Below are 56703 nucleotides of genomic sequence, written 5' to 3'. Positions count from 1 at the left end.
ATCGGCAGCAACGCCACCGGCGCGATTCACCTCGCCGAGGATCTCCTCGCACATCTCCCGCGCCATGGCGTGGGTTCGCGGATTCGCCAGCGCCCGTGGGCCGTCATTGCGTATGTATTCGTATCCACAATGATGCTGATTGAACAAAACCGGGCACCCGAAGAGATCACGATACGCCGCGGCGGACGGCGGCGGCGTATAGTCGAGCAGCACGCGCGAGAAGCCGAAGCCCTGGCCCGAGCGGTCGCGAATCGTCGTCAGATGCGCGGCCAGTGCGAACTCGACCGCGAAGCGATGCACACTCTCGGTCGGATTCGGCCAGTGCATGGGCTGGAACGTCGCCACCACCGTCTCTCGATCGTATGAGAGGTCGAAATCGCAGAACGGCCCCACCACACGGATGTATCGCGCAGCGAAGTCGCGCGCCTCCGCGTGCGTTGCACTGCTCAGCAGCGCGTACCCGTACATGCCATAGGCGGTGACATGCATTCGCGCTCCCGAGCGCAGCGCGATAGCCGGGTCGCCTGCCAGCCGCAGCGCGTTGCGGATCACCGTGTCGAGCTGCCGATACGATATGCGCGTCGTATGGGATTCGAGCTGGCCGATCGCGAGCCCGGTGCCCTCCAGAACCTCAGATGGATCAATGCCCTGCTCACGAAGCTCGGCCGCGATGGCTGCGATCGAATGCGGCGGGAATATTCGCTGCGCGAAGCCGGGGAGCATTCGACCCGGCGATTGGCGTAGGTGCGACTCTTGCCTAGTCATTGCAACCGCATGTCCCTGGCATTCCGCGCATTCCTGCTCCACGATTGACGATCGGTCGAACGTAAGCCCGATCCCGTACGCGACGCAATAATCGCGTATCCACGCGCGCGCGCCGCAACCCGCGTCCGGAAGTCACCCGGTCGGCGGTCCAATCGCACCTTTCTCCGTTTGCCGAGATCGCTAGGCTCGCGACGCCTTGCTCGACAACCGGCACGCACCCGGAGGCGGTACGGACCACGGCAAGCGCCAACAAGGGAGGAGCGGATGCGACGGGAAGACGTTCTCAAGCAGCTGACGACACCGATCGGTGCCCCGGCATTTCCCCGCGGACCGTTCCGCTTCAACAACCGCGAATACCTCAACATCCTGTATCGCACCGACATCGAGGCGTTGCGCGCAGTCGTTCCCGAGCCGCTGGAGATTGACGATCCACTGGTTCGCTGGGAGATCATGCGGATGCCCGACACCTCCGGTCTCGGCGACTACACCGAATGCGGCCAGGCCGTCCAGGTGCGCTATGGCGACGAGAAGGGCGAGTACCTTCACGCGATGTACCTCGACAACCTGCCGGCGCTGGCATCGGGGCGCGAGATCAGCGGTTATCCCAAGGTGATCGGCAAGCCGAAGCTCTATGTCGATTCCGACACCCTGGTCGGCACCATGGACTACGGCAGCTTGCGCGTGGCCACCGCGACGATGGGTTACAAGCACCGCGCGCTGGACCTCGAAAAGGCAAAGGCCGAGATCTGCGTACCGACCTTCATGCTGAAGATCCTGTGGACCTATGACAGTCCGAAGCCGGCGGGCGAGCCGCGCATCTGCGAACTGCTGCGCTCCGAGATCACCGACATCACCGTCAAGGGCGCCTGGACCGGCCCGGCCCGGCTGGAGCTGTTCGCCCACGCATTGGCCCCGATGGCCGATTTTCCGGTGCGCGAGATCGTCGCGTGTAGCCACATCATGACCGACTTGACGCTGTCCCGCGCCAAGCGCTGCCACAACTATCTCGATCAGCCGCGATAAGCGGGCACGTCGGAGGAAGCCATGCCATCATCCGCAGATCGCGCCGCGGCGCTCAACCGCTATCGCAATGTGTGCGTCATCGGGGCCGGTGTCATCGGCTCCTCCTGGGCGGCGCTGTTTCTCGCACACGGGCTCAATGTCGTGATCAACGATCCGCAGCCCGGCATCGAGGCCACGGTCAAGGACGCCCTGATCAAGATCGGGCCGACATTGCTGAAGCTCGGCCTGCCGCATGAGGGATTGGAGCGCAACCTGCGCTTCGAGCCGGACCTCGCGCGCGCCGTCGCCGGCGCCGACCTGGTGCAGGAGAACGGGCCGGAGAAGCCCGAGTGGAAGCAGCAGCTCTGGGCACGAATCGAGGCAACGGTGCCGAAACATGCATTGCTGCTGTCGTCGAGCTCGGCGCGGCCAGCCACCGAACAGGCGAAAGAGATGAAGGATGCAAGCCGGCTGCTGGTCGGCCATCCTTTCAACCCGCCGCATCTGATCCCGCTCGTCGAAATCGTTCCCGGCGAGCGCACCGATCCAGAGGCCACCGCCGACGCCGTGGCGTTCTACGAGGCGCTCGGCAAGGTGCCGCGCGTGCTCAAGAAGGAAATCCAGGGCTTCGTCGCCAACCGGCTGCAGCGCGCGATCATGCGCGAGGCCTGCTATCTCGTGCAGGAAGGCGTCGTCACGGTCGACGAGCTGGACGACGTCGTCACCAGCTCGATCGGGTTGCGCTGGGCGGTGAACGGGCCGTTCAGCTCGTTCCACATGGGTGGTGGACCGAACGGGCTGGAATCGTTCTTCCAGCACCTCGGCAAGAACATGGCCGCGTCGTTCAAGGTGATTCTGCAGGTCGATCTCGACGAGGCGCTGCAGCGCAAGATCATCGACCAGGCCGCGGCATCTTTCGGCAAGACGCCGATCCCGCGGATGGAGCGCGAACGCGACGACACGCAGGTGGCGCTGCTGCACGTGCTGGCGGCACGCAACGGCAGGAACGGGACATGACCGGCTCACCCGCAGGCCTGCGCGCATTCGCAGACAGAGGCGGCCGCCACGTTTCGGAATAGGCCAACCTGGCCGACGGACAACAGCTGATCCCGGGCATCAAGCGGAGACGAACTCACATGAGCATCTTCGAAGGTTTGAAGGTCATCGACTGCGGCAGCTTCATCGCCGCGCCAACCGCCGCGACGCTGCTCGGCGACTTCGGCGCCGACGTGATCAAGATCGAACCGCCCGGTGCAGGCGACGCGTTCCGTCAGGTGCCGAAGCTGCCGGGCATGCCGAGATCCGACCAGCCCTATGGCTGGCTGCTCGACAATCGCAACAAGCGCGGCCTTGCGCTCGACCTGTCGAAGCCCGAGGGCCAGGCGGTGCTGCATCGCCTCGCCTCCACCGCCGACGCCTTCATCACCAACTATCCGCTCGCGGTCCGCAGGAAGCTCGCGATCAGCTACGAGCGGCTTGCCGCGGCGAACGACCGGCTGATCTACGCCTCCTTCACCGGCTATGGCGAGACCGGCGACGAGGCGGGCAAGCCCGGCTTCGATGTCACGGCCTACTGGGCGCGCTCAGGCCTGATGGACATGGTGCGGAGCGACGCCAGCACGCCGCCGGCGCGGGCGCTGGCCGGCATGGGCGATCACCCGTCGGGCGTTTCGCTGTTCGCGGCCGTCGCGGTGGCGCTGTATCAGCGCGAGCGCACGGGACGCGGCACCCAGGTCGGCTCCTCGCTGCTCGCCAACGGCGTCTGGTCGAACGGCATCATGGCGCAGGCGGCGTTGTGCGGGGCGACGTTCACGAGCCGCGGCCGCCGCGCGAGAATCTGTTCAATGCGCTCGGCTGCTACTACCGCTGCCGCGACGGCCGCTGGCTGCTGCTCGCGATCGTCAACGAGCAGCGCGACTTTCCGACCGTGGCGAAATGCCTCGGCCTCAACGACCTGCTCACTGATCCGCGCTTTGCCAAGCAGGCCGATCGCTTCGCCCGTTCCTCCGAATTGATCGCCCTGTTCGACGCGGCATTCGCGACGCGTGACCGGGACGAATGGCGAGCCCGCCTCGATGAAGCAGGCATCGTCTTCGAATGCGTTGCCGAGATGGGCGACCTGTCCGCCGACCGGCAAATGCTGTCGGCCGGCGTGCTGGTGCCGTTCGAGAACGACGAGATGCTGACCATCGACAGCCCGTTCTTTGTCGACGGTGCAACCAAGGTGAAGCCGCGCAAGGCGCCCGCGGTCGGTGAGCACAGCACGCAGATCCTGCGCGAGGCCGGCTACGATGACGCGGCCATCGCCGGGATGCGCGAAAGCAAGGTCCTGGCGTGATGCGCTGACCGCAAGGCGGCGCCTGCCGCCCTCACCGCACGCACGAGAAAAGGCCGCGCCCTCGAATGAGAGGCGCGGCCAGTCTCGAGGCGCCCGAACCGGGGGGCACCACAGCGGCGGTGTGGCGCAGCTGAGGTTCGGAGGACGCCCCCGAGCAGAAGCGATCAGCGCCCGACACGCTTCCAACTCCCTGACGAGCCATCGCATTTGCCGTCGATGGCCAATCTATGCATCGAGTTCGACCACGAGGAGGTTCGACGAGGCCGGTTCGGAGGTGACTTATGGACAGCGTGGAGTAACGAGCGGTCACATACAGCGCTGCGCCGCCCGCACGGCCTTCACACCGGCGAAGAGACCCGGAAATCGGACGGGCTCTTGCCGGTCCAGCGGATGAAGGCATGCCGGAAGTTGGCGGCGTCGCTATAGCCCAGCCGGCTCGCGATCTCCTCGTTGGTCATCGCGGTCTTGCGCAGATATTCCATCGCTAGCCGCGTCCGCACCTCGGCGAGCAGCTCACGATACGATGTATCTTCCGCTTCGAGCCTCCGCCGCAGGGCACGCGGATGCATCGACAGCCGCTCGGCGATCGCTTCGATGTTCGGATACCTGCCGGGCTGCTCGATCAGGACCCGCCGGACATCGGCGGCGATGCCGCCTGCATGATTGACCTCGGACAGCACCTGCTCGCACATCTCGCGCGCCATTCCGTGGGTGCGGGAATCCGCCAGCGCCACCGGACCGTCGGCCTGAGACAGCTGATATCTGTACTCGTTGCCGCGCTGGCGAAACTGGACCGGGCAGTCGAAGAACATCTGGTAGGCGTCGGCATGCGCCGGTTCACCATAGGCAAGGGAAATCCGCGAGAAGCAGAACGACTCGCCCGCCAGGTCCTTCATCGTCGTCAAATGCGACGACAGGGCGAACTCGGCCGCGAAGCGATGCACGTCTTGCGTCGGATTCGGCCAATGCAACGGCTCGAACGCACAGACGACCGCCGCGCCGTCATACGAGTATTTCGCATCGCACAGCGGGCCGACGACCCGAAGGTATCGATTGGCGAAGGCGCGCGCATCGTCATAGGTCGCGCTGCTCAGCAAAGCATATCCGTACATTCCGTGCGCGGTCACGCGCATGCGCTGTCCGGCGCGGAGCGCAACCGTCGGTTCGTTCGACAGCCGCAGTGCATTGCGAATCACGATGTCGATCTGCCGGTACGAGATACGCGTCGTATGAGCTTCGAGCTGATCCTCGGTCAAGCCGGTGCCCGCCAGCGCCACGGACGATCGAACCTGTTGCCTGCCGAGCTCGGCGATGATGGCAGCAATCAACTGCGCCGAATATACATGCTGGTCGAAATCCGGCGGCAATTGGCATTCCGGCACAGCGTCTCGCAGGCGCCTTCCAGCGCTCATGGTCGTCTACCTCCTTGGACCTAAAGTCTTGCTCAAATCGAAATCATTCGCAATGCCGGCAGCAACTGGCCGGCTTCCCCTATCCCCAACCTTGGGACAGCGCGCGGATCGTATCCAATCATGCCGAGTTCGCTATCGAGGTAATTCGCCGGCACCGCCGTGCTTCAGCATTCCACGACGTTCACCGCGAGCCCGCCCAGCGATGTCTCCTTGTATTTGGACTTCATATCCTCGCCGGTCTGCAGCATCGTCTTGATGACGGCATCAAGCGATACATAGTGCTTGCCGTCACCACGCAGCGCCATTCGGGCGGCGTTGATGGCCTTGACGGCGCCCATCGCGTTGCGCTCGATGCAAGGGATCTGCACCAGGCCCCCGACGGGATCGCAAGTGAGTCCGAGATTGTGCTCCATCCCGATCTCGGCGGCGTTCTCGACCTGGGCCGGCGCACCGCCGAGCACGGCCGTCAGGCCGCCTGCGGCCATCGAACAGGCGACGCCGACCTCGCCCTGACAGCCAACTTCCGCGCCGGAAATCGAGGCATTCGCCTTGTACAGCATGCCGATCGCGGCCGCGGTGAGCAGGAACGTCACGACGCCGTCGTCGGTCGCGCCCGGACAGAACTTGACGTAGTAGTGCAGCACGGCCGGGATCACGCCGGCGGCGCCGTTGGTCGGCGCAGTCACGATCCGTCCGCGTGCTGCATTCTCCTCATTCACCGCCATCGCGAAGGCGTTGACCCAGTCCATCGCCGCCAGCGGATCGACGCTCTCGGTGTCGCTATTGCGGGCCGACAGTTCGCGGTAGAGCGCCGGTGCGCGACGGCGAATGCCGAGCGGCCCGGGCAACGGTTCGGCCGCGCCGGCATTGTCGATTCCGAAGCCGCGGTCGACGCATTGCTTCATCGTCTCCCAGATCTTCAGGAGGCCGGCGCGGACGTCCGCGTCGGTGCGATGTACGCACTCGTTGGCGAGCACCATGTCGGCGATCGAGCGACCACTCGACTGCGCACGTGCAACCAGCTCGGCGCCAGTGCCGAACGGATACGGCCAGACCGGGAGCTCGGCGCCTGCGCCGCCAGCCGCGTCGCCAAGGCCACGCTCGATCACGAATCCGCCGCCGATCGAGAAGTAGTGGCGTTCCGCCAGCAGACTGCCGTCGGCCGCGAACGCCACGAGGCGGATTCCATTGGGATGTTCCGGGAGTGCGCTGTCGGGCTTGAACACGATATCGTGCCCGCGCCGAAACGGGACCGGATGAACGTTGAGCAGCCGCAGCTCGCCGGAGCGCCGAATGTCCGCAAGCTGCGGAGCCACCTCGGCCGGATCAACCGTATCGGGCTTTTCGCCGAGCAGGCCGAGGATCACGCCGAGATCGGTCGCATGCCCTCGCCCGGTCGCGCCCAGCGAGCCATAGAAATCGGCGCGGACCCGTACCGTTCTGGAAAGCAGGCCATCGCGCTCGAGCGCGCGGACGAATTGGCCGGCCGCGCGCATCGGCCCCACCGTGTGCGAACTTGAGGGGCCGATGCCGATCTTGAATATGTCGAAGACCGAAAGCATCAGGCAGCAGGCAGTTGTTGCTTGACGAGCTCGACCCAATACGCGGCGCCCATCGGCAGGATGGCGTCATTGAAATCATAGTACGGGTTGTGCAACGGCGGATCATTGGCGGTCTCGCCCGCGCCGATACAGATGTAAGCGCCTGGGCACTCCTGCAGCATGAACGCAAAGTCCTCCGATCCCATCGCCGGCTTGATGTCGGTTTGCACCTGTTCGACGCCGACGAGGTTTGCGGCGGCCGACGCCGCGGCATTCGCTTCGGCGGGCGTGTTGATCACTCCCGGATAACCTCGCATGTAGCTCAGATCGATCTTTCCGCCATGGGTTTGCGCCACGCCGGCGCAGACCTGCTTCATGGCAGCCTCGACCTGATCCTGTATCTCGGCGTCCAGCGTTCTGACCGTACCGCGCAATGTGACGGTTTCGGGCACCACGTTCCAGGTGTCGCCGCCATGGATCTGTGTGACGCTCACGACGGCGGCGTCCATGGCACCGATGCGGCGGCTCACGATGCCTTGTAGCGCGGAGACGAGATCGGCCGACACCAGGATCGGGTCGATGCCCTTCTCCGGCGTCGCGGCATGACAACCGCTCCCGGTCACGACGATCTCGAACGTATCGAGGAAGGCTGTCGCAATGCCGGTCCGGATCGCGAATTTTCCTCGCGGGATATTCGGAATGTTGTGCATCCCGTAGACCGCGTCGGCGGGAAACATCTTGAACAACCCCTCCTCAACCATCCTCTTGCCGCCGCCTTCATTCTCCTCGGCGGGCTGGAACACGAAGTGAACAGTGCCGCGGAACGGCCGGCGGCGGGCGAGCTGTACGGCGGCGCCAAGCAGCATTGTGGTGTGGCCGTCGTGGCCACAGCCGTGCATTTTGCCGGCCCGGGTTGATTTGTGGGCGCGGTCCCCCAGTTCCTGTAGATCAAGCGCGTCCATGTCGGCGCGCAGCGCGATCGTCGGGCCTTCGCCATTCTTCAGCGTTCCGACCACGCCGGTGCCGCCGAGGCCGCGATGGACCGGAATCTGCATCTCCATCAGCGCATCGGCCACGAGCTGGGCGGTGCGGTGCTCTTGGAACGCGGTTTCCGGGTTGGCATGGATGTCATGGCGCCAATCCAGCATGCGGGCACAGACATCGTCGGCGATTCCAAACTTCTCTGACATGCGTTGGTCCATCTGTTCGCGGGTTAGCGATGGAAGAATTCGGCGATCAATGTCGCACCGAAAAACGTGCCCGCCGCAGCCGTCAGCGAGACCACCACGATACGCCAGCTCAGCTTCCTGAAGATCGGAAGATCCTTAGCGACCGAGAAGCCGGCGAGCGTCAGCACAGGGGTCGTGAAAGCCAGGAAGTTCAGCTTGTCGACCGAGCCGATCATCGCGTTGGAAAACGGCAGCAGGCCGGGAATGCCGAGCACAGTCGTGACCACGACCAGGACAAGGATGTGCGGCACTTTCGGCAACAGACGGGCAACGACGTCGACCAGCAGGACGACCGCGAGCACCACCAGGAGACCTGCGCACGATTCCAGCAGGGGAACCTTGTAGGTGAGCGAGTTGCCGATCAGGACGCCGCCCGCAACAGTAATCCACGCGAGCAGCGAGTCGGAGAAGCCGAACGTGCCGTGCTTTGTCTCGCTGGCGCTGGCGATCGAGGGCCCGAGATCTCCCGACGTGAAGTTCGAGAACCGGCCGAGCACTGGTTCCAGCCTGTCATACAGCCACGAGCAAACCGGCAGCGAGAAGAACAGGGCGAAATAGAAGCCGAGGACGGCGGTCATCAGGTTCGCCGCCGAGGCGATCGCGATCAGTTCTTTCGCTATCTCGGGAGGATTGTGGCCGTTGATGGTGCCGATCGCGGCCGCCATCATGCTGCCCGAGCCGACGCCAGCGCCCATCGCGAGCGACCGCGGATCGAAGATGTGCAGGCTGGCGACAAAGCCGGCCAACAGCGCGATGAACAACGCACCGAGCACGGTGCCCGTGATGTACTCGGCCAGCACGCCGCGCCCCTCGGCGGAGTTCATGCCGTATTTCTCGCCGATGATCACCATGTTGCCTTCACGGCCGATCGAAAACGTCGCGCCGACCGCTTCGCGCTTGACGCCGAGCAGGAGCGCAATCGGCAGGCCGAGGACGAGCGTGCCGAAGGTGTGCCCGAGCTCCTGGAAGATCAACGCCCAGCCTGCCTTCTGCACCTCCGGCAGCGCGCCGCCGACCGTGAATGCCATCTTGATCACGAACAGCAACAGGCCCGCGTTGAGCAGTTGTCCCGCATAGGTCTGCAGGCTCGGCCCGATCCGCGCGGCGGTAGGTAGATAACGCGCTGAGAGGCTCCATGCGGCCGCAATCAGCAGCGCCCACACCATCGGTTGGAGCAGCACCTTGCCCGGTCCGATCTGGAACTGGACGATCCCGACCGTCTCAGCGACGGCAACGATGATCAGAACGGCAACGAACAGCGTGAGCTTGCCGGTGCTTGCGGGATTGACCGCCGGGGCGGCCAGGTCTGCGGAAGGCGAAGAGGTCGACGTCATGATGCTGGACACCTCCGGAAAATGATTGCGAGGCAATGCGGTGAACGGTGAACCAACCTGCCCGCGCAGCATCAGGGAGAAAGCAGCTTGCATCAATGATCGTGTCATCCTATTTCCGTTGCATTTTTTGCAACGTTGGCAGAACGCAGATCCGACCGGCGAAAGCCGGCATGACCGCGACCGTTGCCGTCATGGATGCAAACGGTACGAGGACGGCGAAGCGATTCCTCGGCCAGTCCTCGTGCTACTCGATCGCACCGGGCGCACCGCCCGGTTCGAGCTTCTGCACGTCCGCCACATTGACGCCAAGCACGACGATGTCGTGCGTCTTGCCCTGAAGGTCTTTCACCTGATCGCGCAACAGCGCCTCGGCTCGGAAGCCGAGTGCCTCGAAGATCGCGATCGCGCGGGTCTGGTCCGACGTCATCTGCACGGTCAGGCGTTCCAGGCCCATCGACAACGCGAGGTCAAAGGCCTCATTGGAAAGCGCCCGTCCGATGCCGGTGCCGCGTACATGCGAGGAGATCACGGTCCTGATCTCGCCGACATGGGCCGACCACGACACGGGGTCCCGCACGATTGTGCCGCACCCCACCACGATGTCGTCCTTCACCACCAGCAGGCTGACGATCGAGCCGCGCCCGATCTCCTTGATCCAAGCCGATAGCACCTTCGGCTCACGGATATTCCGCGGCAGGAAAAGCATGTCGTGCACGGCAAGCGCGTTGGCAAATTTCCCGACGGCAGCTTCGTCGGCAGGCCCCATCAACCGAAACTCGACGTCCCCACTCTCGAAGTTGACGCGACGCGGATAGGATCGCATCTTGATGGTCCTCATGCAGATCACTCGCTCAATCGAAATCCAGACTTCGCCGCAACCAATTTGCGGGCTCTGCGGCGTTTCTTCCTGCAGTCCTGCACGCGAGAGCCAGATCAAGCAAGCCGAGCGCACCGATGTCCGAATATAACCCCTGAGACGGCCTGTTTGCACCTTTCCGAACGACGATGAGCACAAGAGCTTGTTGCCAATGACCAATACAAACCCTTCCAGGGACATCGACGAACGTCCGCTTCACGAGATGCTCCGCAGCCATGCCCGCGAGCGGCCGGAAGAGCCGGCCTGCATCTGGTATGGCCGTGCCATCACGTTCCTCGAGCTCGATCGCGCGAGTGATGCATTCGCGGCGCGCCTGCAGCAGCTCGGCGTCGCCAAGGGCGAGCCGGTCGCGCTGTTCATGAACAACTGTCCGCAATACCTGATGGCGCAATACGGCATCCAGAAGATCGGCGCCATTGCCTCGCCCTGCGGGGCGCTGAACAAGGAGCACGAGCTCGCCTACCAGCTCGACGATCTCGGCGCGCGCGTGATCGTCGCGGCCGAACCGCTCTTGCCGATCGTGGCTCAGGTCCGTGACAAGACCAGGCTCGAGCATGTCTTCGTGGTCCGCTACCCGGACCTGCTGCCCGAGCGGCCGCCGATCGGCGTTCCCGACGAGCTGTTCGCATCCGGCTCCAGGCCGGCCGGTACGGCCGGCGAGATCGAGGACTTCCTCGCCGTCACCGCAAGCGGCGCGTCGCCCCGCGATGTCGCGATCGACATGAACGATACGGCGCTGATGATCTACACGTCGGGCAGCACGGGTCGGCCCAAGGGGGCGATGCTGTCCTATCGCAACGTCATCTTCAAGACGGCCGCGACCGTGACGTGCAACGGGATCGGCGCCGAGGACGTGCTGCTCTCGATCGCGCCGCTTTATCACATCGCCGGCATGGTGATGGGCGTCAATGCACCGGTCTATGCCGGCGCGACGTCCGTGCTGCTGTACCGGTTCGATCCGCTCGTAACGGCCCAGGCGATCGACCGCTATCAGGTGAGCTGGTGGTACAGCGTCGCGCCGATGAACGTCGCGGTCACGCAGCTCCCGAACATTTCCGACTTCAGGCTGAAAAGCCTCCGCGTCAATCCCGTGACCAGTTTCGGCATCGACTGGACCGAAGCGCTTGCGGGGCAATGGCAGGCCGTCGCGTCGAACTGCGAGAGCTTCGAGGCGGCGTACGGGCTGACCGAGACCCACACGGTCGACACTTTCATGCCGCGCAACGCAATCCGCTGGGGCACGCATGGCAGGCCGGTGCCCGGCAACGAGATCCGGATCGTCGATCCCGACTCCGGCACGGACATGCCGGCCGGCGTCCCCGGCGAAATCGTGATCCACGGCCCGGGCGTATTCAAGGGTTACCGCAATCGTCCCGACGCGACCGCGGAAGCGCTGCGCAATGGCTGGCTACACACCGGCGACATGGGCCGCCTCGATGCCGACGGCTATCTGACCTTCATGGGGCGCTTCAAGGAGATGATTAAGGTCTCCGGCTACAGCGTCTTCCCGGAAGAGGTCGAGTCGATCCTGAACAAGCACCCCGACGTGGCGGCGTCGGCCGTGATCGGCGTGCCCGACGCAACCAAGGGCGAAGTGGTCAAGGCCTTCATCGTCCTGGCGCCGCGCGCCGAGCTGGACACCGCCCAGCTCGCGGCATGGGCGCGCCAGAACATGGCGCCTTACAAGGTGCCGCGCGATGTCAGCTTCGTGACCGAGTTGCCGCGCTCACCGGCCGGCAAGCTGTTGCGGCGGCTGCTCAAGGACTGACGCAAAGCTGCCCGACCGGCCGATGGCGCGCGCTGGAAATCCCGATCAGCTCATGTCCTAAAATCACTCCCAACCTGGTCCGACGGCACCTTTTCGGGGCTCGATACCCATGTTTGGCATGCCTCTTTGACCCGACGATTCATCGGCAAAGACCAAATTGCAGCCTGCGACATGTTCAGTCACGACGACGAAAGCTCGAGCATCAAGTACCGGCGACGTATGAAACGGATGATCGAAGCGCTCAGCAGAGAACTGACGCTGCAAGGCATTATCGGTCAGGGGACGACCACGGATCTGCGGGTGGACATTATCAGCCTGGCCGAAACCGCACTCATGGTGTGTGACTTCGATAAGGTCGCGGACTGACGCGTCTCCTGGACAGAATGAAAGACTTTCGTGCGCCGAGCGACCTTGCCGGCCGCCAAAGAACCGGCACACAGACCCTCGGCAGATAGGCACTTCGAAGACTGAAAGCTATCATCTTGTTGGTATTGCTGTTGGTATCCGCAGCAATCGGCAGCTAAAACTATTGCAAATTCAATTCGTTATGCCATTAGGCGATTGCCGGCCAGGGCACCATTCAGCGCAGCCGTAGCCGACAAGCCATCCGCACGAAGTCTCGTCCCGGCGTAGCCCGAAGGGCGAAGCCGGATGGTTCGATCCCGCCCTGGGCACTATTCGCGTGCGATCCAGGCCGTAAACAAAGACCTCCCCTTTAGCTAGAGGGGGCCGGTTTCCTGCCGCGCCCGAGCGCGAATTGACCGACCGGGCCCTCCACGTGGAATTCAAGCCCCGTCATTTTTGCAAACAGATCGATGTTGCAGGTGCCGATTGCGCAGCCACCAAGGCCCATGTCGGTCGCCGTCAGATAGAACGTCTGGATCAGGTTGCCGACGTCCTTCAGGATCAACGAATATGCGATTGAGCTGTATTTCCAGGAGATCCGCCCAAAGCGCGCGGCGATCGTGATCAAGACCTGCGGTGGACCGGATGCGTCCATGGCAAACTCGGCCGCCGTAGAAAGCGCTTGGAGTTGTTGGGCGGAGGTGTCGATCGCGACAAGCGCGTGGCTGCCCGCGTCATAGTGGTAAAGTCCACGTGCAAGCTCCCCGCAGTTCAAGACCGCCAAGTATAGTTCCAGCTCATACGCGCCGCCTGCCGACGGATAGGGTCTTGCGCTGTAGGTGACCTCGGGACCGCCGTCAAAATCTGCGCCGATCTTCCATTCCGACAGCACGCGGGCTGTCGTGTCGAGAAACTGCGCGAGCTCGGCGAGCGTGACCGGATGCTGGTCGTCGAAATCTCGTATTGAATGGCGTTCGCGCAACAGCTTCGCGAAGTGCGAGACCGACCCCGACGTGGAGAATTTGCCGAGGTCGATCTTCTTGCCGGGCCAAGGCGGGCGCACCGCGGGTAGCGGTGGAACGACGCCCGCATGGGTGAACGCGCCGCCAACTGGATTGGTGTGCCGGCCCTCCGTGCTCCTCGTATGAAACACGAGATCGTGGAAGTCCCAGAGAACGAGATTGCCGTCGCCTTCATTCACCCGAAGGCCGTCGCCGTCTTTCGCATTGAGCCTAATCAGCATCTTGCTGTCGAGCAGCAATCCGAGCAGATCGAGGTTCGCGGAGGCCGCATGGCGGCGAAGCTCGCTGATCTTCTGAGGCCGCGACAGGGCAGCGAGGGTGGCAGCGATGGCGGGATCGAAAATCCGAAACAGCGCGCCGGCGCGCGGTGATTCCAGCACCATCTCGCTGTCGCGCCGGCGCAGATAGGCGAAGCGCGACAACACAATGGTATCACCGCTCCCCAGCTTTGCGCGTTGTGGCCAGTATTCGGCGACCTGCGGCTCGATGACCACGAGGTCTTGCTCGTCACGCGGAGAGCATAAGCGGTATTCGAGAAGTCCATGCCCTGCCAGTCGCCGCACGAGGGCATGAACCTGCCTCGCGAGGACGCCTTTGCCCGCAAAGGAGGCGAGCGGCAGGCCGCTGGTGAGATGTCCCGCACGGTCGACCGCTGCCGCGCTGAATTGTCCCAGATTGATCGAGTAGCCGCCCAAACCTGCAGCGATGCTTCCGTCCGCCTGCATGTGAAGGGAGCAACGACCGTTCAATCGGGCGACGATGACGGGTGCGATCTTCCTGAGCTTCGTTTTCCGGAAGTTGCGCAACGAGCCAGCCTTCAGGTGTGTGGAAGGAATGGCGTGAGCTCGCTTTCCAGTCGCGGACGATTCAGCAATCCGAGCTTCATCGGAACATCGTAAAGTCGGCCGGGTGCGAAGCGGCGATAGAAATGTCGCAACCCCGGAACGAGCACTCTGACGACGGGCACCTGGACATCGGGCCGCGTCTGGTCGAGCACGAGGAAATCAAATCCCGCGCCGGTGGCAATCTCGATGCAGGCATTGACCTGGTCGCGCGCGTTGTCGTGAACCTTGAGGCTCGGCGCCAACGGCACGATCGGATTGTCGCTGGGGATCAGGAACGGATAATCGTCCAGTCGCAGCGGCGTGACACCGTCCAGCGTCGGCTTCTCGCCACTTCCGCCGCCCATCATGCCAATCGACATGAACTGGGTCAGTTCGGTGAGGGAACGCAGCAGGGCTATGCGGCGATCGAAATGCGAGCCGGAACCGAATTCGATATTTTCGTGTCCGTTCTGCATCCAATGAATGATCGCCACGTAAGAGGGAATGCCGAGATCGCTGGTGATGTCGAGCACCCAAAGCCTGCGCCCCGCATCGGCAAGCTGGGCTTGCAGATCCCGCACATAGGGATCTTCGAATTGCGCGAGGTCGACTTCTGCACGTTGCAGCCGGTTGTACCACCAGATCGCGTAGGCGTCGCGTTCGACCAGTTCGAGGAAGCCTTGAACGATGGCTTCCTCCCGGGTGTTGCCGGCCGCGCATCCGTTGGAATCCGTGTGGAAGCCGCCATAGAAGAAGTACAAGAGGCCCGTTGGAAGATGTTTGAAACGCTTGTCGCGTAACGACCAGACCGGCGACCACTCCGTCTTGGTCGAGGGATCGAGCGGCTCAGGCACCAGATGTGAATCGTCCGGCTGCGAGGTATGTCTGTTTTGAAACTGCGCGTCGCTGAAAAGCTGTACTTCGTTGGGAAGAAGAGCGTCGCCGGGAGCGAAATCGACAAAGCGGCGCTTCGTCCTGATCTCGTCCCCCTGGAAAATACCCGAATAGCGCTCGATCGCCTCCATCAACGCGCTTGCCTCGCCCTGCTCGGCTGTGGAGCCCTTGCCGAAGCTGCCGCCGCTCAATCCGGATCTGAGCTGGTCGACGTTCCAGGCCGGCGCCGAGAAATTGTGGTAGGCGAAAAAATTCGTGTTCATCGGCAGATCGGCCTCGATCCGCTCGAGCCGTGAGACGACGCCGGTCAGCGGACTGACGTGCTTGCGGAACCGTGCTACGGTGGCTCGCGACGTCACGGCGCGGTAACCGCCGCTGGTCATGACGAGCTTTCCGCCCTCCGCGATCTCGATCGGCGCTGCCGCCCGGCGCGGACTCTGCAGCTTCCTGCTGCCGCAGGTAGGACACTGCGGGCGTCGCGCGACGTAATGCTTGGCAATGACGGCACCGGTCAGGTCGAAGCTTGCGATGTGATCGCGCAGATCGGTACGAAATCCCGAGGCAATCGCTTTTGCGATTTCAACAGCAGCGAAGTGGATGCCGATTTGTCCGACGGCGTCGCCGACCAGGGGCGATACGGCGACCACCTGCGCCGCTCTGCGATCGAGAAATCCCTTGATCTCCCGATTGCGTATCATGCGATCGAACAGGCAAGTCCAGCAGGCGCTCTCGCCCGGCTTGAACACGGGTCCCACCAGCGGAAACACGCCGGACGGCTGCGCCAGCAGCCAGGGCGTCCCATCGCCAAAGCGCTTTCCGTTCAATTCGACGAGCCGCCGGTCAAGATAGTCGTTCGCCAGTGTGATCGTGAGCTTGGGCGACCGCTTGGTGATCCGAACACCGAGCTTGCTCAAGGCCGCGGCAAGTTCGTTGGCGCCTTTGACATCGATCGCTTCGACCCGCACTGGGCAATCGCGGAGATTCTGTTCTGCGACCTCGGGGGGGAGGCCGAGACTCGCCCAATATCCATCGACGGCGCCTGCGAACGCGTGCGGCGCTCCGCTTACGACATATCGGCGCTCCAGCAGCCGCCTGATCGCTTCCTCGATCTTGTCGGCGGGAAAATTCTTTGAGAGCTGCCGAACGATCTCTGGTGCAGCCTTACCATTTTTGCCGATCGCCGCGGCCACCGCACAATAGAGATCACCATGCAGGAAGAATTTGCGGTTCTCGGAGTAGAGGCAGACCACATCGGGAGGAATCACATAAGCGGTAAAGTTCGGCGCGAATCGCAAAATGCCCTTGCGGCTCTGCCTCGCGGTGCGGCTCTTGCCATTGACTGTCATCGGGGCGGCACGCTGATCCTGTTGCTGTCACTTCCGATCGCCGGCGCGCGGCGAACCATTGGCATTGCGCGACTTGTGCGCCGCGTTCGGCCACCGGCGTTCTGCGAGCAATTTGGATCACACTCGCCCACCGTCGGCAAGCTGATCAGCCAGGCGCGGCGAATGCATAACGAAGCAAAAATTTGGCCGGGTCGTTCGGGCGCCCGGCCAATAAAATCGCGACGTGTCGACGCCCAGCGCTAGCACCAGCGGCAGCGGCCCCAGGATGCACAGCAGCCTGCGCATGTGACCAATGGCACGCCTACGCCGATCCAACCAACGCCGCAGCCGCCACATCCACCGCAACCGACACCGCAGCGGCAGCCTCTGCAGGCCCTGCATCCTCCGCACCCCCTGCAGCCTCCGCAACCTCTGGCGCCTCCGCAGCCACGGCAACCACCGCATCCCCGCGCGAGCAGCACGCGGCCTCCGACGCTTTCATCGTCGATGAGATCGAGGTGGAAGGTGGCGAGACTGACGTCGGCGAGTTCTTCCTCACTGAGCGTCGTCATATGGCCCGGCGCGAAGTTCGGCTTGCGTTGAACGTCGCCGGAGGGCACGGCGGAGGCATATGCGCTGCCCGCGAGCGAAAAAGTCAGACCGGCTAATCCCAGCGCCGGTACCGCGGCGTTGGTCGTTCGCTTCTTTCTCGAAGCTTGCTTCGCCCGCTGCATGGCCGCATCCTCCCAGTTTGGAAGAAAGGACTTCCGAAGCACGATCTTACGCCGAGCGAACGAGGCAGACAAGAATTACGATATACACAAAATGTAATAGAGCTCGTTCTGATTGCATTCATCTTCATGAACGATATCGCGCAATTTGGTCGATTAAATCGAGAATCCGGGCCCGTGGAGCGGATTGCAACGGGTGCAATTTGATGCAGTGCGCAATCGTCGGTCCGCTTGAAGGGGAAATTAGCTTGGTCGATCAACTCGGACGCTTCGCCTGGTATGAGTTGCTGACGACGAACATGTCGGCAGCAGCCGCATTTTATGGCAAGGTCATCGGCTGGGCGGTGGAGGATGCGTCGACTCCGGAATTCGCCTACACGCTGCTTACTGCAGGCGACGCCCCGGCAGTTGGACTCATGCATCTCCCGGAAGAAGGGCTGCGATTGGGAGCGAGGCCGAGATGGGTCGGCTACATCGCCGTCGACGACGTGGATGCGAAAGCCGTGCAGGTCCGCCGTCGTGGGGGCGCCATTCTGATAACGCCGACCGCCAGCAATATTGGCCGAATTTCGGTGGTCGCCGATCCGCAAGGAGCGACGTTTGCACTGGTTTCCGGGCTGACATATGGCCAACGGCAGTCCTGCGGATTGGACGAGCCTGGACGCGTGGGCTGGCACGAGTTGCTGGCTGAAGACCGGAACAAGATCTTCCCGTTTTACGGCGAGCTTCTTGGCTGGCAGAAGGCTCACGCTGAAACCGGGCCGGCCGACCTGTACGAATTGTTTTCGGCGGCCGGCCAGACGATCGGCGGAATGCTCACCAAACTTCCGAGCGTATCGCAACCCTGCTGGCTCTATTACTTCAATGTCGACGACATCGGTGCGGCTGCCAAGCGCGTTGATGCTGGCGGGGGCCGGGTCCTCCAAGGTCCAATCGAGTTGCCCGACGGTTGCTGGATCTTGCGATGTGCCGATCCCCAAGGGGCTCTATTTGCGCTACAGGGAGCCTGGGATCAGAAAGGCACTGAGCGACCCTCCGCCTCGGAACTCAATTGGTCCGCCAGGTGGGGTGATGTCGCTTCGCAGGGCAAATTGGTCCTTCACAAGACGAAGCGATAGGTCGGAAACGTTTCGACCTCGTCCGCAGCAGAATTATATTGGTGTTTAAATTAGGCAGTGGTGCGCAATTGTATTCTGAATGGTGCACCACGCTTCGCCTTTGCAGGCTTCGCGTGGCGCGGCCGCGAAGCCTGCAAGGGCGAAGCGTGTCCGGCGAAGCTCGAGCAACGCGAAAGCGAAGACGGACTGTTTACAATCACCACACCGCACTGACTCACGATCGGCAGCCGATCCTAGGCTGGCCGGCTCGACAACGCGTCGCTGTCCGAGAGCACAACCGCGGTGATCAAATTAGCAGCCATTGCGCGGACCAAGCCTGACGTCTTCGGTAGTGTCGCGGCCGCCTGACGGGACGTACCGGCCATATTTTGGCCATAGCCCGTTTCTTAAACGCCTGCGCGGGCCATGCCCCGCCTTCGTTATGCGTCGCCTGACCGATGCGGTCGCTTCGCAAGCCAATCGCAGATCATCGCTGCGCTTCCCCCCACAACATGGATGGTCTGCCAACAGCAAGAAGGACTTTGTAATGCGTAAACTTCTCGCCGCTGTGGCGGTTCTTTTGGCGTTCGCTTCAACTGCCGAAGCCCGCGGCCGTCACCATCACCATCGGCACTCTGCACATTCCGGTCGCCCAGCTGCGTGGTGCGGCTGGTTCATGCGCACCCAGGTCGGCAGCGATCCCGGTCCGCAATTCAATCTGGCCCGATCCTGGGCAAGCTACGGCACCAATGCCGGCGGCCCCTCGGTCGGCACCATCGTGGTTTGGCGTCACCACGTCGGCAAGATCGTGGGTCAGGAGAACGGCCAGTGGATCGTGCAGAGCGGCAACGACGGGCATGCCGTGCGCACGCGGCCGCGCTCGCTGGCTGGCGCCATCGCATTTCGAAATGCCTACGCTTCGTTCTAAAGCGCGATGAGATTGGGTCGAATCGTCATCGCGCTTTGGCCTCTTGTTTGAGCATGATCTTTTTCGGAAGACCGCTGCGCACTTTTCCGGATGATGCTCTAGGGAACCTCGACGCTTCAGCTGACATGCGAGCTTGCGACAGCCGGGCGGTATACGAACCGTTCATGATCGCACCTTACGCTGCAGCAGGGTTTCGCCCTGAAGCCCTCAGACGGGCGCCGTCATCTGTGTTGACCAGATGGCGGCGCCTTTTTCAGGAGCCAATTGGCTTGCCCCAGAAGTCGAAAAAAGTTGCGACGGCCGCTCAGACTGTTTCTTACTGGTCGGCCGCTTACGTCAGTCTCTGCAATGGCGTGACGGTTTTCGCTGTGACCGGCGGCGTGCTCGGGTTTCTGCTGGTCGCCAAGCACTATCTGTGAACTTCAGCGCTTTCCGAGACTCCTCAGATCGCGCAGAACATGTCGACCATGGCGTCGGCATAGGTCGCGATCTCGGCGGGCGTTCGCGGGCTCTCGGAAAAATCCTTGCCCACCGTACTTAGCGTCGTCGTGATCAGATCGCCCGCCGTCGCGCACCGCGCCGGACGCTTTCGGCAACGCCTCGCGCATGAACGCTTCGACGATGCGCTCGCCGGATGCCCGCGCCTCGCGCGCCTCGGGGGCATCGCGATAGAGCGGCGCGGCATCGCTCAGCGCGACGCGTACCGCGGCTTCCTCGCATTCGGAGCGGATGAAGGCGTGCACCAGCGAACGCAGCCGATCCAATGGCGGCCAAGTCGGCGATCAACATTTCCGACGATGCGCTGCTGAAGGAGATGTTCAAGGATTGGGGGACGTTTCAGATCCGGCTGGCGCAAGCCATCGAGAAGAAGTCGCCAAGCGACGTCAGGCAGACGCTCGAGCCCTGGCTGAAGCGCAACAAGGACTTCATGAAACAGCTGCTCGTCGAAACCCAGGGTAAGGTGGAGAAGCTGCGGCCGCTGGAGGCCCGCTAGAGCACAAGGAGCGCAGATCCGCTTCGGCCGGACCCTGCCGCTCAGATCATCGCAGCGACACGTTCGAGGCCAATCAGGCGCGCCAGCGAACGGACCTCGTTCTTCTGATCCTCGCGGAGCTGGAACAGCAGCGGCATCGCCGCCGACTTCAGCTGCTGGACCTCCTCGGAGTCCGGATCGATCGGCATGCTGCCGGATGCGGGATCGCCCTGGCGCTTGGCGTGGATCTTGCGGGCGACGGCGCGCAATGCGGTCTCGACCGCCGGCCAGTAATATTCCTGCGACGACGACAGCTTCAGCCGGTCCTTGATGCCGGCGATCTGGGCGTCGCTCAGCAGCGCGTAGCTCTTCTGCGGCGCCGGCTTGGCCGCAGCCTTGGGCTTCGGCGGCGCCGGGGCGACCGGCGCGGGTTCGGCGATCTTCGGCTGAGCCGCATCGACGGGGTCGGTGATCTTCGGCAGGCCGACATCGGTCGGCTCGACGGAGGCATAGGCCTGGCGCACCGTGTCAGTCGCGCCCGGAATCGCGGCTTGGGCCCGTAACAGGAGCGGAGACGGATTGGCGGGAGGCTCAATCGGCTGGGGCGCCTCAAACGCGGCTGCGGCAAGCGTCGAGACGGCGAGCTTGTCCTGCTTGCTGGCACGATTGGCGACCGGTCCAATGTCGGCCTGCGCCGCCGGCAGGCTGTCACGGCCCAAAATGGCTGTTACCGCGGCGCCTGCGAGGAGGAAGCATGTCAGCGCGGCGAGGGTGATGGCTCTGGTCAAAAACTACTCCATTGCCGGCCGGTGTCACCGCAAACTGCGCGCGAAATGCGGCGGTAGCGTGCCGTGACGGCGCCAAATAGGTGAAATTGTCCCGAAACGGCCGGAAAATCAGGCCGCGACGTCAAGCTCATAGGCTTCCTGGATGTCGGCGACGATCTCATGCGCCGTCCAGAGCGCGCCGGGCTGGACCGTGTGCATGCTGACCGTCCAGTTGGTCCGGCGGGTGCGCGGCGTGCTGACAATGTCGAATTCGACCTGACGGCACAGCGGATGCCGCTGCAGGGCGTAAAACACCCGGGTCCGGAGCTCGTCGAGCGATGCCGGGGTCTTGGAGAGCGCCTCAAAGGCCATGTCGCATTCCCACAAACTGCCGGGCGACCAGCCGTGGCGACCCGTGACGCTATTGTTGGGACTGGCATGGTTAATGTCGCGTTAAGCGGATGGGCGGGATTTGAGTGCTGCTATTTCGCGAACCAGCGCGCTTTCGTGCACCGGTTGGCGCGAAGGGAACGCGTCAAAGCAGCGACTCTAGAGCCGCACCCGCGCGCTCGCCGCCTCATACTCCGCGATCGTCTGCGCCACGAGTTCGTCGACGCCGAGCACCCCGGTCACCCCGGAGGTGGAATGACCGCCGCTCCAGATATCGCGCCAGCGTTTGGGGCGGCTTTCGCGGGCGCCGATGTCGATGTCCTTGCCGATGTCGATCGCGCCGCGTGCCGGCAGGTCGTCGGGATCGAGACCGGCGGCCTCGATCGAGGGCCGCAGCATGTTGGTCTGCAAGCCGGTGAACGCCGTTGTGAGCAGGATGTCGTCGGCGGTGGAAGAGACCAGCATCTGCTTGTACCTGCCGTCCGCCATGCTCTCGCGCGTCGCGATGAACTTGGTGCCCATATAGGCGAGGTCGCAGCCGAGCGCCTCTGCGGCGCGGAGCGCGTGGCCGTCGCTGATGCCGCCGGCAAGCACGATCGGTCCATCGAAGAAGCCGCGCACAGCGCGGACGAACACGAACGGATTGAGCCAGCCGGTCTGGCCGCCTGCACCCGCAGTGAGCAGCACGAGCCCGTCGGCGCCGGCTGCTGCCGCGCGCTCGGCATGGCGGATCGAGGCGACATCGGCGAACACCAGCGCGCCCGCATCGTGCAGAGGGCCAAGCACCGGCGCGGGCGAGCCGACCGAGGTGATCACAAGCTCGGGCTTGTGCCGCAGCAGCACGGCGAGATCCTGGGCCAGCCGCGTATTGGAGCGATGCACGATCAGGTTCGGGCAAATCGGCGCGGCTGCTTCGCCGCTTGCATCGGCATGTGCCTGCAGGCGGCGCGCGATGTCGTCGAGCCAGGCATCGAGCTGTTCCGTCTCACGGCAATTCACCGTCGGAAACGAACCGATCACGCCGGTGCGGCAGGCGGCTACCACCAGCTCGACACCGGAGACCAGGAACATCGGTGCTGCAATCAGCGGCAGCCGGAGGCGATCGCGAAAACGCGCGAGAAGATCGGCGGACAAGTTGTTCCTTCCCATCATCATTGTGTTAGCGTTGCCGCCAACATTGGCACGACAAAAGCCAAAGACAAAGCCGGGAGGGACAACCAGATGAGCAATCCGCTCTATGCATTTCCGGCGGTGTGCGAACAGACCCTGCGGGCGCTGGCGCGCTATCCATCGCGCACCGCCTTCGCATGGCCGGGCGGCTCGCTCACCTATCAGGGCGCGACCGATCTGATCGGACGAATGCAAAGCGTGTTCATGCGGCTCGGCTTTGCGCCCGGCACCCGCGTCGCGCTGCTTACCGCCAACCGCGCCGACAGCTGGTGCGCCGGCGTCGCCGCGCAATTGTCGCGGCTCGCGATTACCTGGCTGCATCCGCTGGGCTCGCTCGACGACCAGCTGTTCCAGATCGAGGATTCCGAAGCGCAGATGCTGATCGTCGACGGCATCACGTTTCGCGATCGCGGCGGCGAGCTCACGGCGAAGGCGCAGGGCCTGAAGACCGTGTTCACGCTCGGCCCGGCGGATTACGGCGCCGACCTGTTGCAGGTGGCCGGGGACGCCGGCAGCGCAAGCGCGAAGAATTTCGCCCGCGCCGACGACATCTCGACCTTGAACTACACCGGCGGCACGACCGGCAAATCCAAGGGCGCGCTGCGCTATCACCGCGAATATGGCGGCTTCGCCGCGGCGATCCTCGCCGATTTCGAGATTCCGGAGACGCCGCGCTACCTCACCGTGGCCCCCATCAGCCATGTCGCGGGCACCAAAGTGCTGCCGACGCTGATGCGCGGCGGCACCGTGCACATGCTGAAAGGGTTCGATCCGGAGGCCGTGTTCACGACCATCGCGCGCGAGAAGATCAACTTCACGCTGTTCGTGCCGACCATGATCTATGTGATGCTGGATCATCCCGCGCTCGACAGGTCCGATCTCTCCTCGCTCGAGCTCCTGCTCTACGGCGCGTCCGCGATGTCGCCGAGCCGGCTGGTCGAGGGTATCGAGCGGATCGGACCGGTGTTCTCCCAGCTTTACGGCCAGACCGAATGCTATCCGGTCTCGGTGCTGCGCAAGGCGGATCATGACCCGAAAACGCCGGACCTGTTCCTGTCCTGCGGCTTCCCGATCGCCGCCTGCCAGGTCAAGATCCTCGATCAGGACGACGAGGAGGTCGCGACCGGCGAGGCCGGCGAGATCTGCGTGCGCGCCACGCATGTGATGGCCGAATACTGGAAACGGCCCGACATCACGGCGGAGACGCTGAAGAGCGGCTGGCTGCACACCGGCGACATCGCGCGCATGGACGAGCGCGGCTACATGTTCATCCTCGACCGCAAGAAGGACATGATCGTCTCCGGCGGCTTCAATATCTTCCCGCGCGAAGTCGAGGATGTCTTGTCGCAACACGCCGACGTCGCGATGGTCGCCGTGGTCGGCGTGCCCGACGACAAATGGGGCGAGGCCGTCACCGCCGTCGTGGTCGCGCGCGAGGGCGCTGTGCCCGACGCCGACGAGCTGATCGGACTGGTGAAGGCGAAGAAGGGCTCGGCGCACGCGCCGAAGCAGATCCAGTTCGTCAAGGAACTGCCGATGACCGGCGTCGGCAAGGTCGACAAGAAGGTGCTGAAGGCACGCTTCTGGACCGGCCGCGACCGCATGGTGGGGTAGGATGCTCGCGCGACGATTGCTGGTCCCGTCATCCTGAGAGGTTGTGACGCTTTTGCTCCGCCGTCATTGCGAGGAGCGAAGCGACGAAGCAATCCATCTATCCGACCTGCCGGGCTATGGATTGCTTCGCTTCGCTCGCAATGACGCGGATGGAGCTGTGCGCACCGTCACCCTGAGGCGCGAGCGGAGCGAGCCTCGAAGGATGCACGGCCCCGATGTTTCAGCTTGCGCTATCTCCGCTTGCGGCAGCAGCCGGGCCGGCGCCCTTCGAGACGCCGCTTCGCGGCTCCTCAGGGTGACGGGGACAGAGTGGAAGGCGTGGCGAGACTGTCGGCGCTGGCGGCAGCAGCTTGCTGACCGGTGCCCTGCCCGAGCAACTGGTCGAGTCGGTCGCGCAGCTGATCCTGGTGGTAGGGCTTGGCCAGCCGCGGCAGGTCGACCTGGGTGCCGTCGGGCAGTTCGGCATAGCCGGTGGCGAGCAGCACCAGAAGCTGCGGCCGCACCTTGCGCGCAACCGCGGCGAGTTCGATGCCGGTCATGCCGGGCATCACGTGATCGGTCATCATCAGGTCGATCTCCTGGTCGCTCCTGAGGATTTCGAGCGCCTGCGGTCCGGAATTGACGCCGATCACGCGGTGACCGAGGTCTTCCAGCATTTCCATGGTGGACATCGCGATCAACGGATCATCGTCAACCAGCAGGATCACCGCCGAGCGCTTGACCGTCTGCGCCGCAGGCGCGGGGCTGTCGACCTCCGGCACCGCCGTTGCGACCGGCAGCACCAGCGCAGCCGTGGTGCCCTTGCCGACCGCGCTCGACAACTCCAGCTCGCCGCCGAGCTGCACGGCGAGTCCATGCACCATCGACAGGCCGAGCCCGGTGCCCTTGCCCACCGGCTTCGACGAGAAGAACGGCTCGATCGCGCGCTTCAGCACGTCCGGCGACATGCCGGTGCCGCTGTCGATCACCGAGAGCTTCAAATAGTCGCCAGGCTGCAGCGCCGGATCATTCTTCGCCTGCCAGGTCGCGAGGCGGATCTCGATCACGCCGCCATCCGGCATCGCGTCGCGCGCATTGATCGCAAGGTTGAGGACCGCAAGCTCAAGCTGGTTGCTGTCGACGCAGGCGAGCGGCAGCCCCTCGGGAATGTCGAGCCGCAACATGATGCGCGGTCCGAGCGAGCGCTCGAGCAGATTGCTCATATCGCGCACCAGCGCGCCGAGATCGACCGGCACCGCGCGCAGATCCTGCTGCCGCGCGAATGCCAGCAGCCGCTGCGTCAACGACGCGCCGCGCTCGGCGCCCTGCAATGCGCCGTCGACCAGCCGACGCAGGCGTGGGTCCTCCGGCAAGCGCTTGCGCAGCAGATCGAGATTGCCCATCACCGCCATCAGCAGATTGTTGAAGTCGTGCGCGACGCCGCCGGTGAGCTGGCCGATCGCCTCCATCTTCTGGGCATGGCGGAGCTGTTCCTGCGCCCGCTCGCGCGCCGCGACCTCCTTCATCAGGTCGGCGGTGCGCTGCTCGACCCGCTGCTCGAGCGTCGCGGTGAGTTCGGCGAGTGCGGTGCGCTCGGCGGCAAGCTGCGCCAGCAATGCCTCGCGCTCGATCTCCGCGGTCTTGCGTGCGCTGATGTCGGAGCAAACGCCGACCAGCGAGCGGATGCCGCCGTCGGGCCGACGCACCGCACGCGCGCGCACGTCAACCCAGTGCTCGGTGCCGTCGGGCCAGATGTTGCGGTATTCGATCTGATAATCCGAGCCGGTGCGCAACGTTTGTTCGACGATCTCGCTCCGGCGCGCGCGGTCGTCGGGATGCACCGCGTCCAGGAGATCCTGATAGGTGAAGGGATCGCCCGGCCTGCGCCCGAAATAGGTCTTGCACGTCGGCGACGCCTCGAGCTCGAAATCCGGCAGATGAAGCTCGAGCGCGCCGAGATGACCGGCATTGAGCGCGGTCTGCAGCAGACCTTCGCTCTCGGTCAGATCCTCGAGGATCTGACGGGTCTGGTATTGGCGGCGGCGGCCGCGCACCGTCGCGGCGACCAGGCTTACCAGCGTGGTCGGATGAAACGGCCGCTCGATGAAGGTGACATTGCCGAGCGCCCGGCCGAGCCGCGCTGCTTCGGGATTGCGCTCGGGTCCCCCCTTCTCGCTGATCAGCACGATAGGAAAGTCCGACCATGACGGCTGCTCGTTCAGCCAGTGCGTCAGGCCGGCGAGATCGGCGGCCCTGATCACCTCGTCGGCAATGATGGCAAGGCCCGCCCCGCTTGCGATCTGGCGTTCGAGCTCGGCGAGATCACCGCAGATGTTGGCGTAATAGCCGGCTTCCTTGATCAGGTGAGCAGTCTTGACGGCGTCCCGCTCGCTCGCGGCGAGGATGACCGCGCGTTCCGAGGACGGACCAGGCTTCATCGCGTCTGTCCCCGCGGCGGCCGGGCGTCGACACCGTCCGGCACATCACACAACCGCCGGACGGCCATGGCCACGATGCCGGCGGCGGGATCAATACGCATCATGGGACCCCCTAACGGGAGCGAAACTCGCACGTGCGCCCAACCGTTCCCGGGAAGCCGAGTTATTTTTGCCGCAGGGGCAGCCGGTTGGCGCGGCTCCCGCACCGCGAATCGGTGAAACAACCCCATGCACAGTACGTGATCGGTCTTCGCCAGCCCCTGAAACGGGGGAAGGTCGGGATTGGGGTCAGCTGATCCCCACCCGCTTTGCTCTGGCGAGCAAAGCCACCTCCCCTTTTTCGAGGGGAGATGGAAGAAGCGCAGCGCGTCCTAGCGCCGCTCGATGACCAGGCTCTGGACCGCCTGGCCGAAATAGCCGCGCTGATCGGCGAGCCGCGACATTGCAAGCCCGGCGCCGTCGGGCCCGATCCAGGACTGGCCGTCGAGCAGGATCCAGTCGCCGACCGGCTCGCGCGCCAGGCTCACCGAGAGATCAGCGTTGATGAAGGTCCATTGGCTGAAATCGAGCGCCGGCGAGGTGCCGTTGGAGAAGTCCGAGGCAACCACTGCCCGCATCGCCTGCGAGACGGCGGCGCCCGCAATCAGCGGGCGGTCGACGCGGAACCATATCGCGCCAGGTCCCGTCACGCCGAAGCGGCCGCGCGCGGCCCGCATCGAGATGCATTTCACGAACGGACTGTTCGCAAGATTGCCCGGCTCGATCATACTTTCGTCGGGGCCCGGCAGATCGACGGCAAGCGCTGTGATGTCAGGCGGCAATTCGGCCGTCTGTTGCTTGATCTTGAGCACGGTGGCCGAAACCACGAGAACGCCGTCGGCAAGCAGCCTGACGCCACAGAGCTGGATCTTGCGGCCGTCGCGCAGGATCTCGCTCGAAACGGTCAGCGGCGCCACCGGCACCGGGCGCATCAGGTCGATGGTGACGCGCGCGATCCGCATCGGCACCGGCGTCGGAAGGGCTTCGGCCGCCCACACCACCAGCGCTGCCGGTGCGGAGCCATGCTGCATCCGCGGATCCCACGGACCCGCGGCGTCGGGACTGGTGACGACGCGGTCGCCGTCGACGCGAAAGATCGGTTCCATCACAGCATGATCCGGAAAAGTGGGACGCAGTTTTCCCCGCGACAAACGCGAAGCGTTTGCGCGTGGATCATGCTGAAATGAAGAGCTGAAGCGCGATGACGATTCATCATGATCTCATCGCGCTTCAGGCAAGCGCCGGATCGACGGCTTCGTCGTACTCCTTCTTGAACCGGCCAATCAGCTCGGCCGCGGGCACCACCTTGGAGATGCTGCCGACGCCCTGGCCGGAGCCCCAGATCTCTTTCCACGCCTTCGGCTTGGCGCGCTCGCCGGATGCATCGGTGCCGAAGCTCATCTTGGAGGGATCGGAGATCGGCAGGTTTTCCGGATCCATGCCGGCCGCGACGATCGACGGCTTCAAATAATTGCCGTGCACGCCGGTGAACAGGTTGGAGTAGACGATGTCCTCGGCGGACGAATTGGTGATCATGTCCTTGTAGCCCTCGACCGCGTTTGCCTCCTTGGTCGCGATGAAGGCGGAGCCGATATAGGCGAAGTCGGCGCCGATGATGCGCGCGGCGCGGATGGCGCGGCCGTTGGAAATGGTGCCCGACAGCGCGATCGGCCCGTCGAACCATTGCCGCGTCTCCGCTACGAACGGGAACGGCGACAGCGTGCCGGCATGACCGCCGGCGCCGGCCGCAACCAGGATCAGGCCGTCGGCGCCCTTCTCGATCGCCTTGTGCGCGAACTTCTGGTTGATCACGTCGTGGAAGACGATGCCGCCCCAGCCGTGGACGGCCTGGTTGAGCTCCTCGCGCGCGCCGAGCGAGGAGATGATCATCGGCACCTTGTGCTTCTCGCAAAGCGCCATGTCGTGATCGAGCCGGTTGTTCGACTTGTGCACGATCTGGTTCACCGCGAACGGCGCCGACGGCCGTTCCGGATGCGCCTTGTCATAGGCGGCGAGCTCTTCCTTGATCCGGTACAGCCATTCGTCGAGCAACTCCGGCGGCCGCGCGTTCAACGCCGGAAACGAGCCGACCACACCGGCCTTGCACTGGGCGATAACGAGGTCGGGCACGGAGATGATGAACAGCGGCGCCCCGATCACGGGAAGAGACAGGCGGCCCTTGAACAGAGCAGGCATGGACATTTGAAGCGGATCCTCAAGCGTTGGTCGTTGGTTGATCTCGAATGCTGACCGTCCTACCAACAAGGCAATCTTTCCAGTGTCAAGTATTGCGTTTTGGCGCTGCAAAAAAGATGACAAATCCTCATCCTGAAACCGTGTTTTCGCGGGCGCCTGGCATCCCAGACGCAAAGCCTGCCGCCGCTATTGGCAGACGGCCCGTGTCACGAAATTTTCCGTCCTGCAGTCGTTCGGGCCGCGCTCAGCACAATGCGTGCCTTTGCGCGCGTAAGCCTGACGAGCGTGAGCCCGGCAGGATCGAGCAGGTCCGCGATTCCATCAGCCATCGTGCTGAGCGTAACCCGAAGCCACGCGCAGGCAAAGCCGCAAGCGGTCGGTCGCTAGATCAGCTTGAATGCGACAACAAAGCCCAGCACCAGCACGATGGCGCCGATCGCGACCCACAGGCCGAGCCGCTTCTCGAGCTCGGCGCGGATGAAATCGCCATAGCGGTTGAGCAGCACCGCGACGAAGAAGAAGCGGCCGCCGCGGGCGACGATCGAGCACAGGACGAACAGCCAGATGTTGTAGCCGGCAAAACCCGAGGTGATCGTCACGAGCTTGTAGGGGATCGGCGTCAGTCCCTTCAGCAGGATGATCACGGCCCCCCATTCGGCGTAGGAGGCGCGGAACGCGTCGACCTTGTCGGAGAGGCCGTAGAGATGGATCAGCCACTGCCCGAGCGAGTCGTAGAGCAGTGCGCCGATCGCATAACCGAGCACGCCGCCGGCAACCGACGCCACCGTGCAGACCGCGGCGAACCACCACGCCCGCTTCGGCCGCGCCAGCGACATCGGCAGCAGCATGATGTCGGGAGGGATTGGGAAGAAGGAGCTCTCGGCGAAGGCGACGGCCGCGAGAATCCACAGCGCATAGGGCTTGTCGGCCGCGTCGACGCACCAGTCGTAAATCCGTTTCAACATGGGCGCGATGAACCATCATGGAGCGGATTTGTCCATGCCGGGATTGAGCTGAATCTGGTTGATTTACGGCTACCGTTTGCGCAGCCGGTTCTCCAGCGCGACAATTCGGCGCCGAACCACCGGGACCGGCGCGGGTTTGGGCAGCTTGACCGGCGACTTCGGCAGCTTCTCGGCGATCCCGAGCAGCCGTTCACGCCGCTCCATCTCGCGCCAGACATCCTCCGGCTTCACGCCGGCCGACGCCCAGAGAACGGCGAGGTTGTAGAACAGGTCGGCGCTTTCGCGAATGACGGCATCCGACTTGCCGCTGACGGCGTCGATCACCACTTCGATCGCTTCCTCGGCGAGCTTCTTGGCCATCTTGGCCGGGCCGCGCTGGAACAGCCGTGCCGTGCGCGACGTAGCCGGATCAAGATCCTTGGCCGCAATCACCGCCTGGTAAAGCCGCTCGATCGAATCACTCATGCTTCGAGCCTAGTCGAAACGCGTCGCCAGCGTGTTAACGGCGACGACGAAAAAATCCACCGGGCCGCGGCCGGTGGATTGGATGCTTTGTGACAGTTCTGAGAACCGCCGACGGCCGTCAGTACGGCTGATACGGCAGTTGCGACCGCCGCCCGTAATAGCCGCGGTAACCATAGTACGGTCCGCCGCCGTAATAGACCGGGCCGCCACCATAGTAGACGGGACCACCGTAGTAGCCCGGGCCACCATAGTAGCCGTAGGAGTCGTAATAGTCGCGGCGGCTCTGGGCTGCGGCGATCGCGAGGCCCGTGCCGACGATACCGGCGAACGCAGCCGCTGCCGCTGCGCCGCCACCGCCATAGTAGCGGCGGCGGGCACTGATGTCGGTCGCGCCGCTCGTGCCTTGTGACGTCGTCACAGCAGTCGCCGTGCCTGCCGGAGCAGAGCCTGCGAACGCCATCGTCGGCTCGACGGCCGTCAACGCCACCGCGGCAACCGTTGCCAATGTGGCTGCGCGGCCAATGGACGAAAAAACACCTTTTCGCGCAAGCATTGCAGTCATCCTTTGTGGAAGCTGGCCCGACGGGCCTTGGTTAGCTAACCCACTGCCTCCAGATTAGGTTCCCCAAACCGAATGCAAGCTGAACGACCTGAGGTGAAAACATGGCAAGCCGAAGCCTGGCAGTCATCGACCGTTCACCTTGCCTGGGGCAAAATGCCTGCAAATAACGCTTGAAACTGACGCTTGCTCTGGCGCATTCGATGTCATGAAGCAGGCGCGCCGGCGCGGCACTTTGTCTCGCCTCCCGGATGTCATGATGCAGGTAAGTCGGACCACCGTTCTCCGCTGGATACTGGCCGGCATGATCGGCCTCACGGGGGGCGTGTGGCCGGTGTTGACGCCGCTGCGCGCCAGCGATCCGCCGCCGCCGCTCACCATCCAGTTCACGCTCGACCGTCCGCTTGATGCCGCGGCCGCGCCCTTCGTGATGGCGTTATCCGGCGGCCTGTTCAGCGCCGAGGGCCTCAGCGTCGGCACCAACGTCGCGACCAGCTCGGCGGATGCCATCGCGCGCGTCGCCGACGGCTCGAGCGATTTCGCCCTCGTCGACATCAACTCGCTGATCCGCTTTCGCGACGAGCCCGGTGCTGCGCCCGTCAAGGCGGTGTTCGTGCTGTTCAACCAGGCGCCTTATGCGATCATCGCGCGCAAGAGCCGCGGCATCAGGACGCTGACCGACATGCAGGGCAAGAGCCTCGGCGTCGCCGAGGGCGACCTCTCGATCCGGCTATGGCCCGCGGTCGCGAAGCAGAACGGCATCAAGCTGTCGAGCGTGAAGCAGAGCACGATCAGCGCCGCGGTGCGCGAGCCGATGCTCTCCGCCGGCCAGGTCGATGCCGTCACCGGCTTCTCCTATCTCTCGGCGATCAATTTGCGCGATCGCGGCGTGCCCGCCGACGATCTCGCGGTGCTGCGCTTCGCCGACTATGGCTGCGAGGCCTACGGCTTTGCCGTGATCGTCAGCCCGCGCCTTGCCGCCGCGAAGCCGGATGCGGTGAAAGGATTCGTGCGCGCGGCAATCCGCGGCACCAACCTCGCGATCAAGGATCCGGCCCGCGCCGCCGGCGAGGTCGCGAGCCGCATGGATGGCGGCTCGCGCGATCTGGAGCTGGAGCGGCTGAACGCCATCATCCGCGACAACATCCTGACCAGCGAGGTAAAGCGCGACGGCATCGGCGGCATCGAAGCGGAGCGCTTCGAGCGCTCGGTCGACCAGCTCGCGGAGGACTTCAAATTCCAGAAGCGGCCGCACGCCGCCGACATCTTCGACGAGGCTTTCCTGCCGCCGATCGACGGCCGGCTGGTGAATTGACGGCTCCGCTCTGCTCGTCATGCCCGGGCTTGACCCGGGCATCCACGTCTTCGATGACCGCCTGCAAGAAAGGCGTGGATGGCCGGGTCAAGCCCGGCCATGACGGAGTGCGATGCACCGCCGGCCGCTGGCCCTGCATCGCGAACACTGATTAAATTGCATTCTCGCCTGATCGGGCGCCCACCGCTGACGAGTGCCGCCGGCATGTCCATGCTTCGCCTCTATACCCGCGTCCTCGAACTGCTCGGCAAGGAGGCGCGGCTCGGCTGGATCCTGGCCATCGCCAACGTGCTACTCGCCGGCGCGCAATTCGCCGAGCCGGTGCTGTTCGGCAAGATCGTCGACGTGCTGTCGGGCCGGCCGGTCACCGGGCTGTTCGCGACCTCCTCGGCATGGCCGCTGCTCGTCGCCTGGGCGGTGTTCGGCCTGTTCACGATCGGCTGCAGCGCGATCGTGGCGCTGCAGGCCGACCGGCTGGCGCACCGCCAGCGCCAGGCGGTGCTGACCGATTATTTCGAGCACATCCTGCAGCTGCCGCTGACCTTCCATTCCGGCACCCATTCCGGGCGGCTGATGAAGGTGATGCTGAACGGCACCGACGCGCTGTGGCGGCTCTGGCTCGGCTTCTTCCGCGAGCATTTCGCCGCGATCATGTCGCTGATCGTGCTGTTGCCGCTTTCGCTCTACATCAACTGGCGGCTGGCGGTCCTGCTGTTCGGGCTCTGCGTCGTGTTCACCGTGCTGACCACGCTGGTGGTGCGCAAGACCTACGGCATGCAGAGCGAGGTCGAGGCCTATTACAGCGACCTCTCGGCACGCGCCTCGGACGCGCTCGGCAATGTCGCGCTGGTGCAGAGCTTCGTGCGGATCGATTCCGAGGTGCAGGGCCTGCGCTACGTCGCCGACAAGCTGCTCGCGGTGCAGATGCCGGTGCTGTCATGGTGGGCGCTGGTCACCGTGATCACACGCGCCTCGACCACGATCACGGTGCTCGCGATCTTCACCGTCGGCATCGCGCTGCATAACCAGGACCTCACCACGGTCGGCGAGATCGTGATGTTCGTCTCGTTCGCCACCATGCTGATCCAGAAGCTCGAGCAGGTGGTCAGCTTCATCAACAACGTGTTCATGGAAGCGCCGCGCCTGCAGGAGTTCTTCGACGTGCTCGATGCGGTGCCTGCGGTGCGCGACCGGCCCGGCGCGGTCGATCCCGGACGGCTGTCCGGCCTCGTCGAGTTCGATGACGTCTCGTTCTCCTATGACGGCAAGCGGCCGGCGATCGAGGATCTCAGCTTCACCGCCCTGCCGGGCCAGACCATCGCGCTGGTCGGCTCGACCGGCGCTGGCAAGTCCACCGCGATCGCGCTGCTGCATCGCGCGTTCGATCCGCAATCGGGCATCATCAGGATCGACGGTATGGACATACGCGCACTGAAGCTGACGGCGCTGCGGCGAAACATCGGCGTGGTGTTCCAGGAGGCGCTGCTGTTCAACCGCTCGCTCGCCGACAATCTGCGCGTCGGCAAGCCCGACGCCACCGACGAGGAGCTGCGCACCGCCGCGGCGCGCGCGCAGGCGCTGGATTTCATCGAGCGCAGCGAAAAGAAGTTCGATACCCATGCCGGCGAACGCGGCCGCATGCTGTCCGGCGGCGAACGCCAGCGGCTGTCGATCGCGCGTGCGCTGCTGAAGGATCCGCCGGTCCTGATCCTCGACGAGGCCACCAGCGCCCTCGACGCCGTCACCGAGGCCAAGGTGAATGCCGCTCTCGACGAAGTGATGAAGGGCCGTACCACCTTCGTGATCGCGCACCGCCTGTCCACCATCCGCCACGCCACCCGCATCCTGCTGTTCGACCAGGGGCGGGTGATCGAAAGCGGAACTTTCGATGAACTGGTGGCGAAAGGCGGGCGTTTTGCCGAGCTGGCGCGGGCCCAGTTCATGGTCCAGGAACAGGCGCGCGCCGGCATCGAGACACCATAATTCCCGCCTTTCCAATTGAGGCGGCTGCCGAAATTCAGCCGATTTCGTCCACGATATAATTCCCCAGCCTCTGTTCTCTGCTGGCAAGCCGGTATAGGGTTTGCATCGCCGCAATGCGGCGCCGGACACGCTTGAAACCCGTACGTCACAATCGCAAGACCTCCTTTTTTCAAGGCGGGTCTCAAAGGACCGGAACCGGATTCGTGCACCTTCCTCGCCCGTCATTGAAATGGATTCTGGCCGTCGCGATGCTCGCCATCGCCTCGCCGCAAATGGCGCAAGCCGAGGCACTGCTGGTTGTCGAGGCCGATTCCGGCAAGGTGCTGCAGGCCGACAATGCGACGATGCCGTGGTACCCGGCTTCGCTCAGCAAGATGATGACGGCCTATGTGACGCTGAAGGCGGTCAAGGACGGCCGCGTCTCGCTCGACACGCTGCTCACGGTGTCGCCGACCGCGTCGTCGCAGTCGCCCTCGAAGATGGGCTTCCGGCCCGGCACCCAGGTCACCGTCGACAACGCGCTGAAGATGATGCTGGTGAAGTCGGCCAACGACATGGCCGTGGTGCTGGCCGAGGGCATCGGCGGTTCGATCGACGGCTTTGCCGGGATGATGAACCAGACCGCGCAAAGGCTCGGCATGACGCAAACGAGCTACGTCAATCCGAACGGCCTGCCCGCCGACGGCCAGATCACCTCGGCGCGCGACATGGCGATCCTCGCCCGCGCCATCATCCGCGACCTGCCGGAATACGAGTATTTCGTCCACATCCCGTCGATCCGCTTCGGCCGCCGCATCACCCAGAACTTCAACAAGCTGATCGGCCGCTATCCCGGCGCCGACGGCTTCAAGACCGGCTTCATCTGCGCCTCCGGCTATAATCTCGTGGCGTCGGCGACGCGTGACGGCAAGCGGCTGATCGCCGTGGTGCTCGGCGCCTCCTCGGGCCGCATGCGCGCGATCCGCGCCGCGCAGCTCCTGGACCGCGGCTTTGCCAACAATGGGATGGCGTGGCTGCGGCCCTCGCTCGGCACCGTCGGCAATCTGGTGCCGATCGATTCCACGCCGCCGAACCTGCGCGAGGAGATGTGCGGTCCCAAGCACAAGCGGCCCGCCAGCGACGAGGACGCAGAAGACACCGTCGCCAGCGCCGGAAGCTCCAGCACCAATGGCGACGGCGGCGTCAGCTTCTTCGCCTCGGGCCTGCAGGCTGCGATGCCGACCAAGCCAGCCGACATGCTGGCGCAGCCGGCCGCGGCCTCCGAGCCGGTCGTGGTTTATACGGGGCCGACCAAGACCGGTGCTGCGTTGATCGCCGCGGTCGAGGCCGACACCGAGAAGATGCAGCCGGTCAAGCGCGCCAAGGGCAAGCACAGCCGCGTCGCGGGCAAGAAGCCCGATGCGGCCGATGACGCGAAGGCCGACACCAAGGGTGCCTCCAAGTCGGACAACAAGCCGGCGGCCAAGCCCGCGCGTCACGCCAACGCCAAGCCGGATGCCGCAGCTGCGAAGACGGCCGCGGCCGACAAGCCCGCCGCCGCAAAGCCTGCCGGCAAGCCGGCGGCGGCAAAGCCGGCTGCCAAGCCCAAGACTGCGGCCGACAAACCCAAGGCTGCCGACAAGCCGAAAGCCGACGCCAAGCCGGCCGGCTAGCGCAGCGCCCGCCCGTCATTTCCGACCGTCATTTTCTCCAATGCGTCGATAACGCGCAGCGGCTTGCCATTGGCCGCGGCATCGCTCAATACTGCCTGAAATAACGCGGCCAAGGTCGGAAAACCCGGAAGCAATCCGGGACATCAGCCAAGTTTGAGAGAGGGGATTGACCATCATGGAGCGCATCTGGCTCAAGCACTATCCGGCCGGCGTGCCCGCGGATATCGACGTCACGCAATATTCGTCGCTGGTCGAATTGCTGGAAGAAAGCTTCAAGAAATTCGCCGATCGCAAGGCGTTCATCTGCATGGACAAGGCGATCACCTATCGCGAGCTCGACGGGATGTCGACGGCGCTCGGTGCCTACCTGCAGAGCAAGGGCCTGCAGAAGGGCGCACGGGTCGCGCTGATGATGCCGAACGTGCTGCAATATCCGATCGCGACCGCCGCCGTGCTGCGCGCCGGCTATGCCGTGGTCAACGTCAACCCGCTCTACACCCCGCGCGAGCTCGAGCACCAGCTCAAGGATTCCGGCGCCGAGGCGATCATCGTTCTGGAGAACTTTGCCACCACCGTGCAGAAGGTGCTTCCCAACACCGCGGTCAAGCACGTGATCGTCGGCAGCATGGGCGACCTGCTCGGCCTCAAGGGCGTGATCGTCAATCTGGTGGTGCGCCGGGTGAAGAAGATGGTGCCGGCCTGGTCGATTCCCGGCGCCGTCGGCTTCAACGAGGCGCTGTCAGCCGGCCGCGCCGCCAAGCTCAACAAACCGACGCTGACGCTCGATGACGTCGCCTTCCTGCAATATACCGGCGGCACCACCGGCGTCTCCAAGGGCGCGACCCTGCTCCACCGCAACATCCTGGCCAACGTGCTGCAGAACGACGCCTGGCTGCAGCCGGCGCTGGCGAAGCCGCCGATCGTCGAACAGATGGTCATCGTCTGCGCGCTGCCGCTCTATCACGTCTTCGCGCTCACCGCCTGCTATCTGCTGGGCATGCGGGCCGGCGGCACCAATCTGCTGATTCCGAATCCGCGCGACATGGCGGGCTTCGTCAAGGAGCTGTCGAAGTACCAAGTCAGCTTCTTCCCGGCGGTCAACACCCTCTACAATGGCCTGCTGAACACGCCCGGATTCGACAAGCTCGACTTCTCCAAGCTGAAGATCGCCAACGGCGGCGGCATGGCGACGCAAAGGCCGGTCGCCGAGAAATGGTTGAAGGTTACGGGCATCTCGTTGTCGGAAGGCTATGGCCTGTCGGAGACGTCGCCGACCCTGACATGCAATCCTGCCACGATCGAGGAGTTCTCCGGGACGATCGGCCTTCCCGTCCCCTCGACCTGGCTCTCGATCCGCGACGATGACGGTAATGAGTTGCCGATCGGCGAGGCCGGCGAAATCTGCGCCAAGGGCCCGCAGGTGATGGCGGGCTACTGGAACAGGCCCGACGAGACCGCGCGCGTGATGACCGCGGACGGCTATTTCCGCACCGGCGACATCGGCGTGATGGACGAGAAGGGCTACACCAAGATCGTCGATCGCAAGAAGGACATGATCCTGGTCTCCGGCTTCAACGTCTATCCGAACGAGATCGAGGAAGTGATCGCAAGCCATCCTGGCGTGCTCGAATGCGCCGTGATCGGGGTGCCCGACGCGAAGTCCGGCGAAGCGGTGAAGGCCTTCGTGGTCAAGAAGGACCCGAACATCACCGCCGAGGACATCATCAAGTTCAGCGCCACCCAGCTCACCGCCTACAAGGTGCCGAAGCAGATCGAGTTCAGGACCGACCTGCCGAAGACCAATGTCGGCAAGATCCTGCGCCGCGAGCTGCGCGACGAGAAGAAGGCCGCGGCCTAAGGCGTGAGTGGACTGACGTTCGATGTCTGACGCAAGCCTCGCGACGCCGGCTGACGTGCTTGGCTTCTGGCGGAATGCCGGCCGCGACCGCTGGTACAAGCACGACGACGCCTTCGATGCCGAGATCCGCAGCCGCTTCCTTGCCACCTGGCAGAAGGCGGCTGCCGGCGAATTGTCGTCATGGGAGGCGAGCGATGAGGGCGCGCTGGCGCTGACCATCGTGCTCGACCAGTTTCCGCGAAACCTGTTTCGAGGCGACGCCAGGACCTTTTCAAGCGATGCGCTGGCGCGTGAAGTGGCAAGGCGCGCCATCGACCGCGGCGTCGATGCGCGGACCGCCCCCGTGCTGCGCGAATTCCTCTATCTGCCGTTCGAGCATTCGGAGGACCTCGACGACCAGCAGCGCTGCGTGACGCTGTTCGGGCAATATGACTGCCATCCCGACAACCTGAAATACGCCGAGGACCACGCCGACATCATCCGCCGGTTCGGCCGCTTCCCGCACCGCAATCGCGTGCTGGGCCGGCAGACCACGGCCGAGGAGCAGGCATTTCTCGACGCCGGCGGGTTTTCCGGCTGATGACGGAACGGTGACCAGAGCCTTTTCCGTTCCGATTGCATCGGAACGGGGCTCTAGATTCTTGTTTTGACGCGTTTTCTTCACGCGAACCGGGATCCACTTCGCTCGAAAACGCTTTGACGTCCGGCATTGCCGTTCTTCGGCGAGCCCGTATTGTGCCGTGCTGTAGCCCAGTTTAAGACAGTTCCGCTTCACCGAGGGAGAACAACGATGACGATCAATGTTGGCGACAAGCTGCCGGAAGCCAAGTTTCGCGTGATGACCGCCGAGGGTCCGCAGGTCAAAACCACCGACGACATTTTCAAGGGCAAGAAGGTCGCCCTGTTCGCGGTGCCCGGCGCCTATACCGGCACCTGCCACAAGATGCATCTGCCGAGCATCTTCCTCAACGCCTATGCCATGAAGAACAAGGGCGTCGACACCATCGCGATCGTTTCGGTCAACGACGCCTTCGTGATGAACGCCTGGAAGCGCGACACCGACCAGCGCGACGAAGCCGTCTTCCTCGCCGACGGCAACGCCGACTTCGCCAAGGCGATCGGCATGGAGCTCGACGCCTCCGGCAACGGCCTCGGCATCCGCTCCAAGCGCTACTCGATGCTGGTCGAGGACGGCGTGGTGAAGAAGCTCAACCTCGAGCCCGCCCCGGGCAAGGTCGAGGTTTCCGGCGGCGACACGCTGCTCGGTCAGTTGTAGTTTTCTGTCGTTCCGGGGCGGTGCGAAGCGCCGAACCCGGAACCTCGAGATTCCGGGTTCGATGCTGACGCATCGCCCCGGAATGACGAGGTGACGATCGTAGCGTCGTAGGGTTGGCAAAGCGCAAGCGTGCCCAACCTACGATCGAGCACCTCTGGAATACTGGATCGACCGCCTTCGCGGGCGATGACGGTTTTGAGGACTGGCGGTGGCCGCGATCGCGGACGCGACGGCGCGCCCTACCCCTTCAGCCGCGCCATCGCCACGCCTTCGCGCGCCAGCTCGTCGGCGCGTTCGTTCTCGGCGTGGCCGGCGTGGCCCTTGATCCAGTGCCAGCGCACCTCATGCGGCTTCAGCGCGGCGTCCAGACGCTGCCACAGCTCGACATTCTTGACCGGCTTCTTGTCGGCGGTGCGCCAGCCGTTGCGCTTCCAGCCATGGATCCAGCCGGTGATGCCCTGGCGGACATACTGGCTGTCGGTGGTGAGATCGACCACACAGGGCTTCTTCAAGGCTTCGAGCGCCGAGATCGCCGCCATCAGCTCCATGCGATTATTGGTCGTGTGCGCCTCGCCGCCCTTCAATTCCTTCTCGACCTCGCCGAATCTGAGGATCGCGCCCCAGCCGCCCGGCCCCGGATTTCCGGAGCAGGCACCATCGGTGAAAACAGTCACATGCGGCTTTTCGCTCACGCCGCGCACCCGGCCGGCGTGACGCCATAGTCGTTGATAGCAGCGACGCTCTGCTGGAAGCGCAGCTTGCGGACATATTCCAGCGGGTCCTTCGGCTGCACCAGCGCGCCTTCGGGCACGTTGAGGAAATCGACCAGGCGCGTCAGCAGGAAGCGCATCGCGGCACCGCGCGCGAGCAGCGGCAGCGCGGCCTCTTCCGCCGCCGACAGCGGGCGCTCGCGGCCGTAGGCGTTGAGCAATGCGCGCGCCTTGGTGACGTTGAAGGAATGATCCGGCTCGAAGCACCAGGCGTTGAGGCAGATCGCGACGTCGTAGGCCAGGATGTCGTTGCAGGCGAACGGGAAGTCGATCAGGCCCGAGAGCCTGTCGCCCAGAAAAAACACGTTGTCGGGAAACAGGTCGGCATGGATCACGCCGACCGGCAGATCGGTCGGCCAGGCGGCTTCGAGATGATCGAGCTCGCGCGCGATGAAGTCGTGCAAGCCCGGCTGCACGCTGTCGGCCCGCGCGGCGGCGAGATCGAACAGCGGCCGCCAGCCGGAGACCGACAGCGGATTGTTGCGGACCAGCGGAAAATCCCGGCCGGCAACGTGCATTTTGGCCAGCGCCTCGCCGACGCCGGAGCAATGCGCCACGTTCGGCCGCCGCGGCCACACGCCCTCGAGGAAGTTGATGATCGCGGCGGGCCGGCCGGCGAGCCGGCTAGTGACCTCGCCCTTGCGGTTGCGCGCCGGCTGCGGGCACGACACGCCGCGCTCGGCGAGATGGGCCATCAGCGACAGGAAATACGGCAGGTCGTCCTCCGCCACGCGCTTCTCATAGAGCGTGAGGATGTAGGCGCCCTGGCTGGTGTGCAGCAGGAAGTTCGAATTCTCGACGCCCTCGGCGATGCCCTTGTAGGAGAGCAGTTCGCCGATGTCGTAGCTTTTGAGGAATTCCGCGAGGTCTTCGGCGGCAACGTCGGTGTAGACCGCCATATGGTCTATTCCGCCGCGGCAGCGTCAGGCCGCAGCGAACGCGGCAGCGGGAAGAACTCGTTCTCCTCCGCGGCCGAGACCGTCTCCACGTGCAGTTCATAGCGCTCGGCGAAGGCGCCCATGATCTCCTCGACGATCACTTCCGGCGCAGAGGCGCCCGCGGTGATGCCGAGGCTCGTGATGCCTTCGAACCTGCTCCAGTCGATGTCGCTGGCGCGCTGGGCGAGCACGGCGATCGGACAGCCCTCGCGCTCGGCGACCTCGCGCAGGCGCTGCGAGTTCGACGAGTTCGGCGCGCCGACCACGATCAGGGCGTCGACCACCGGCGCCACCTTCTTGACCGCGAGCTGACGGTTGGTGGTCGCGTAGCAGATGTCTTCCTTGTGCGGACCATTGACGTTCGGGAAGCGCTGCTTGAGCAGCGTCACGATCTCCGCGGTGTCGTCGATCGACAGCGTGGTCTGGGTCACGAAGGCGAGGTTGTTGGGGTCCTTCGGAACAAAGGTCTTGGCGTCCTCGGCGGTCTCGATCAGGGTCACGGCGCCCGCCGGCAGCTGCCCCAGCGTGCCGACCACCTCGGGGTGGTGGGAATGGCCGATCAGCAGGATCTCGCGGCCGCGCTTGAAATGGATCGCCGCCTCGCGGTGCACCTTGGTCACCAGCGGGCAGGTCGCGTCCAACGAGAAGAAATTGCGGGATTTGGCCTCGGCGGGAACCGATTTCGGAACGCCGTGGGCCGAAAACACCACCGGCGCGTTGGTATCGTCGGGAATTTCGGCCAATTCCTCGACGAAAATGGCGCCTTTGGTCTTCAGGCTGTCGACCACATACTTGTTATGGACGATTTCGTGCCGGACATAGACCGGCGCACCATAAATGGTGAGGGCACGTTCGACCGTGTCGATGGCACGGACCACCCCGGCACAAAAGCCGCGGGGGGAACAAAGCACGATTCTAAGGTCGGGTTTTTTGGCTGACATCGGGCTGTCTCGGGGCAATCTCGGGACCGAATCACCCCTCGCCGGCGGGCGGGGAACGGCCAATTTGAGTAAGGACTTGGGACTGCTTTCGGGCGCTGTCAAGGCGATTTTGCTGGCCCATTGCGCCATTCCCCCCGGAGGGCTTATATAGGCCCTATAATTCCCGTCATCGCCGATGACTACCAGCTTCGCCTCGACAGAGGTGGGCGAAGCACAAAGGAGATTTGCCATGAGCAACGCACCGCTGATGCCGAAGGCGACTGCCGTGTGGTTGGTCGACAATACCGCCCTGACCTTCGATCAGGTGGCCGATTTTACCAAAATGCACCCCCTCGAGGTCCGCGCCATCGCCGACGGCGACGCCGCGCAGGGCATCAAGGGCATGGACCCGATTTCCAACGGCCAGCTGACCCGCGAGGAGATCGAGCGCGGCGAGCGCGACCAGAACTACCGCCTCAGGCTCCAGGAGAGCAAGGTGGTGCTGCCCTCCGCCGCCAAGAAGAAGGGCCCGCGCTACACCCCGGTGTCGCGCCGCCATGAGCGTCCGAGCGCGATCCTCTGGCTGGTCCGCAACCATCCCGAGCTGAAGGACGCCCAGATCATGCGTCTGGTCGGCACCACCAAGACCACGATCGCTAGCGTGCGCGACCGCACCCACTGGAACGCCTCGACCCTGACCCCGATGGACCCGGTGACGCTCGGCCTGTGCTCGCAGATCGAGCTCGATTTCGAGGTGCAGCGCGCCGCCAAGGAGAAGCCGACCACCACGGTCTACGGCGGCGCCACGCTGCTGCCGGCCTCCGAGACCACGCGCAAGGACGAGCTGGACGATCAGCCGATCGAGCGCCACGACGATCTCAACGTCGATGCCGTGTTCGCCAAGCTGAAGACGATCGGCGGCAAGAAGCCCGCCGACGAGGAAGAGTAAGCGCGGATCGCGCAACTCGAAGCGCAGAATACGAAACGCGGCAGGGCAACCTGCCGCGTTTTTGCTTGGAAGCGCATGCGATGGGCGTGACGGCGACCGTCGGCGCGGCTCAATGCCGGTCGGGATTGTTCATCATGTATTCGCCGAGATCGCGCTGCCGCCGATCGGTGCGGGCTTCGGCGTTCTGGCGCTGCACGTCGCGGTTCTTGCGGCAGGCGACGTAATCAGGCGAGCCGACCGCCACCTTGCCGCCGGCCTGGCAGTACTGATCGTCGTCGCCCATGCTCTCCGCGATCGGCGATCGGCCGCGTTCGAGGCAGCCTGCAAGCAGCGGCAGCGCGAGCAGCAAGGCGAGAGGCGCGCGAGCGGAAATGGATCGCATCCGTGGGTCCGTATCTCATGGCATATGACAGGGAGGCCGGGATGACCCGGCAATCCATCAAAATCAAGGCCGTTTTGCTTCCGAATGCGGAAGTCTTGTTCCACAGGTGCCGACCTCAGGCGCGGGAGGTGCCAGCACTCCCTCGCCCCGCTCTTGCGGGGTCGAGACGAGCGCTGCTCGCTCTTAGAGGGTTGGGGTGAGGGGCCGCCTCCGCAGAATGAATGCAGCGAGCGCGCGGAGCCCCCCTCACCCGGATCGCATTGCCATGCGACCCGGCCTCTCCCCGCAAGCGGGGCAAGGCAACAAGAGCTACGCCTTCCCCTTCAGCGCCTCGCCGATTTCGTCGAGCACCTTCGGGTCCTCGATCGTCGCCGGCATGGTCCAGGGCTCGCCGTCGGCGATCTTCTTGATGGTACCGCGCAGGATCTTGCCGGAACGGGTCTTCGGCAGCCGCGCCACCGTGATCGCGAGCTTGAACGCGGCGACCGGCCCGAGCTTGTCGCGCACCAGCGCCACGACGTCCTTCTCGACCTCGGCGGGCTGCTTGGTCACGCCGGCCTTCAGTACCAGGAAGCCGCACGGCACCTCGCCCTTGATCGCGTCCTTGACGCCGAGCACGGCGCATTCGGCGACATCGGGATGCGAGGCGAGGATCTCCTCCATGCCGCCGGTGGAGAGCCGGTGGCCGGCGACATTGATGATGTCGTCGGTGCGGCCCATCACCCAGACATAGCCGTCCGCATCCTTGTAGCCGGCATCCGAGGTCTTGTAGTAGCCGGGGAATTCCGAGAGATAGGCGTCCCTGAAGCGATCGTCCTGCTGCCACAGCGTCGGCAGGCAGCCCGGCGGCATCGGCAGCTTGATGACGATCGAGCCCATCGTGCCAGCCGCCACCGGCTTTGCCGCCTCGTCGACGATGTCGACCTGATAGCCCGGCATCGGCACCGTGGGCGAGCCGTGCTTGACCGGCAGCTGGCCGAGCCCGACCGGATTGCCGGCGATGCACCAGCCGGTCTCGGTCTGCCACCAGTGGTCGATGACCGGCACCTTCAGCTGCTGCTCGGCCCACTCCACGGTCGGCGGATCGGCGCGCTCGCCGGCGAGGAACAGGGTGCGGAAGCTCGAGAGATCGTAATTCCGGATGAACTTGCCTTCGGGGTCTTCCTTCTTGATCGCGCGGAACGCGGTCGGCGCGGTGAAGAAGGCGACCGCCTTGTGCTCGCTGATCACGCGCCAGAACGCGCCGGCATCCGGCGTGCCGATCGGCTTGCCCTCGTACATGATGGTGGTCGCGCCGTGGATCAGCGGGCCATAGACGATGTAGGAATGGCCGACCACCCAGCCGATGTCGGAGCCGCACCACCAGATCTCGCCGGGCTTCACGCCGTAGAGATTGTGCATCGACCATTTCAGCGCGACGAGATGACCACCATTGTCGCGCACCACGCCCTTCGGGATTCCGGTCGTGCCCGACGTGTAGAGGATGTAGAGCGGATCGGTGGCGGCTACCGGCACGCACGGCGCGGCCTTGCCGGCGTCGAATGCGGCGCGGCGCAGCGTCGCCCAGTCATGATCGCGGCCCGCGGTGAGCTCGCAAGCCTGCTGCGGCCGCTGCAGGATGATGCAGGTCTCGGGCTTGCTGCCGGCGAGGCGGATCGCCTCGTCGAGCAGCGGCTTGTATTGCACGATGCGCCCGGGCTCGATGCCGCAGCTCGCCGAGAAGATCAGCTTCGGCTTGGCGTCATCGATGCGGGTCGCAAGCTCCTTGGCCGCGAAGCCGCCGAACACCACGCTGTGCACCGCGCCGATCCGCGCGCAGGCGAGCATCGCGACGACGGCCTCCGGCACCATCGGCATATAGAGGATGACGCGATCGCCCTTCGCCACGCCGAAATCCTGCATCACCGCAGCCAGCGTCTGCACTTCCTCCAACAATTCGGAATAGGTGAACTTGGTGATCGTGTTGGTGAGCGGCGAATCGTGGATCAGCGCGACCTGGCCGGCGCGGCCGCCGGCGACATGGCGATCCAGCGCGTTGTAGCAGGTGTTGACCACGGCGCCCGCGAACCAGCGCCCATAGGCGCCCATGGAGGGATCGAAGATCTTCTTGGCCGGCTCGATCCAGTCGATCTCGCGCGCCGCTTCCGCCCAAAAGCCCTCGGGGTCCCGGAGCGAGCGTGCATACACCTCATGATACCGGCTCTGCTGGATATTCATCGCGTTTCTCCCTCGCGCGGTCGCGCGTCATTTGCCGACCATTGTCACGGGAAGTGGCGCCGTTTCAAGCCGAAATGACCGCGACCTTCGGCCGGGTCGGAGCAAAGCGTTTTCGAGCGAGGTGGGTCCCGGTTCGCGTGAAGAAAACGCGTCAAAACAAGAATCTAGAGCTCATTCCGCTTCGATCGGAACGGAGCACTAGTAGCCGTCGACGCCGTTGATCCGCTGCAGCCGCTCGCGCATCGCCTTTTCCAGATCGTAGCCCGGCTTGCCGAAGTCGGCATTGCGGCGGGCGATGAACTGATCCTGCGCGCGCTGCAGCTCGCGCGCCTCGCGCGGGGTCTGCGCCTCGCGCACCGTGCGGAAGGTGGATGCGACGATCTCGCGATCGAGATCGGCAAGCGTGGGATTGGCGCAGATTGCCTTCTCCACCGGCCGGCGCGCCTTGCGGCAATCGAAGCTCGGCTTGCCGGCGACCGCCATCATGGCGCCGATCCGCTCCAGCTCCAGCGACAGCGATTTGTAGTTGGCCCTGGCGGCGGCGTGATTGGGGTCGAGCTTGACGGCAGCACCAAAATCCAGGATCGCCTTCGGCCGGTCGCCCTTGCGGCGCCACAGCTCGCCGCGCGCATTATGCGCATCGGCAAGCGATGGATCGAGCTTGAGCGCGGTGTCATAGTCTGCGATCGCGCGATCGATCATCTGCTTGCGGTCATAGGCGCCCGCCCGCGCCATCAGCGCCTTAACGCGATCGGGCCTCGTCGCCTTCTCATTGTCGATCAGCGCGCCGCAGACATCGATGATCTTGTCGTCATCGGCGGCCGCTGCCGCCGCGATGCAGGGGCCGGCGTTGGCCTGCACATCCTCGCCCGGTTCGCTGCCGGTGGCGCGCGCAACGCCCGTCATCAGCGCGCCCGACAGGCCGACACAGACCAGCATCGCGGCCAGATTTGCAGGTTTGCGTCGCATCCTGATCGCCGACAAATCGTCCCTCTTCCGCGCCCGAACCGCCGGCCTCCGATGCCCGGCGGCGCGCCATTTGCCGCAAAACCACACGCTGGATTATACGTCAATTGCGACGATCGGCTGCATCGGGGGTTCGGCTTGCTCACATTCGAATGGATCATCGGGCTGTTGCTCGCGGCGGTGGCGCTATCGGCGCTGGCGCGGCGGATCAAGGTGCCCTACCCGACCTTCCTGGCGCTCGGCGGCGTGCTGCTGACGCTGCTGCCGTGGGCCCCGACCTGGGCGCTGGAACCGAAACTGGCGCTGGCGCTGTTCGTCGCGCCGGTGCTGCTCGACGCCGCGTTCGACACTTCGCTGCGCGATCTCCGTAACAACTGGCTGCCGGTCTCGACGCTGGTGGTGGTCGCGGTCGGCGTCACCACAGCGGCGGTCGCGGTGGTCGCGCATTGGCTGCGCCCGGACATGCCATGGGCGGTTGCGATCGCACTCGGCGCCATCGTGGCACCGCCGGACGCGGCCGCAGCCACCGCGATCCTGCGCCAGGTCAACCTGCCCTACCGGATCCAGAAGATCCTCGAAGGAGAAAGCCTGCTCAACGATGCCAGCGCGCTGCTCATCTATCGCGTCGCGGTCGGCCTCGTCGCCGCCGAGCACATGAAGATCCGCGAGTTCGTGCCGTCCATCACGATTGCGCTGGTCGGCAGCCTCGCCGCCGGCTTCCTGTTCGCGCAAGTCTGGATGATGATCACGCGTCGCATCACCGAGGCACCGAGCGCGATCATCACGCAGTTCGGCGGCACTTTCATGGTGTGGATCATTGCCGAGCATCTCGGGCTGTCCGGCATCCTCACCATCATCGCCTATGCGATCACCATCTCGCGCACCGCGCCGGCCCGCACATCGGCGCGGCTGCGCGTGTCGTCCTACGCGGTGTGGGAAACCGTCGTGTTCGTGCTCAACGTGCTCGCCTTCATGCTGATCGGCCTGCAGTTGCGCCCGATCTGGTCCGGACTCGACGACGAGGTGCGGTGGAAATATTGCAGCTTTGCCGCCGCGATCCTCGCCGTCGTGATCCTCGCTCGCATCCTCTGGGTGATGCCCTACGGCGCGCTGCTGCGCACACTGAAGGCGCGCAACCTGCTGCCGGCCCACGTGGTGGACGCCGTGCCGACCTTGAAGCGCGGCTTCATCGTGTCCTGGTGCGGAATGCGCGGCATCGTCACGCTGGCGGCGGCGTTTGCGCTCCCTGAATGGTTTCCGTATCGCGATCTGATCCTGCTGACGGCGTTTGCCGTAGTGCTCGGTTCGCTCGTGATCCAGGGACTGACGCTGCGGCCGTTGATCCTGGCGTTGAATTTCGCGGACGACGATCCGGTCGGACGCGAGGCGGCCCATGCCCGCGGCGTGGTGTTTCGCGCCGCGCTCGACGAGATCGACGCCGACCCGTCGGAAGAGGCCGAGATCCTGCGGCTCGAATATCGCGCCGTGCTGCTGCGCGCGGAGAATGATCCCGACGGCGGCCTGACCTCACGCGAGCTGCCGTCGGATCCGCTGCGCCGCCGCGCCATCGCCGCGGCGCGTCAGGCATTGCTCAATCTGCGCCGCATCGAGGCGATCGGCGACGACGCATTCCATCTGGTCGAGGAAGAGCTCGACCGCGCCGAGCTCAGCGTGGAGGCCTAAAACGCCATGAGGTTCGGATGAATAGCCGCCGCGACAGCACTGCGCTCCCTCTCCCCGTTCTTTACGGGGAGAGGGTTGGGGTGAGGGGCTGTCTCCGCGTAACCGGCGATAGCTGCATTTGCGGAGAATCCCCCTCACCCGGAATGCATCTAGCGATGCATTCCGACCTCTCCCCGCACGCGGGGCGAGGTAAAGCGAAGTTCGCTGCTCAGGCGCCCGACTTCAAGCACCCGACTTGGAGGTGATGCCGCCGTCGACCACGAGCTCGATGCCGGTGACATACTTCGATTCGTCCGACGCCAGGAACAGCGCGGCATTGGCGACGTCCCAGGCGTCGCCCATATGCCCCATCGGCACCTGCGCGTCGCGGGCGCGCCACATCGCCTCGACATCGCCCTTGGCGTAGCTCTGCGCCAGCCTGGCCGAATGCGCGACCATCGGTGTCTTCATCAGTCCGGGCAGGATCGCGTTGACGCGCACATGCTTCGAGGCGAACTCGACCGCGGTCGAGCGCGTCATCTGGTTCATCGCGGCCTTGCTCGCGTTGTAGCTGACATAGGAAATGCCGACATGGCGGATCGAGGCGATCGAGGAGATGTTGATGATCGAGCCGCCGCCCTGCTTGATCATGACGGGAATGACGTGCTTCATCGACAGATAGGCGCTCTTGAGGTTGACCGCGAAGACGCGGTCCCACTCGGCTTCCCCAACTTCCACCACGCTGCCGACCTCGGCGATGCCGACATTGTTGTCGAGCACGTCGATGCGGCCATAGGCCTTGAGGCAGGCCGCGACCATCGCCTCCACCTCGCCGGCACGCGAGACATCGGCGGTGAATGCGACAGCCTTGCCGCCCTCGCCGGTGATGATGCCGACGGTCTCCTCCGCCGCGGCGCCGTTGCGATCGACGCAGAAGACGCTGGCGCCCTCGCGCGCAAAGGTGACGGCGGTCGCCTTGCCATTGCCCCAGCCGGGCCCGATCGAACCCGCGCCGACCACCATCGCAACCTTGCCCTTGAGCCGATCCATCGGTCTTTCTCCCTTGTTGTTCTTGTCGTGACTGTAGCCCGGATGAGCGAAGCGATATCCGGGAGCGCTATCCCCCGCATATCGCTCCGCTCATGCGGGCTACGGATACTTACTACGGATTCTCGCAAACACTCATCGTCGTGACATTAGCACCGATCGGATGCCCGATAATCTCCGATAGCGTCTGGCAGTGTCCCTCCTGGCACAGGTGCCATTCACCCGCGGCGCCGGAATTGCCGAGCACGACCTCCGCCCTTGGCGCCGGCGGGGGCGACCATTGAAACCAGCCATCGACGAGGCGCGCCTCCGGCCGCGGCTCCATGCCGGCGCCCGTGCCCTTGACGCGCGCCTGTTGCAGCGTGAGCCCGGCCGGCGTGACCAGCCAGTCCTCCTGCCAGGCGCTCTTCTCGATCGAATGCGTCCAGGCGAGCGTGAAGGCCGCGATCGACAGCGCCTTCACGACTCCCGCGGAAGCGAGGCAGAGGCTCAAGCCGCCGCCACCGCATTGCGCGGACGCTGCCGCCATTGCCATAGCACGACAGCAGCAGCGAGCGTGAAGCCCGCTGTATCCGAGAACGGGAAATCGCCGAGCAGGCAGAGCGCGGCGCCGAACGCGACCAGGATCTCGATGAAAGTCAGCCGCGTGAACAGGAAGCCGATCGCGACGATGCCGAACAATCCGATCGCCACCAGCGCCTTGAAGGTCGCCAGCGCCACCGCGCCGTAGAAGCCGAGTTGCGCCTGCATCGGATCCCCGGTCTGCAGCATCAGCGCCGGCGAATAGACGAAGATGAACGGAATGACGTAGCCGGCCAGCGCGATCCGCATCGCCTCCCAGCCGATCTTGTCCGGGTTCTCCTTGGCGATCGGCGCCGCCGCCAGGGCCGCGAGCGCAACCGGCGGCGAGAGGTCGGCCATGATGCCGTAGTAGAACGCAAACATGTGGCTTGCGATCAGCGGCACGCCGAGCTTGGCGAGCGCCGGTGCAGCCAGCGCCGCGGTGATGATGTAGGTCGGGATCGTCGGGATGCCGGTGCCGAGCAGGATCGACAGCAGCATGGTCATGATCAGCGCCAGGAACAGGCTCTTGGCGCCGAGCCCGATGATCCAGCTGCCGAAGATGGTGCCGACGCCGGTCTGCGTCATCATGCCGATGATGGTGCCGACGATGGCGCAGGCCATGCCGACCGTCAGCGCCGATTTGGCGCTGTCGGCGAGCGAGTCGCGGCAGGCTTTCAGCGTGGCGCGGCCGCCGCGGGTGATCGCCGCGATGACGATCAAACCGGCGACGACGCTCGCGACCGGAACGATCTCGATGCCGTGGCGCGACACCGCGGCAACCACCAGCGCGAGGCCGATCCAGAAGATGGAGCGCACGATGGTGTTGGAGAAGCCGAGCGTGATGCTGGCGCCGAGGATCAGCGCGACCGTGAGCGCAAGGCCCATGCTGCCGGCATAGAGCGGCGTGAAGCCCTCGAACAGCATGTAGACCAGCGCCGCGAGCGGCAACACCAGGTACCAGCGCGCCACCAGCGCCTTCCAGGCGCTCGGGATCTCCGAGCGCTTCATGCCGACGAGGCCGTGCTTGCCGGCCTCCAGATGCACCATCCAGAACGCCGAGGCGAAATAGAGGATCGCCGGGATCACCGCGGCCTTGACGATCTCCGAATAGGGCACGCCGAGCGTCTCGGCCATGATGAAGGCGACCGCGCCCATCACCGGCGGCATGATCTGGCCGCCCATCGAGGCGGTGGCCTCGACGCCGGCGGCGAAGGCGCGGCGATAGCCGAACTTGATCATCAGGGGGATCGTGAACTGGCCGACGGTAACGACATTGGCGACGCCCGAACCCGAGATCGTACCCATCATGCCCGAAGCGAACACCGCGACCTTGGCGGGGCCGCCGCGGGTGCGGCCGAACAGGCCGAGCGAGACGTCGGTGAACAGCTGGATCATGCCGGCGCGTTCCAGGAACGAGCCGAACAGGATGAACAGGAAGATGTAGGTTGCCGAGACGTAGATCGGCACGCCGTAGAAGCCTTCAGTGCCGAACGAGAGATGGGTGACGATCTGGTCGAAGTCATAGCCGCGGTGATTGAACGGCGACGGCAGATATTGGCCGAAGAACCAGTAGAGCAGACAGGCGCCGCACATCAGCGGCAGCGCCGCCCCCATCAGCCGCCGCGTGCCCTCGAAGATCAGGACCGCGAGCAGCGTGCCGACCGCGAGGTCCATGTTGGTCGGATCGCCGTCGCGGGCGATCAGGTCGGCATAGAAGATCCACTGGTAGAGCCCGCAGAGGAACCCGGCGACGCCGACGATCCAACTCACCGCGCGGCCGAAATCGGTCTTGGCGGTGAAATTGCCGATCAGGCCGAAGGTCAGGAGGATCAGGAAGCCGACATGGACGCCGCGCACCACCTGGCTCGGCAGGTAGTTGAAAGCCGCGACATAGAGCTGGAACACCGCAAAGGCGAGACCGATGGCATAGGCCAGATGCCCCCAGGCACCCGGGCCGAAGCCTTCCGGAAAGCCATGCTCGAAATTGTCGAATTCAACCTTGATGGGCTGCTCGCCCTCAACCTGCTGCTGCATATGATCAGTCCCCCGCCGTGCCAACAGCGCTTATATCCACTGAGTCCGCCCACCGAAAGCCGGGACAGGAAAAACGCGCCACGTCATTGCGAGCGAAGCGAAGCAATCCATCGCGCCACAGGGGAGAGATGGATTGCTTCGTCGCTTCGCTCCTCGCAATGACGGCAAGGAGCAGACGTTCCGGCCCTACTTGATCAGGCCCTTCTCCTTGTAATAGCGGATCGCGCCGGGATGCAGCGGAACCGGGTTGCCGGTCGCGGCGGCCTCGAGCTTGATCTCCTTACCCGCGGCGTGGGCATTGGCGAGTTCCGGCAGCGATTCGTAGACCAGCTTGGTCATCTGATAGGCGAGATCGTCCGACACCGCGCTCGAGGTCACGAGGTAGTTCACGACCGCGGCGGTCGGCACGTCCTTGTCCTGGCCGGTATAGGTATTAGCCGGGATGATCACGGAGACAAACGGCGGGCCGATCTTGTCGACGGTCTCCTTCGGCACGGCGACCACGGTGATCTCGCTCGAGGTCGAGAGGTCCTTCAGCGAGGCGACGCCGAGGCCGGCGGACTGCAGCGTGGCGTTGAGCTGGCGGTTCTTCATCAGATCCACCGATTCGGCGAACGGCAGGTACTCGACCTTGCCGAGATCCTTGTAGCTCATGCCGGCGGCCGCGAGGATCGCGCGCGAGTTGAGCTCGGTGCCCGACTTCGGCGCGCCGACCGACAGGCTCTTGCCCTTGAGATCGGCGAGCGTCTTGATGCCGCTCTCGGCGGTCGCGACGATCTGGATGTAGTTCGGATAGATCGCGCCGATGGTGCGCAGCTTGTCGAGCTTGTTCTTGAAGCCGGCCTCGGCGTCGCCTTCCCAGGCGGCTTTGAGCGAATCGCCGAGCGTGAAGGCGATCTCGCCGCGGCCCTGCTGCAGCAGCACCAGGTTCTCGACCGAGGCCTTGGTCGCCTGCACCTGGGTTTTCACGCCGGGGATCTTGTCGCCGTAGATCTTCCCCATCGCGACACCGAGCGGATAGTAGACGCCGGAGGTGCCGCCGGTGAGCACGTTAATGAACTGCTCGGCCTGTGCGACAGGCGCGGACAAAACGCTGGCTGCCACGATCGCGGCAGCCATCAACTTGGAATTCATGAGTATTATTCTCCCCTTAAGCCGGCCGGAAATTGGCCGGACACCCCCGCCGGGTCAACCCATCCAAATGACGCATGCGCGGCGGAAATCCCCGATAGCAACACCACCTTACCTGCGCGGGAACTCTCCGCGCGACCGGGCGACCGCTTCGAGTTGGTCGCCGCGACCCAGCCGCTGGCGGCCGCTAGCGGCCCGGTGTTCGCGCCGGCGATCGCCGCGGGACACTTGGCATTGTCGGACCCAGGGCGTTCGCGGCGCGGACCGGCCGCAACGAAGCAGCGAAGATCGGCTTGCGGCCCCGGATGTCGGCTTGAGCACCGCTATCGCCGGATTCATTGTCGTCCATGCCGGTTGCAGCGCTGCATTCCTGTTGCTTGCAGCCGTCGCTTGTGCCGCGCTGATCGGCTACTGCGCGTTGATGCGGGAGACGTTGCGAACAGCAGCGACGACGTCACGCACATCTGCATTGGCATCACAAAACGGGTGATCTGATTCGCCGTCGGCGCTCCGCGCAGCACTCTGCATGATGCGATCTGATGTCCGACAATGACGCAGTTCCGCGTCGGCGTCGACGCGACAACACAGTCATTAACGCCGTCTCTCGATGACACACGCGCACAGTGTTTCTGCCGATGTGCAAAGTCGGGACGCGATCGCGCTCATGAATGTCAGATGACGCATTTGTTGCAGGTGTAACAGCGGTGAGACGCCGCGATTCCAGCGCCATTTGAATCGAATTGAATCCTTTAAGGTTAGCGGGGCAATCAATGTATGATCCAGAAATTTCCATGATTGCCGCCGCTCTAGGATGTACGAGTCAAGCCGGGGTAACTACGGACAAGGCGGGGCATGAATCACATCAGTCACATCGAACGCACGCGAGCCGGCTGGTTCGGACATCGCAAGCTGACCCCACGCGCATGCATTGCGGACAGCAAAAAACACCTTCGGACCTTCCTCGCCGAGGCGCTGGAAGACCTCGGCTTCATCACCAGTGAATGCAGCCAGGCTTTGGAACTCGACACCGTTCTGGACGCGGAACGGCCCGATCTCCTGGTGCTCGGCGTGTCCGTGGACGGCATCGAAGTCAGTAAAATTCTCGAGACTTTGGTGAGAAAGGACTATGGCGGCAAGGTCCTCGTCATCGGGCAGCCGGACTCGATCATCGTCAAGGCGGTCCGGCAAATCGGCGACGAGTACGGCATCGCCATGCTGCCGGCGCTGTCGACGCCGTTCAGCGCCGGGACCCTTCGCGACAGTCTTGCGTCGTTGATGCCGCTTGAACCCGCGCCGAGCCCGGCGGTGGACGTGCCCGAAGCGCTGAAGGCCGGCTGGCTCGAGCTGTGGTATCAGCAGAAAATTCATCTCCGGACGCTGGTCCCGAGCGGCGCCGAGGCGCTGATCCGGATGCGCCACCCTGCCTGGGGCGTCGTGCCGCCGGCCTACTTCATCCCGGACGAAAGCGATCCGCATTTTCATGCGCTGTCCGAGTTCGTGATCGAGCGCGCAATCGAGGACTGGCGCTATCTCATCGAGCAGATCGGGCCGGTCAATCTCTCGATCAATCTGCCGATCTCCTTCCTCGCCGACGATCATGCCGTGCGCGAGCTCTGTTACCGGATGCCGGATCATGCGGCCTTCGCGGGCCTCTTGATCGAGATCGACAGCACCGAGGTGGTCGACAATCTGGATCTGGCGATCGATGTCGCCCGGCGCGTTCGACTGCACAATATCGGCATCTCGATCGACAATGTCGGCGCGAACTGGCCGTCTTTGCTGGGACTGCCGAACTTTCCGTTCGTCCAGCTCAAGGTCGACCATCAATTCGTCACCGGCTGCGCGGATCAGCGCCTGAAGCAGACGGTGTGCCGGCGTGTCGTGGAGCTGGCCCACGACAACGACGCGCAGGTCGTGGCCCAGGGAGTCGAGACGCGTGCGGACTTTCTCGCCGCGCACGAAATGGATTTCGATCAGGTCCAGGGCTACCTGTTCGGCAAGCCGATGGGCGTCAAGAAGTTCGCCCGCTCACGCATGCATTTCTCTGAGAAAGAGCCAGCCTCCTGAGGCATCGCCTCTGGTCAGGCTCATGTGTCGCGATCGATCGCGCGCAGCGCTTCGCCGCGCGCGATCAGGCGTTTTGCATTGGAATAGGTCGGCACCTCGAGCAGCGAGCCGTCAAGTTCGACGCGCCCAAAGCCCTTTGTCCGCGCCGCTTCGAACGCCGCGACGATCCTGCCCGCCCGGCGCATCTCCTCCTCGCCCGGCGTCAGGACCCCGTTGACGATCGAGGCATGCGCGGGATCGACCAGGCTCTTTGCGGCGTAACCCAGCCGCCGCGCCCAGATCGTGTCGCGTTCGACGCCTTCAGCGTCGCTCCAGGTGTAGGGACAATCGACCGCGACGACATCAGCGGCACGACATTCGACGATGAAGCGCTGCCGCGCGTAAGCGAGCTCCAGGCCATCGCTGCCGCGCTCGGCACCAAGATCGGCGGCGAGGTCTTCGGAGGCCATCAGGCAACCGATGACGCGCCGGCTCGCCATGGCGATCGCACCGGTCTGCACCAGACCGCGCGCGAACTCGATATTCGGCAGCAGCGATGTCGATCCCTCGGCGATACCGCAGTCGCGCTCGAACCGCGTCACCGCCTCGTCAAGCCTGACGACATGGTGCGGCTCGGCGACCTTCGGCAGCGCGACGATATCCGGACGTCCGCGCATCACGGCGGCGAGATCGTCCATGCCGTCCTGGTCCAGCGGATTGACGCGGACCGCGACCATCACGCCCTGGTCGCGCCAGGCGGCGTAGAGCTCGGCCGCCAAGGCCCGCGCCTTCGGGCGCAGCGGCGGCGGGGTAAAATCCTCGAGCTCGTGGATCAGCACGTCGGCGCCGCTGGCGGCCGCGTGCTGCAGCACGTCCTCGTTGGCGCCTTCGAGAAACAGCCAGGAGCGGCACAGCGGGGCCGGGCGCAGCTTGCGCATCACGCGGCCCGCGCCGACGTCACTGGAACGTCATGTCGAGGCATTTCGAGATGTCGGAGCCGAGGCCGGACGAGATGGTGATGCAGCCGCGGATCTTCTGGGTGTTGACGTCGTTCGCCCAGATCGCATAGCCGCCGGGACCGAAGAACGAGTTGGTGTTCGGCGGCTCGGTCTCGGTGGCATCGAACGTGTAATTGCCGTCGGTCTCGAAAATGCGCGGCTTCTTGGTGCAGCCGCCGTCGGCCTGCACGTTGATGACCTCCTTGTTGTCCCGCGTCAGCGCCAGCGAGACCTGGCAGCGGAAATATTCCGAGGTCTTGGCATTGAACAGATAGGCGTAGGACTTGCAGGTCGCGGTATTGAGCTTGCCGGCGGACAGGCCGCGGCTGCAGGAGATCCGCTGGTTGTTGGAGAGCCTGAACTCGTCCGCCTGCGCGACTGACGCCAGCGTCATGAACGACAGAGCGACACCGATTCCGATCTTCATGACGTGGTTCATCCTGATCATCCCAAGGTCGTGTTTCCGGCAATCAAAGCGTTTGTAAACGGTAACGCGAAAATAGTCGCCAAGCTTGATGCGGGAATTCACAAAGTCGCCGATCCGGCGAGCGGTCGCGCCGATTGTCGTATTGACGCGCGAACATCGTTCGTGATTTGTTCAAAAACGTGGGGACGACGCCGTTTTCTCGGCCGGAGGTGGATCATGACGCATTTTTTGACCAAGACTTTTATTGCGACTGCGGCGTTTGCCGCGCTGACGACCTGCGCATTCGCGCAGGAGGCTGCGCCCTGGGAACTGAAGCCCGACATGGGCTACGCCTATGACAAGGACGGCAAGACCTGGTCCTACAAGATGGGCACCAACAACGCCGGCACGCTGCTGAAGGGCGCCAAGAAGGTGCCGAAGGGGACGCTGTTCTTCATCGGCCAGAACGGCCAGCTCTACATGCGCTCCGGGCCCTATCTCGAGGGCGACGGCAAGTTCAAGTTCGGCTCGAATTAGAGCGTTTTCGAGCGAAGTGGACGCCGGTTCGCGTCAAGAAAACGCGTCAAGAAGAGTCTAGGGCT

The 56703-nt window shown here is 64.5% G+C and carries 50 protein-coding genes and 2 pseudogenes (1 of these 52 only partly in view); 22 read left to right on the top strand and 30 right to left on the bottom strand.

The annotated features are described in order from the left end of the window. Positions 1 to 723, bottom strand: partial view of an AraC family transcriptional regulator gene (locus ACVMB1_RS38640; protein WP_083714892.1) — the 5' portion only. 300 nt of this gene lie to the left of the window's left edge; only the first 723 of its 1023 coding nucleotides appear in the window; the start codon lies at positions 721 to 723; its stop codon lies beyond the left edge, outside the window. A 306-nt stretch (positions 724 to 1029) separates the two neighbouring features. Here ACVMB1_RS38640 and ACVMB1_RS38635 point away from each other — a divergent pair, with 306 nt between their 5' ends. The 3 genes and pseudogenes from ACVMB1_RS38635 (at position 1030) to ACVMB1_RS38625 (ending at position 4105) form a co-directional block, all read left to right on the top strand. Beyond that, entirely contained in the window at positions 1030 to 1788 is a 759-nt protein-coding gene (locus ACVMB1_RS38635; protein ID WP_050400709.1) for an acetoacetate decarboxylase, read from the top strand. 21 nt (positions 1789 to 1809) lie between these two features. Beyond that, positions 1810 to 2784 carry a 3-hydroxyacyl-CoA dehydrogenase NAD-binding domain-containing protein gene (locus ACVMB1_RS38630; RefSeq protein WP_076825170.1) on the top strand — a complete coding sequence of 325 codons (975 nt, stop codon included), beginning with the start codon at positions 1810 to 1812 and terminating at the stop codon, positions 2782 to 2784. 119 nt (positions 2785 to 2903) lie between these two features. Further along, a pseudogene (locus ACVMB1_RS38625) lies at positions 2904 to 4105 on the top strand (CaiB/BaiF CoA transferase family protein). Positions 4106 to 4443: 338 nt separating this feature from the next. On the opposite strand, the gene ACVMB1_RS38620 reads toward ACVMB1_RS38625, so the two are convergent. The 5 genes from ACVMB1_RS38620 to ACVMB1_RS38600 form a co-directional block, all read right to left on the bottom strand. Continuing rightward, the gene (locus ACVMB1_RS38620; protein ID WP_083714893.1) at positions 4444 to 5517 is read right to left on the bottom strand and encodes an AraC family transcriptional regulator; all 1074 of its coding nucleotides are present in this window, start codon (positions 5515 to 5517) and stop codon (positions 4444 to 4446) included. 164 nt (positions 5518 to 5681) lie between these two features. Further along, the gene (locus ACVMB1_RS38615) at positions 5682 to 7082 is read right to left on the bottom strand and encodes an L-serine ammonia-lyase (protein WP_076825250.1); all 1401 of its coding nucleotides are present in this window, start codon (positions 7080 to 7082) and stop codon (positions 5682 to 5684) included. Continuing rightward, the gene (locus ACVMB1_RS38610; RefSeq protein ID WP_076825248.1) at positions 7079 to 8248 is read right to left on the bottom strand and encodes a M20 aminoacylase family protein; all 1170 of its coding nucleotides are present in this window, start codon (positions 8246 to 8248) and stop codon (positions 7079 to 7081) included. The genes ACVMB1_RS38615 and ACVMB1_RS38610 overlap by 4 nt, the downstream gene beginning before the upstream one ends. 23 nt (positions 8249 to 8271) lie before the next feature. Then, the gene (locus ACVMB1_RS38605; RefSeq protein WP_057016432.1) at positions 8272 to 9621 is read right to left on the bottom strand and encodes a DUF3100 domain-containing protein; all 1350 of its coding nucleotides are present in this window, start codon (positions 9619 to 9621) and stop codon (positions 8272 to 8274) included. 244 nt (positions 9622 to 9865) lie between these two features. Beyond that, positions 9866 to 10459, bottom strand: a complete 594-nt coding sequence (locus tag ACVMB1_RS38600; RefSeq protein ID WP_076825252.1) for a GNAT family N-acetyltransferase — start codon at positions 10457 to 10459, stop codon at positions 9866 to 9868. A gap of 190 nt (positions 10460 to 10649) precedes the next feature. On the opposite strand from ACVMB1_RS38600, the gene ACVMB1_RS38595 reads away from it, so the two are divergent. Both ACVMB1_RS38595 and ACVMB1_RS38590 read left to right on the top strand, forming a co-directional pair. Then, positions 10650 to 12266 carry an AMP-binding protein gene (locus ACVMB1_RS38595; protein ID WP_141340219.1) on the top strand — a complete coding sequence of 539 codons (1617 nt, stop codon included), beginning with the start codon at positions 10650 to 10652 and terminating at the stop codon, positions 12264 to 12266. 126 nt (positions 12267 to 12392) lie between these two features. Then, positions 12393 to 12632, top strand: a complete 240-nt coding sequence (locus ACVMB1_RS38590) for a hypothetical protein (RefSeq protein WP_141340218.1) — start codon at positions 12393 to 12395, stop codon at positions 12630 to 12632. 349 nt (positions 12633 to 12981) lie between these two features. Here the strand turns inward: ACVMB1_RS38590 and ACVMB1_RS38585 are convergent, their stop codons facing one another. Both ACVMB1_RS38585 and ACVMB1_RS38580 read right to left on the bottom strand, forming a co-directional pair. Next, the gene (locus tag ACVMB1_RS38585) at positions 12982 to 14358 is read right to left on the bottom strand and encodes a SagB/ThcOx family dehydrogenase (RefSeq protein ID WP_076825178.1); all 1377 of its coding nucleotides are present in this window, start codon (positions 14356 to 14358) and stop codon (positions 12982 to 12984) included. 92 nt (positions 14359 to 14450) lie between these two features. After that, positions 14451 to 16541, bottom strand: a complete 2091-nt coding sequence (locus tag ACVMB1_RS38580) for a TOMM precursor leader peptide-binding protein (RefSeq protein ID WP_244558676.1) — start codon at positions 16539 to 16541, stop codon at positions 14451 to 14453. A gap of 18 nt (positions 16542 to 16559) precedes the next feature. Here ACVMB1_RS38580 and ACVMB1_RS38575 point away from each other — a divergent pair, with 18 nt between their 5' ends. The 4 genes from ACVMB1_RS38575 to ACVMB1_RS38560 all read left to right on the top strand — a co-directional run bounded on the left by ACVMB1_RS38575 (position 16560) and on the right by ACVMB1_RS38560 (position 19851). Continuing rightward, positions 16560 to 16940: a hypothetical protein gene (locus ACVMB1_RS38575; RefSeq protein ID WP_244558677.1), complete on the top strand. Its 381-nt coding sequence runs from the start codon at positions 16560 to 16562 to the stop codon at positions 16938 to 16940. A gap of 715 nt (positions 16941 to 17655) precedes the next feature. Continuing rightward, positions 17656 to 18525: a VOC family protein gene (locus tag ACVMB1_RS38570; RefSeq protein ID WP_244558678.1), complete on the top strand. Its 870-nt coding sequence runs from the start codon at positions 17656 to 17658 to the stop codon at positions 18523 to 18525. A 655-nt stretch (positions 18526 to 19180) separates the two neighbouring features. Next, positions 19181 to 19432 carry a C40 family peptidase gene (locus ACVMB1_RS38565; RefSeq protein WP_057016389.1) on the top strand — a complete coding sequence of 84 codons (252 nt, stop codon included), beginning with the start codon at positions 19181 to 19183 and terminating at the stop codon, positions 19430 to 19432. 164 nt (positions 19433 to 19596) lie between these two features. Then, a complete protein-coding gene (locus ACVMB1_RS38560; RefSeq protein WP_141340215.1) occupies positions 19597 to 19851 on the top strand; it encodes a hypothetical protein in 255 nt (84 codons plus the stop codon). A gap of 3 nt (positions 19852 to 19854) precedes the next feature. Here ACVMB1_RS38560 and ACVMB1_RS38555 read toward each other — a convergent pair. Beyond that, positions 19855 to 20202: pseudogene (locus ACVMB1_RS38555) on the bottom strand (TetR/AcrR family transcriptional regulator); the annotation flags it as partial. Here ACVMB1_RS38555 and ACVMB1_RS38550 point away from each other — a divergent pair. After that, positions 20196 to 20426 (top strand): hypothetical protein, encoded by a 231-nt coding sequence (locus ACVMB1_RS38550; protein ID WP_244558679.1) that lies wholly within the window; start codon positions 20196 to 20198, stop codon positions 20424 to 20426. The pseudogene ACVMB1_RS38555 and the gene ACVMB1_RS38550 sit on opposite strands and share 7 nt — an antisense overlap. Before the next feature lie 41 nt (positions 20427 to 20467). Here ACVMB1_RS38550 and ACVMB1_RS38545 read toward each other — a convergent pair whose 3' ends face one another. The 3 genes from ACVMB1_RS38545 to ACVMB1_RS38535 form a co-directional block, all read right to left on the bottom strand. Next, positions 20468 to 21193, bottom strand: coding sequence for a hypothetical protein (locus tag ACVMB1_RS38545; RefSeq protein ID WP_057016392.1), 726 nt, complete (start codon positions 21191 to 21193; stop codon positions 20468 to 20470). Between the two features lie 108 nt (positions 21194 to 21301). Further along, positions 21302 to 21544 (bottom strand): hypothetical protein, encoded by a 243-nt coding sequence (locus ACVMB1_RS38540; protein ID WP_076825188.1) that lies wholly within the window; start codon positions 21542 to 21544, stop codon positions 21302 to 21304. Positions 21545 to 21721: 177 nt separating this feature from the next. Continuing rightward, entirely contained in the window at positions 21722 to 22717 is a 996-nt protein-coding gene (locus ACVMB1_RS38535) for an NAD(P)H-dependent flavin oxidoreductase (RefSeq protein WP_371852096.1), read from the bottom strand. Positions 22718 to 22783: 66 nt separating this feature from the next. Between ACVMB1_RS38535 and ACVMB1_RS38530 the strand changes: the two genes are divergently transcribed. Further along, positions 22784 to 24346, top strand: coding sequence for an AMP-binding protein (locus ACVMB1_RS38530; protein ID WP_057016394.1), 1563 nt, complete (start codon positions 22784 to 22786; stop codon positions 24344 to 24346). A gap of 290 nt (positions 24347 to 24636) precedes the next feature. On the opposite strand, the gene ACVMB1_RS38525 is transcribed toward ACVMB1_RS38530, so the two are convergent. The 6 genes from ACVMB1_RS38525 to ACVMB1_RS38500 form a co-directional block, all read right to left on the bottom strand. Continuing rightward, positions 24637 to 26763 (bottom strand): ATP-binding protein, encoded by a 2127-nt coding sequence (locus tag ACVMB1_RS38525; protein WP_076825192.1) that lies wholly within the window; start codon positions 26761 to 26763, stop codon positions 24637 to 24639. A gap of 371 nt (positions 26764 to 27134) precedes the next feature. Then, entirely contained in the window at positions 27135 to 27908 is a 774-nt protein-coding gene (locus tag ACVMB1_RS38520) for a thioesterase family protein (protein ID WP_076825194.1), read from the bottom strand. 124 nt (positions 27909 to 28032) lie between these two features. Then, on the bottom strand, positions 28033 to 29004 hold the full coding sequence (locus tag ACVMB1_RS38515) for an NAD(P)H-dependent flavin oxidoreductase (RefSeq protein ID WP_057016396.1): 972 nt from the start codon (positions 29002 to 29004) through the stop codon (positions 28033 to 28035). Between the two features lie 377 nt (positions 29005 to 29381). Next, on the bottom strand, positions 29382 to 29963 hold the full coding sequence (locus tag ACVMB1_RS38510) for a YqaA family protein (RefSeq protein WP_057016397.1): 582 nt from the start codon (positions 29961 to 29963) through the stop codon (positions 29382 to 29384). Between the two features lie 69 nt (positions 29964 to 30032). Next, on the bottom strand, positions 30033 to 30428 hold the full coding sequence (gene hisE, locus ACVMB1_RS38505) for a phosphoribosyl-ATP diphosphatase (protein WP_028342591.1): 396 nt from the start codon (positions 30426 to 30428) through the stop codon (positions 30033 to 30035). Between the two features lie 118 nt (positions 30429 to 30546). Next, positions 30547 to 30981 (bottom strand): hypothetical protein, encoded by a 435-nt coding sequence (locus ACVMB1_RS38500; RefSeq protein WP_076825196.1) that lies wholly within the window; start codon positions 30979 to 30981, stop codon positions 30547 to 30549. Between the two features lie 265 nt (positions 30982 to 31246). On the opposite strand from ACVMB1_RS38500, the gene ACVMB1_RS38495 reads away from it, so the two are divergent. The 6 genes from ACVMB1_RS38495 (at position 31247) to ACVMB1_RS38470 (ending at position 39071) form a co-directional block, all read left to right on the top strand. Next, positions 31247 to 32302, top strand: coding sequence for an ABC transporter substrate-binding protein (locus tag ACVMB1_RS38495; RefSeq protein WP_076825257.1), 1056 nt, complete (start codon positions 31247 to 31249; stop codon positions 32300 to 32302). 204 nt (positions 32303 to 32506) lie between these two features. Then, on the top strand, positions 32507 to 34285 hold the full coding sequence (locus tag ACVMB1_RS38490; RefSeq protein WP_057016399.1) for a glucan ABC transporter ATP-binding protein/ permease: 1779 nt from the start codon (positions 32507 to 32509) through the stop codon (positions 34283 to 34285). Positions 34286 to 34488: 203 nt separating this feature from the next. Next, on the top strand, positions 34489 to 35937 hold the full coding sequence (locus ACVMB1_RS38485; RefSeq protein ID WP_456849717.1) for a D-alanyl-D-alanine carboxypeptidase family protein: 1449 nt from the start codon (positions 34489 to 34491) through the stop codon (positions 35935 to 35937). Positions 35938 to 36112: 175 nt separating this feature from the next. Beyond that, positions 36113 to 37795 carry a long-chain fatty acid--CoA ligase gene (locus tag ACVMB1_RS38480; RefSeq protein ID WP_076825259.1) on the top strand — a complete coding sequence of 561 codons (1683 nt, stop codon included), beginning with the start codon at positions 36113 to 36115 and terminating at the stop codon, positions 37793 to 37795. A 22-nt stretch (positions 37796 to 37817) separates the two neighbouring features. Continuing rightward, on the top strand, positions 37818 to 38375 hold the full coding sequence (locus ACVMB1_RS38475) for a DUF924 family protein (RefSeq protein WP_057016402.1): 558 nt from the start codon (positions 37818 to 37820) through the stop codon (positions 38373 to 38375). A gap of 210 nt (positions 38376 to 38585) precedes the next feature. Further along, complete coding sequence (locus ACVMB1_RS38470; RefSeq protein WP_018269652.1) at positions 38586 to 39071, top strand: peroxiredoxin; 486 nt, start codon at positions 38586 to 38588, stop codon at positions 39069 to 39071. 239 nt (positions 39072 to 39310) lie between these two features. Here the strand turns inward: ACVMB1_RS38470 and rnhA are convergent, their stop codons facing one another. From rnhA to ispH, 3 genes are read right to left on the bottom strand one after another with little or no spacing between them, the layout of a single operon-like run. Then, the gene (gene rnhA / locus ACVMB1_RS38465) at positions 39311 to 39763 is read right to left on the bottom strand and encodes a ribonuclease HI (RefSeq protein ID WP_076825261.1); all 453 of its coding nucleotides are present in this window, start codon (positions 39761 to 39763) and stop codon (positions 39311 to 39313) included. Beyond that, positions 39760 to 40740 (bottom strand): homoserine kinase, encoded by a 981-nt coding sequence (locus tag ACVMB1_RS38460; protein ID WP_057016403.1) that lies wholly within the window; start codon positions 40738 to 40740, stop codon positions 39760 to 39762. The genes rnhA and ACVMB1_RS38460 overlap by 4 nt, the downstream gene beginning before the upstream one ends. A 5-nt stretch (positions 40741 to 40745) precedes the next feature. Further along, on the bottom strand, positions 40746 to 41720 hold the full coding sequence (gene ispH, locus ACVMB1_RS38455) for a 4-hydroxy-3-methylbut-2-enyl diphosphate reductase (RefSeq protein WP_057016404.1): 975 nt from the start codon (positions 41718 to 41720) through the stop codon (positions 40746 to 40748). 229 nt (positions 41721 to 41949) lie between these two features. Between ispH and ACVMB1_RS38450 the strand changes: the two genes are divergently transcribed. After that, a complete protein-coding gene (locus tag ACVMB1_RS38450; RefSeq protein ID WP_076825203.1) occupies positions 41950 to 42648 on the top strand; it encodes a DUF1013 domain-containing protein in 699 nt (232 codons plus the stop codon). A 109-nt stretch (positions 42649 to 42757) separates the two neighbouring features. On the opposite strand, the gene ACVMB1_RS38445 is transcribed toward ACVMB1_RS38450, so the two are convergent. From ACVMB1_RS38445 to ACVMB1_RS38435, 3 genes are all read right to left on the bottom strand, one after another. Then, a complete protein-coding gene (locus tag ACVMB1_RS38445; protein ID WP_075969207.1) occupies positions 42758 to 43030 on the bottom strand; it encodes a hypothetical protein in 273 nt (90 codons plus the stop codon). A gap of 309 nt (positions 43031 to 43339) precedes the next feature. Then, positions 43340 to 45247 carry a propionyl-CoA synthetase gene (locus tag ACVMB1_RS38440; RefSeq protein WP_076825205.1) on the bottom strand — a complete coding sequence of 636 codons (1908 nt, stop codon included), beginning with the start codon at positions 45245 to 45247 and terminating at the stop codon, positions 43340 to 43342. Between the two features lie 198 nt (positions 45248 to 45445). Beyond that, positions 45446 to 46216 (bottom strand): tetratricopeptide repeat protein, encoded by a 771-nt coding sequence (locus ACVMB1_RS38435; RefSeq protein WP_083714897.1) that lies wholly within the window; start codon positions 46214 to 46216, stop codon positions 45446 to 45448. 135 nt (positions 46217 to 46351) lie between these two features. On the opposite strand from ACVMB1_RS38435, the gene ACVMB1_RS38430 reads away from it, so the two are divergent. Beyond that, positions 46352 to 47896, top strand: a complete 1545-nt coding sequence (locus ACVMB1_RS38430) for a cation:proton antiporter (RefSeq protein WP_076825207.1) — start codon at positions 46352 to 46354, stop codon at positions 47894 to 47896. Between the two features lie 222 nt (positions 47897 to 48118). Here ACVMB1_RS38430 and ACVMB1_RS38425 read toward each other — a convergent pair whose 3' ends face one another. The 4 genes from ACVMB1_RS38425 to ACVMB1_RS38410 all read right to left on the bottom strand — a co-directional run bounded on the left by ACVMB1_RS38425 (position 48119) and on the right by ACVMB1_RS38410 (position 52654). Then, the gene (locus tag ACVMB1_RS38425; protein WP_076825209.1) at positions 48119 to 48925 is read right to left on the bottom strand and encodes an SDR family NAD(P)-dependent oxidoreductase; all 807 of its coding nucleotides are present in this window, start codon (positions 48923 to 48925) and stop codon (positions 48119 to 48121) included. 112 nt (positions 48926 to 49037) lie between these two features. Further along, positions 49038 to 49451 carry a DUF1850 domain-containing protein gene (locus ACVMB1_RS38420; RefSeq protein ID WP_076825211.1) on the bottom strand — a complete coding sequence of 138 codons (414 nt, stop codon included), beginning with the start codon at positions 49449 to 49451 and terminating at the stop codon, positions 49038 to 49040. Continuing rightward, positions 49412 to 51520, bottom strand: coding sequence for a TRAP transporter permease (locus ACVMB1_RS38415; protein WP_076825213.1), 2109 nt, complete (start codon positions 51518 to 51520; stop codon positions 49412 to 49414). The genes ACVMB1_RS38420 and ACVMB1_RS38415 overlap by 40 nt, the downstream gene beginning before the upstream one ends. Positions 51521 to 51706: 186 nt before the next feature. Beyond that, entirely contained in the window at positions 51707 to 52654 is a 948-nt protein-coding gene (locus ACVMB1_RS38410) for a TAXI family TRAP transporter solute-binding subunit (RefSeq protein ID WP_076825215.1), read from the bottom strand. A gap of 310 nt (positions 52655 to 52964) precedes the next feature. On the opposite strand from ACVMB1_RS38410, the gene ACVMB1_RS38405 reads away from it, so the two are divergent. Together ACVMB1_RS38405 and ACVMB1_RS38400 are read left to right on the top strand one after the other, a co-directional pair. Beyond that, complete coding sequence (locus tag ACVMB1_RS38405; protein WP_156436140.1) at positions 52965 to 53141, top strand: hypothetical protein; 177 nt, start codon at positions 52965 to 52967, stop codon at positions 53139 to 53141. A 362-nt stretch (positions 53142 to 53503) separates the two neighbouring features. Then, positions 53504 to 54718, top strand: a complete 1215-nt coding sequence (locus ACVMB1_RS38400; protein WP_057016410.1) for an EAL domain-containing response regulator — start codon at positions 53504 to 53506, stop codon at positions 54716 to 54718. Positions 54719 to 54738: 20 nt separating this feature from the next. Here the strand turns inward: ACVMB1_RS38400 and ACVMB1_RS38395 are convergent, their stop codons facing one another. After that, complete coding sequence (locus ACVMB1_RS38395) at positions 54739 to 55635, bottom strand: HpcH/HpaI aldolase/citrate lyase family protein (protein WP_076825217.1); 897 nt, start codon at positions 55633 to 55635, stop codon at positions 54739 to 54741. A 19-nt stretch (positions 55636 to 55654) separates the two neighbouring features. After that, positions 55655 to 56134, bottom strand: coding sequence for a hypothetical protein (locus ACVMB1_RS38390; RefSeq protein ID WP_028334752.1), 480 nt, complete (start codon positions 56132 to 56134; stop codon positions 55655 to 55657). Positions 56135 to 56338: 204 nt separating this feature from the next. Between ACVMB1_RS38390 and ACVMB1_RS38385 the strand changes: the two genes are divergently transcribed. Further along, positions 56339 to 56638, top strand: a complete 300-nt coding sequence (locus ACVMB1_RS38385) for a hypothetical protein (RefSeq protein WP_016845604.1) — start codon at positions 56339 to 56341, stop codon at positions 56636 to 56638. The last annotated feature ends 65 nt before the right edge of the window (positions 56639 to 56703 follow it).

This window comes from Bradyrhizobium sp. USDA 4504 (assembly GCF_054063995.1).
The sequence above is the reverse complement of the archived record's forward strand: the minus strand, read 5'-3'. Positions and strand labels throughout refer to the sequence as shown.

What these genes read in the sequence shown, in the direction of transcription:
- ACVMB1_RS38515 (WP_057016396.1), bottom strand. Translation starts at nt 29,004, where the DNA reads ATGTCCATGCCTGCTCTGTTCAAGGGCCGCCTGTCTCTTCCCGTGATC.
- ACVMB1_RS38435 (WP_083714897.1), bottom strand. Translation starts at nt 46,216, where the DNA reads ATGCGACGCAAACCTGCAAATCTGGCCGCGATGCTGGTCTGTGTCGGC.
- ACVMB1_RS38610 (WP_076825248.1), bottom strand. Translation starts at nt 8,248, where the DNA reads ATGTCAGAGAAGTTTGGAATCGCCGACGATGTCTGTGCCCGCATGCTG.
- ispH (WP_057016404.1), bottom strand. Translation starts at nt 41,720, where the DNA reads ATGTCAGCCAAAAAACCCGACCTTAGAATCGTGCTTTGTTCCCCCCGC.
- ACVMB1_RS38450 (WP_076825203.1), top strand. Translation starts at nt 41,950, where the DNA reads ATGAGCAACGCACCGCTGATGCCGAAGGCGACTGCCGTGTGGTTGGTC.
- ACVMB1_RS38425 (WP_076825209.1), bottom strand. Translation starts at nt 48,925, where the DNA reads ATGGATCGGCTCAAGGGCAAGGTTGCGATGGTGGTCGGCGCGGGTTCG.
- ACVMB1_RS38525 (WP_076825192.1), bottom strand. Translation starts at nt 26,763, where the DNA reads ATGAAGCCTGGTCCGTCCTCGGAACGCGCGGTCATCCTCGCCGCGAGC.
- ACVMB1_RS38635 (WP_050400709.1), top strand. Translation starts at nt 1,030, where the DNA reads ATGCGACGGGAAGACGTTCTCAAGCAGCTGACGACACCGATCGGTGCC.
- ACVMB1_RS38470 (WP_018269652.1), top strand. Translation starts at nt 38,586, where the DNA reads ATGACGATCAATGTTGGCGACAAGCTGCCGGAAGCCAAGTTTCGCGTG.
- ACVMB1_RS38415 (WP_076825213.1), bottom strand. Translation starts at nt 51,520, where the DNA reads ATGCAGCAGCAGGTTGAGGGCGAGCAGCCCATCAAGGTTGAATTCGAC.
- ACVMB1_RS38595 (WP_141340219.1), top strand. Translation starts at nt 10,650, where the DNA reads ATGACCAATACAAACCCTTCCAGGGACATCGACGAACGTCCGCTTCAC.
- ACVMB1_RS38390 (WP_028334752.1), bottom strand. Translation starts at nt 56,134, where the DNA reads ATGAACCACGTCATGAAGATCGGAATCGGTGTCGCTCTGTCGTTCATG.
- ACVMB1_RS38410 (WP_076825215.1), bottom strand. Translation starts at nt 52,654, where the DNA reads ATGAATTCCAAGTTGATGGCTGCCGCGATCGTGGCAGCCAGCGTTTTG.
- ACVMB1_RS38510 (WP_057016397.1), bottom strand. Translation starts at nt 29,963, where the DNA reads ATGTTGAAACGGATTTACGACTGGTGCGTCGACGCGGCCGACAAGCCC.
- ACVMB1_RS38460 (WP_057016403.1), bottom strand. Translation starts at nt 40,740, where the DNA reads ATGGCGGTCTACACCGACGTTGCCGCCGAAGACCTCGCGGAATTCCTC.
- ACVMB1_RS38395 (WP_076825217.1), bottom strand. Translation starts at nt 55,635, where the DNA reads ATGCGCAAGCTGCGCCCGGCCCCGCTGTGCCGCTCCTGGCTGTTTCTC.
- ACVMB1_RS38530 (WP_057016394.1), top strand. Translation starts at nt 22,784, where the DNA reads ATGAGCAATCCGCTCTATGCATTTCCGGCGGTGTGCGAACAGACCCTG.
- ACVMB1_RS38575 (WP_244558677.1), top strand. Translation starts at nt 16,560, where the DNA reads ATGCAGGAAGAATTTGCGGTTCTCGGAGTAGAGGCAGACCACATCGGG.
- ACVMB1_RS38535 (WP_371852096.1), bottom strand. Translation starts at nt 22,717, where the DNA reads ATGATGATGGGAAGGAACAACTTGTCCGCCGATCTTCTCGCGCGTTTT.
- ACVMB1_RS38445 (WP_075969207.1), bottom strand. Translation starts at nt 43,030, where the DNA reads ATGCGATCCATTTCCGCTCGCGCGCCTCTCGCCTTGCTGCTCGCGCTG.
- ACVMB1_RS38620 (WP_083714893.1), bottom strand. Translation starts at nt 5,517, where the DNA reads ATGAGCGCTGGAAGGCGCCTGCGAGACGCTGTGCCGGAATGCCAATTG.
- ACVMB1_RS38400 (WP_057016410.1), top strand. Translation starts at nt 53,504, where the DNA reads ATGAATCACATCAGTCACATCGAACGCACGCGAGCCGGCTGGTTCGGA.
- ACVMB1_RS38480 (WP_076825259.1), top strand. Translation starts at nt 36,113, where the DNA reads ATGGAGCGCATCTGGCTCAAGCACTATCCGGCCGGCGTGCCCGCGGAT.
- ACVMB1_RS38475 (WP_057016402.1), top strand. Translation starts at nt 37,818, where the DNA reads ATGTCTGACGCAAGCCTCGCGACGCCGGCTGACGTGCTTGGCTTCTGG.
- ACVMB1_RS38540 (WP_076825188.1), bottom strand. Translation starts at nt 21,544, where the DNA reads ATGGCCTTTGAGGCGCTCTCCAAGACCCCGGCATCGCTCGACGAGCTC.
- ACVMB1_RS38565 (WP_057016389.1), top strand. Translation starts at nt 19,181, where the DNA reads ATGCGCACCCAGGTCGGCAGCGATCCCGGTCCGCAATTCAATCTGGCC.
- ACVMB1_RS38495 (WP_076825257.1), top strand. Translation starts at nt 31,247, where the DNA reads ATGCAGGTAAGTCGGACCACCGTTCTCCGCTGGATACTGGCCGGCATG.
- ACVMB1_RS38500 (WP_076825196.1), bottom strand. Translation starts at nt 30,981, where the DNA reads ATGCTTGCGCGAAAAGGTGTTTTTTCGTCCATTGGCCGCGCAGCCACA.
- ACVMB1_RS38630 (WP_076825170.1), top strand. Translation starts at nt 1,810, where the DNA reads ATGCCATCATCCGCAGATCGCGCCGCGGCGCTCAACCGCTATCGCAAT.
- ACVMB1_RS38385 (WP_016845604.1), top strand. Translation starts at nt 56,339, where the DNA reads ATGACGCATTTTTTGACCAAGACTTTTATTGCGACTGCGGCGTTTGCC.
- ACVMB1_RS38490 (WP_057016399.1), top strand. Translation starts at nt 32,507, where the DNA reads ATGTCCATGCTTCGCCTCTATACCCGCGTCCTCGAACTGCTCGGCAAG.
- ACVMB1_RS38600 (WP_076825252.1), bottom strand. Translation starts at nt 10,459, where the DNA reads ATGAGGACCATCAAGATGCGATCCTATCCGCGTCGCGTCAACTTCGAG.
- hisE (WP_028342591.1), bottom strand. Translation starts at nt 30,428, where the DNA reads ATGAGTGATTCGATCGAGCGGCTTTACCAGGCGGTGATTGCGGCCAAG.
- ACVMB1_RS38560 (WP_141340215.1), top strand. Translation starts at nt 19,597, where the DNA reads ATGATCGCACCTTACGCTGCAGCAGGGTTTCGCCCTGAAGCCCTCAGA.
- ACVMB1_RS38420 (WP_076825211.1), bottom strand. Translation starts at nt 49,451, where the DNA reads ATGGCGGCAGCGTCCGCGCAATGCGGTGGCGGCGGCTTGAGCCTCTGC.
- ACVMB1_RS38585 (WP_076825178.1), bottom strand. Translation starts at nt 14,358, where the DNA reads ATGCAGGCGGACGGAAGCATCGCTGCAGGTTTGGGCGGCTACTCGATC.
- ACVMB1_RS38550 (WP_244558679.1), top strand. Translation starts at nt 20,196, where the DNA reads ATGGCGGCCAAGTCGGCGATCAACATTTCCGACGATGCGCTGCTGAAG.
- ACVMB1_RS38605 (WP_057016432.1), bottom strand. Translation starts at nt 9,621, where the DNA reads ATGACGTCGACCTCTTCGCCTTCCGCAGACCTGGCCGCCCCGGCGGTC.
- ACVMB1_RS38520 (WP_076825194.1), bottom strand. Translation starts at nt 27,908, where the DNA reads ATGGAACCGATCTTTCGCGTCGACGGCGACCGCGTCGTCACCAGTCCC.
- ACVMB1_RS38440 (WP_076825205.1), bottom strand. Translation starts at nt 45,247, where the DNA reads ATGAATATCCAGCAGAGCCGGTATCATGAGGTGTATGCACGCTCGCTC.